The 56,609-nt window shown below is 58.3% G+C and carries 51 protein-coding genes and 1 pseudogene (1 of these 52 running past the window's edge); 36 read left to right on the top strand and 16 right to left on the bottom strand.

Going from position 1 to position 56,609, the window contains the following annotated elements; genetic code table 11:
* Both ACYBHZ_RS18505 and ACYBHZ_RS18500 read right to left on the bottom strand, forming a co-directional pair.
* A protein-coding gene (locus ACYBHZ_RS18505; RefSeq protein ID WP_460275790.1) for a sigma-54-dependent transcriptional regulator crosses the window boundary here: on the bottom strand, positions 1-414 show its beginning. Its footprint begins 960 nt before the window's first position; 414 of the gene's 1,374 nt are visible here — the first part of the coding sequence; its start codon is at positions 412-414; its stop codon lies off the left edge, out of view.
* 446 nt (positions 415-860) lie between these two features.
* On the bottom strand, positions 861-1,565 hold the full coding sequence (locus tag ACYBHZ_RS18500; RefSeq protein WP_460275789.1) for a hypothetical protein: 705 nt from the start codon (positions 1,563-1,565) through the stop codon (positions 861-863).
* Positions 1,566-2,133: 568 nt separating this feature from the next.
* On the opposite strand from ACYBHZ_RS18500, the gene ACYBHZ_RS18495 reads away from it, so the two are divergent.
* Together ACYBHZ_RS18495 and ACYBHZ_RS18490 are read left to right on the top strand one after the other, a co-directional pair.
* A complete protein-coding gene (locus ACYBHZ_RS18495; RefSeq protein ID WP_460275788.1) occupies positions 2,134-3,438 on the top strand; it encodes an AAA family ATPase in 1,305 nt (434 codons plus the stop codon).
* The gene (locus tag ACYBHZ_RS18490; RefSeq protein ID WP_460275787.1) at positions 3,435-4,532 is read left to right on the top strand and encodes a ParB/RepB/Spo0J family partition protein; all 1,098 of its coding nucleotides are present in this window, start codon (positions 3,435-3,437) and stop codon (positions 4,530-4,532) included. Before ACYBHZ_RS18495 ends, ACYBHZ_RS18490 begins: the two co-directional genes overlap by 4 nt.
* A gap of 68 nt (positions 4,533-4,600) precedes the next feature.
* Here the strand turns inward: ACYBHZ_RS18490 and ACYBHZ_RS18485 are convergent, their stop codons facing one another.
* Complete coding sequence (locus tag ACYBHZ_RS18485) at positions 4,601-5,656, bottom strand: tyrosine-type recombinase/integrase (RefSeq protein WP_460275786.1); 1,056 nt, start codon at positions 5,654-5,656, stop codon at positions 4,601-4,603.
* Between the two features lie 126 nt (positions 5,657-5,782).
* On the opposite strand from ACYBHZ_RS18485, the gene ACYBHZ_RS18480 reads away from it, so the two are divergent.
* The 3 genes from ACYBHZ_RS18480 (at position 5,783) to ACYBHZ_RS18470 (ending at position 8,431) form a co-directional block, all read left to right on the top strand.
* A complete protein-coding gene (locus ACYBHZ_RS18480) occupies positions 5,783-6,667 on the top strand; it encodes a DUF1403 family protein (protein WP_460275785.1) in 885 nt (294 codons plus the stop codon).
* A 2-nt stretch (positions 6,668-6,669) separates the two neighbouring features.
* A complete protein-coding gene (scpB, locus tag ACYBHZ_RS18475; RefSeq protein ID WP_460275784.1) occupies positions 6,670-7,284 on the top strand; it encodes an SMC-Scp complex subunit ScpB in 615 nt (204 codons plus the stop codon).
* Positions 7,285-8,014: 730 nt separating this feature from the next.
* Positions 8,015-8,431, top strand: a complete 417-nt coding sequence (locus ACYBHZ_RS18470; protein WP_460275782.1) for a 2,4'-dihydroxyacetophenone dioxygenase family protein — start codon at positions 8,015-8,017, stop codon at positions 8,429-8,431.
* Positions 8,432-8,486: 55 nt separating this feature from the next.
* Here ACYBHZ_RS18470 and ACYBHZ_RS18465 read toward each other — a convergent pair whose 3' ends face one another.
* Both ACYBHZ_RS18465 and ACYBHZ_RS18460 read right to left on the bottom strand, forming a co-directional pair.
* On the bottom strand, positions 8,487-9,659 hold the full coding sequence (locus ACYBHZ_RS18465; RefSeq protein ID WP_460275781.1) for an MFS transporter: 1,173 nt from the start codon (positions 9,657-9,659) through the stop codon (positions 8,487-8,489).
* A gap of 38 nt (positions 9,660-9,697) precedes the next feature.
* Positions 9,698-10,738, bottom strand: a complete 1,041-nt coding sequence (locus ACYBHZ_RS18460) for a LacI family DNA-binding transcriptional regulator (RefSeq protein ID WP_460275780.1) — start codon at positions 10,736-10,738, stop codon at positions 9,698-9,700.
* A gap of 155 nt (positions 10,739-10,893) precedes the next feature.
* On the opposite strand from ACYBHZ_RS18460, the gene ACYBHZ_RS18455 reads away from it, so the two are divergent.
* From ACYBHZ_RS18455 to ACYBHZ_RS18435, 5 genes are all read left to right on the top strand, one after another.
* A complete protein-coding gene (locus ACYBHZ_RS18455; protein WP_460275779.1) occupies positions 10,894-13,173 on the top strand; it encodes a family 78 glycoside hydrolase catalytic domain in 2,280 nt (759 codons plus the stop codon).
* Between the two features lie 42 nt (positions 13,174-13,215).
* Positions 13,216-14,490: an ABC transporter substrate-binding protein gene (locus ACYBHZ_RS18450; protein ID WP_460275778.1), complete on the top strand. Its 1,275-nt coding sequence runs from the start codon at positions 13,216-13,218 to the stop codon at positions 14,488-14,490.
* 87 nt (positions 14,491-14,577) lie between these two features.
* On the top strand, positions 14,578-15,438 hold the full coding sequence (locus tag ACYBHZ_RS18445; protein ID WP_460275777.1) for a carbohydrate ABC transporter permease: 861 nt from the start codon (positions 14,578-14,580) through the stop codon (positions 15,436-15,438).
* The gene (locus tag ACYBHZ_RS18440; RefSeq protein WP_460275776.1) at positions 15,435-16,259 is read left to right on the top strand and encodes a carbohydrate ABC transporter permease; all 825 of its coding nucleotides are present in this window, start codon (positions 15,435-15,437) and stop codon (positions 16,257-16,259) included. Before ACYBHZ_RS18445 ends, ACYBHZ_RS18440 begins: the two co-directional genes overlap by 4 nt.
* Before the next feature lie 3 nt (positions 16,260-16,262).
* Positions 16,263-17,279, top strand: a complete 1,017-nt coding sequence (locus tag ACYBHZ_RS18435; protein ID WP_460275775.1) for an ABC transporter ATP-binding protein — start codon at positions 16,263-16,265, stop codon at positions 17,277-17,279.
* A 120-nt stretch (positions 17,280-17,399) separates the two neighbouring features.
* On the opposite strand, the gene ACYBHZ_RS18430 is transcribed toward ACYBHZ_RS18435, so the two are convergent.
* A complete protein-coding gene (locus ACYBHZ_RS18430; protein ID WP_460275774.1) occupies positions 17,400-18,110 on the bottom strand; it encodes an IS6 family transposase in 711 nt (236 codons plus the stop codon).
* Positions 18,111-18,406: 296 nt separating this feature from the next.
* On the opposite strand from ACYBHZ_RS18430, the gene ACYBHZ_RS18425 reads away from it, so the two are divergent.
* The 11 genes and pseudogenes from ACYBHZ_RS18425 (at position 18,407) to ACYBHZ_RS18375 (ending at position 30,232) form a co-directional block, all read left to right on the top strand.
* Positions 18,407-19,312, top strand: a complete 906-nt coding sequence (locus ACYBHZ_RS18425; protein ID WP_460275773.1) for a LysR substrate-binding domain-containing protein — start codon at positions 18,407-18,409, stop codon at positions 19,310-19,312.
* Between the two features lie 269 nt (positions 19,313-19,581).
* Positions 19,582-20,958, top strand: coding sequence for an NAD(P)H-dependent oxidoreductase (locus tag ACYBHZ_RS18420; RefSeq protein ID WP_460275772.1), 1,377 nt, complete (start codon positions 19,582-19,584; stop codon positions 20,956-20,958).
* Entirely contained in the window at positions 20,955-21,260 is a 306-nt protein-coding gene (locus ACYBHZ_RS18415; protein ID WP_460275771.1) for a putative quinol monooxygenase, read from the top strand. The genes ACYBHZ_RS18420 and ACYBHZ_RS18415 overlap by 4 nt, the downstream gene beginning before the upstream one ends.
* Entirely contained in the window at positions 21,215-22,207 is a 993-nt protein-coding gene (locus ACYBHZ_RS18410) for an NAD(P)-dependent oxidoreductase (RefSeq protein WP_460275769.1), read from the top strand. The genes ACYBHZ_RS18415 and ACYBHZ_RS18410 overlap by 46 nt, the downstream gene beginning before the upstream one ends.
* 52 nt (positions 22,208-22,259) lie before the next feature.
* On the top strand, positions 22,260-23,279 hold the full coding sequence (locus ACYBHZ_RS18405; RefSeq protein ID WP_460275768.1) for a DctP family TRAP transporter solute-binding subunit: 1,020 nt from the start codon (positions 22,260-22,262) through the stop codon (positions 23,277-23,279).
* Positions 23,280-23,453: 174 nt separating this feature from the next.
* Complete coding sequence (locus tag ACYBHZ_RS18400; protein WP_460275767.1) at positions 23,454-24,083, top strand: TRAP transporter small permease; 630 nt, start codon at positions 23,454-23,456, stop codon at positions 24,081-24,083.
* Positions 24,080-25,351 (top strand): TRAP transporter large permease, encoded by a 1,272-nt coding sequence (locus ACYBHZ_RS18395; RefSeq protein WP_460275766.1) that lies wholly within the window; start codon positions 24,080-24,082, stop codon positions 25,349-25,351. The genes ACYBHZ_RS18400 and ACYBHZ_RS18395 overlap by 4 nt, the downstream gene beginning before the upstream one ends.
* Positions 25,348-25,869, top strand: coding sequence for a gluconokinase (locus tag ACYBHZ_RS18390; protein WP_460275765.1), 522 nt, complete (start codon positions 25,348-25,350; stop codon positions 25,867-25,869). Before ACYBHZ_RS18395 ends, ACYBHZ_RS18390 begins: the two co-directional genes overlap by 4 nt.
* Before the next feature lie 694 nt (positions 25,870-26,563).
* Positions 26,564-27,263, top strand: a pseudogene (locus ACYBHZ_RS18385) (IS6 family transposase).
* A 249-nt stretch (positions 27,264-27,512) separates the two neighbouring features.
* Complete coding sequence (locus ACYBHZ_RS18380) at positions 27,513-28,847, top strand: aspartate aminotransferase family protein (RefSeq protein WP_460275764.1); 1,335 nt, start codon at positions 27,513-27,515, stop codon at positions 28,845-28,847.
* Positions 28,844-30,232 carry an aminotransferase family protein gene (locus ACYBHZ_RS18375; protein ID WP_460275763.1) on the top strand — a complete coding sequence of 463 codons (1,389 nt, stop codon included), beginning with the start codon at positions 28,844-28,846 and terminating at the stop codon, positions 30,230-30,232. Before ACYBHZ_RS18380 ends, ACYBHZ_RS18375 begins: the two co-directional genes overlap by 4 nt.
* A gap of 63 nt (positions 30,233-30,295) precedes the next feature.
* Here the strand turns inward: ACYBHZ_RS18375 and ACYBHZ_RS18370 are convergent, their stop codons facing one another.
* Positions 30,296-31,027 (bottom strand): TetR/AcrR family transcriptional regulator, encoded by a 732-nt coding sequence (locus tag ACYBHZ_RS18370; protein WP_460275762.1) that lies wholly within the window; start codon positions 31,025-31,027, stop codon positions 30,296-30,298.
* A 234-nt stretch (positions 31,028-31,261) separates the two neighbouring features.
* Here ACYBHZ_RS18370 and ACYBHZ_RS18365 point away from each other — a divergent pair, with 234 nt between their 5' ends.
* From ACYBHZ_RS18365 to ACYBHZ_RS18345, 5 genes are read left to right on the top strand one after another with little or no spacing between them, the layout of a single operon-like run.
* Positions 31,262-32,443 (top strand): ABC transporter substrate-binding protein, encoded by a 1,182-nt coding sequence (locus tag ACYBHZ_RS18365; RefSeq protein WP_460275761.1) that lies wholly within the window; start codon positions 31,262-31,264, stop codon positions 32,441-32,443.
* A gap of 58 nt (positions 32,444-32,501) precedes the next feature.
* The gene (locus tag ACYBHZ_RS18360; RefSeq protein WP_460275760.1) at positions 32,502-33,281 is read left to right on the top strand and encodes an ABC transporter ATP-binding protein; all 780 of its coding nucleotides are present in this window, start codon (positions 32,502-32,504) and stop codon (positions 33,279-33,281) included.
* Positions 33,278-33,982, top strand: coding sequence for an ABC transporter ATP-binding protein (locus tag ACYBHZ_RS18355; RefSeq protein ID WP_460275759.1), 705 nt, complete (start codon positions 33,278-33,280; stop codon positions 33,980-33,982). Before ACYBHZ_RS18360 ends, ACYBHZ_RS18355 begins: the two co-directional genes overlap by 4 nt.
* 1 nt (position 33,983) lies before the next feature.
* Positions 33,984-34,997: a branched-chain amino acid ABC transporter permease gene (locus ACYBHZ_RS18350; protein ID WP_460275758.1), complete on the top strand. Its 1,014-nt coding sequence runs from the start codon at positions 33,984-33,986 to the stop codon at positions 34,995-34,997.
* Positions 34,994-36,316: a branched-chain amino acid ABC transporter permease gene (locus tag ACYBHZ_RS18345; protein WP_460275757.1), complete on the top strand. Its 1,323-nt coding sequence runs from the start codon at positions 34,994-34,996 to the stop codon at positions 36,314-36,316. The genes ACYBHZ_RS18350 and ACYBHZ_RS18345 overlap by 4 nt, the downstream gene beginning before the upstream one ends.
* Before the next feature lie 89 nt (positions 36,317-36,405).
* On the opposite strand, the gene ACYBHZ_RS18340 is transcribed toward ACYBHZ_RS18345, so the two are convergent.
* Positions 36,406-39,360 carry a Tn3 family transposase gene (locus ACYBHZ_RS18340; RefSeq protein WP_460275756.1) on the bottom strand — a complete coding sequence of 985 codons (2,955 nt, stop codon included), beginning with the start codon at positions 39,358-39,360 and terminating at the stop codon, positions 36,406-36,408.
* A 139-nt stretch (positions 39,361-39,499) separates the two neighbouring features.
* Between ACYBHZ_RS18340 and ACYBHZ_RS18335 the strand changes: the two genes are divergently transcribed.
* The 9 genes from ACYBHZ_RS18335 (at position 39,500) to ACYBHZ_RS18295 (ending at position 48,580) form a co-directional block, all read left to right on the top strand.
* Positions 39,500-40,099, top strand: coding sequence for a recombinase family protein (locus ACYBHZ_RS18335; protein ID WP_460275755.1), 600 nt, complete (start codon positions 39,500-39,502; stop codon positions 40,097-40,099).
* Between the two features lie 37 nt (positions 40,100-40,136).
* On the top strand, positions 40,137-40,925 hold the full coding sequence (locus ACYBHZ_RS18330) for a DUF1403 family protein (protein ID WP_460275754.1): 789 nt from the start codon (positions 40,137-40,139) through the stop codon (positions 40,923-40,925).
* A 2-nt stretch (positions 40,926-40,927) separates the two neighbouring features.
* Complete coding sequence (scpB, locus tag ACYBHZ_RS18325; protein WP_460275753.1) at positions 40,928-41,521, top strand: SMC-Scp complex subunit ScpB; 594 nt, start codon at positions 40,928-40,930, stop codon at positions 41,519-41,521.
* Between the two features lie 616 nt (positions 41,522-42,137).
* Positions 42,138-43,043: a helix-turn-helix domain-containing protein gene (locus tag ACYBHZ_RS18320; protein WP_460275752.1), complete on the top strand. Its 906-nt coding sequence runs from the start codon at positions 42,138-42,140 to the stop codon at positions 43,041-43,043.
* A gap of 105 nt (positions 43,044-43,148) precedes the next feature.
* Positions 43,149-45,257 carry a TonB-dependent receptor gene (locus tag ACYBHZ_RS18315; RefSeq protein ID WP_460275751.1) on the top strand — a complete coding sequence of 703 codons (2,109 nt, stop codon included), beginning with the start codon at positions 43,149-43,151 and terminating at the stop codon, positions 45,255-45,257.
* Entirely contained in the window at positions 45,257-46,279 is a 1,023-nt protein-coding gene (locus ACYBHZ_RS18310) for a class I SAM-dependent methyltransferase (protein WP_460275750.1), read from the top strand. The genes ACYBHZ_RS18315 and ACYBHZ_RS18310 overlap by 1 nt, the downstream gene beginning before the upstream one ends.
* 11 nt (positions 46,280-46,290) lie before the next feature.
* A complete protein-coding gene (locus ACYBHZ_RS18305; protein ID WP_460275749.1) occupies positions 46,291-47,232 on the top strand; it encodes an ABC transporter substrate-binding protein in 942 nt (313 codons plus the stop codon).
* Complete coding sequence (locus ACYBHZ_RS18300; RefSeq protein WP_460275748.1) at positions 47,229-47,969, top strand: ABC transporter permease; 741 nt, start codon at positions 47,229-47,231, stop codon at positions 47,967-47,969. Before ACYBHZ_RS18305 ends, ACYBHZ_RS18300 begins: the two co-directional genes overlap by 4 nt.
* A complete protein-coding gene (locus tag ACYBHZ_RS18295; protein ID WP_460275747.1) occupies positions 47,966-48,580 on the top strand; it encodes an ABC transporter ATP-binding protein in 615 nt (204 codons plus the stop codon). The genes ACYBHZ_RS18300 and ACYBHZ_RS18295 overlap by 4 nt, the downstream gene beginning before the upstream one ends.
* Here ACYBHZ_RS18295 and ACYBHZ_RS18290 read toward each other — a convergent pair.
* From ACYBHZ_RS18290 to cysP, 4 genes are all read right to left on the bottom strand, one after another.
* The gene (locus ACYBHZ_RS18290) at positions 48,563-49,234 is read right to left on the bottom strand and encodes an ABC transporter ATP-binding protein (protein ID WP_460275746.1); all 672 of its coding nucleotides are present in this window, start codon (positions 49,232-49,234) and stop codon (positions 48,563-48,565) included. The genes ACYBHZ_RS18295 and ACYBHZ_RS18290 overlap by 18 nt on opposite strands.
* Positions 49,234-50,034, bottom strand: coding sequence for a sulfate ABC transporter permease subunit CysW (cysW, locus tag ACYBHZ_RS18285; RefSeq protein ID WP_460275745.1), 801 nt, complete (start codon positions 50,032-50,034; stop codon positions 49,234-49,236). The genes ACYBHZ_RS18290 and cysW overlap by 1 nt, the downstream gene beginning before the upstream one ends.
* A 3-nt stretch (positions 50,035-50,037) precedes the next feature.
* Positions 50,038-50,901: a sulfate ABC transporter permease subunit CysT gene (gene cysT / locus ACYBHZ_RS18280; protein ID WP_460275744.1), complete on the bottom strand. Its 864-nt coding sequence runs from the start codon at positions 50,899-50,901 to the stop codon at positions 50,038-50,040.
* Positions 50,902-50,972: 71 nt separating this feature from the next.
* Positions 50,973-52,010 (bottom strand): thiosulfate ABC transporter substrate-binding protein CysP, encoded by a 1,038-nt coding sequence (gene cysP, locus ACYBHZ_RS18275; protein ID WP_460275743.1) that lies wholly within the window; start codon positions 52,008-52,010, stop codon positions 50,973-50,975.
* Positions 52,011-52,350: 340 nt separating this feature from the next.
* Between cysP and ACYBHZ_RS18270 the strand changes: the two genes are divergently transcribed.
* The gene (locus ACYBHZ_RS18270; protein WP_460275742.1) at positions 52,351-53,403 is read left to right on the top strand and encodes a lipoate--protein ligase family protein; all 1,053 of its coding nucleotides are present in this window, start codon (positions 52,351-52,353) and stop codon (positions 53,401-53,403) included.
* Positions 53,404-53,447: 44 nt separating this feature from the next.
* On the opposite strand, the gene ACYBHZ_RS18265 is transcribed toward ACYBHZ_RS18270, so the two are convergent.
* Genes ACYBHZ_RS18265 through ACYBHZ_RS18250 form a run of 4 tightly spaced genes read right to left on the bottom strand, consistent with a single transcriptional unit; the run spans position 53,448 to position 56,277 of the window.
* Positions 53,448-54,272: a MetQ/NlpA family ABC transporter substrate-binding protein gene (locus ACYBHZ_RS18265; RefSeq protein WP_460275741.1), complete on the bottom strand. Its 825-nt coding sequence runs from the start codon at positions 54,270-54,272 to the stop codon at positions 53,448-53,450.
* 1 nt (position 54,273) lies between these two features.
* Positions 54,274-54,969, bottom strand: coding sequence for a methionine ABC transporter permease (locus ACYBHZ_RS18260; RefSeq protein WP_460275740.1), 696 nt, complete (start codon positions 54,967-54,969; stop codon positions 54,274-54,276).
* Positions 54,962-55,723, bottom strand: coding sequence for an ATP-binding cassette domain-containing protein (locus ACYBHZ_RS18255; RefSeq protein WP_460275739.1), 762 nt, complete (start codon positions 55,721-55,723; stop codon positions 54,962-54,964). The genes ACYBHZ_RS18260 and ACYBHZ_RS18255 overlap by 8 nt, the downstream gene beginning before the upstream one ends.
* A gap of 20 nt (positions 55,724-55,743) precedes the next feature.
* On the bottom strand, positions 55,744-56,277 hold the full coding sequence (locus ACYBHZ_RS18250) for a hypothetical protein (RefSeq protein ID WP_460275738.1): 534 nt from the start codon (positions 56,275-56,277) through the stop codon (positions 55,744-55,746).
* Between the last annotated feature and the right edge of the window lie 332 nt (positions 56,278-56,609).

The raw sequence follows: 56,609 nt of genomic DNA, 5'->3' as shown, positions 1-56,609 counted from the left end.
TTTGGAAATCGCGTTCAACACCTGATTTGAATGGAACGGTTTCAGAAGAAAATCATTCACCCCGAGACGCAACGCCTCAATCGCAGTATCGAGATCGGCATAGGCGGTCATAAGGATAATGTCGGAGCGCAGTCCGATTTGCCATTGCGCAGACAGCCATTCAAGCCCCGTCATTCCCGGCATGATGTTGTCGAGCATGATGACGTCATAGCTTGCCCCATCGAGACAGGCGGAGGCCTCAGCCGGGGTTGCTGCGACATCCACACGTCGACATTTTCCTGAAAGCGCTTTCTTAAGGAAATGGCGCATCCCCATTTCATCGTCGACCACAAGGATCGACGCTCGGGCAAGGTCAGGGCCAAACGCCGTGCCTGCCCCGTCAAGGTTATTTTCTGTGTGCGTTTTTTTATTCATGGGGTCTGTTAAGGCTGGGGGCAGGATCGTGCTTTTGGCGGCAAGGACAGGTTTTTCATTCTGCCTGAGGTCTCCGTTTGGACTGGCGTATCTTTGGATTGTGACGAGGTTGACGCCGAGTTCTGCGGAGAGCTGTGAGACGGAGGTGTCGCGGCGGGCTACCGTTGGTTTCGGAGGTCCGGGCGTATCCTGTCAGCATGGCTATTTCCCAAACATTCGTCTGAGATGTGGTTCGGGGTGGTCTTGTATTTCCAACACCTTCTAACTCTAAATATGTATCTAAATCAAAGATACACAAACCATATTTAGAAAACAAAAGAACTATGGCGCAGCCTACCATCCTGACCACGCGCCAACGCGCAGCCTTGTTCAAGCTTCTGGCGGATGCTCCGCACGTTGTCCGATGACGCGCGTGAGCACATCAATGAGCGGCGGCACGCAGATCTTTAGACGGACAGAACAATCACTTCGTCAATGTCGGGATCGACCTGCTGGACCGCGCCGAGGCAGAGTGCGTTCAGGTGCGTCGCGACATATTGCGCGTGAAAACGGCTCGGGGCGTTGAGGTGGAGCCTGCGCCCGAGCCTTTCGCCACGTGTCAGGCCGGCGATCCAGATTGAGAACCGCGCGGGGTCTTCAGCATAGATCAGGCTGCGGGCCAGTGCCCATTCCGTTGAGTTATCGACCTCCGGCGGCGCAACCGCCCTGCCCTGCCGTTGCAGCGGCACAACCTTGGCACCGGTCGTCTCTGCGGGCTTGGCCCCCTGCCCTTCAAGGCGCTGTTCGAAATCCGGCCCCACCGCTGCCCAGATGGGGCGCGTGTCTTCAAGTAGTTTTGCCACCGCGAGCGTATACTGCGTCACCCGCCCCCGCGCGCCCTGACGTTTGACGACAAGCCACTCCATGGAGCGAAACTTCGCCATTTCACGTTTGACCGTCCGTTCTTGCACGCCCCACATCCGCGCGATCTCGCGTTGTCCGACAGCGAGTTCATTGCGCTGCCAATTATAGCGCGCGGTGATGAGGGTCATGAGGCGAAGGCAAAGCACCTGTTTGCCCTTGGATTGCGAGAGCGCATAGGTTCCGAGTGCTGTTAGCACATCATATTTGATTGCGGCGGCCTGTGGGCCAACCGGTTTCTTCGACAGCATCTGTCCTGCCCCTCGCAGAGGTCTCTGCGTTTGTCCGTCCCGCCATCCGCAAGGGTGATGGGATCCGTTTTGCCTCAACCATTCCGAAGAATGTTCCGTGAGATTTACGCGTCAAAGGTAAACACCTTGGAACCAACGATATCTCAGCGTTTTTTGTATTATTTTTGCAATTTGCGTTGAGTTATTCGATTCTGTCAAGGGGCTGCTGTTTTCGTCATCCTGACCCAATTCCCCCAAAAAAGAAAAAGAAGGTATTACTGGTATTAGGGGGCATCCAGAGTGTCCCCTAATTGGGGGCGAAATGTCCCCCTGTAGGTGGTATGGGGTTCGTTGGTGTCCCCTACTTAGAGGGTCTCTGCCAATAAATTTGGTGTCGGGCTATGGGGCGGCCTCCGTCGGGGGGCGAAGCGCATGGGTTTTTTTAAGGTGTAGAAAGCAAGGGTCCGAGAATTTCAGCGCTTTTGGTGTCTTTTCGTTAATTTACGTTTTTAAGTTTTGCAATGTTTTCGTTTTCCGCGTAAATCCGAAATACATAATAGAAAGCGTCCCCGTGGGGACAGGAGGCAGAATGTTCACTCATGAGGACTTGTCGCGGCTACAGGCCCAGTCGCTCAAGATGCAGGGATTTATCCGGCAACAAACCTATTCCCCCGAGCGTGAGAAGACGCTCCGCAGATTTTCGAGTTGGGAGGTGGCGGAGCTGATCTTCAAGGTCAACCAATCCACCATGCGCGGACGTCTCGCCGCCGACCCGTCCCTGCCGCAGGGCTATGTCGAAGAGGACGGGCGTCAGCGCTGGTACACGCTCGAAGAGATCAACGAGCTGCGCCGCCGTCTCAAGGTGAGCCGCAAATCCCTCATGCCGACCCGTCCGGCGGGCAAGCGGGCGATCCGTGCGGCGATTGCGAACTTCAAAGGCGGTGCGGGCAAATCCACCGTGGCGCTTCACTTCGCTCATGCCGCAGCTCTCGATGGGTATCGTGTCCTCTGTGTCGACTTCGACCCGCAAGCGACGCTGTCCCATTCCATGGGGCTCTCGGATGTGGCCGAGGAGTTCACCGTCTGGGGCATTATGGCGCGCGACCTCATCAATGAGACGGAGCGCATGAATGCCGCGACCCGTGGCGCAGAGAGTGGTTCCGCCCTGCCCCAACGCCGCCTGCCCTCTTCGATCACGGATATGGGTCTCTCCGACCTGCGCGTCGCGGATTTCATCAAGCCAACCAACTGGCCGACCATCGACATCATTCCCTCCTGCGCCAACGCGGCCTTTGTCGAATTCGCCTCCGCGCAATACCGCCACCTCAATCCGGAATGGTCGTTCTTTGCCGCTGTGAGCCGCTATCTCGACACCCTGCCCGCCGACGCCTACGACATGATCATTTTTGATTGTCCGCCCGCGATTGGCTACCAGTCGATGAATGCGGTCTTTGCCGCTGATGTGCTTTATATCCCCTCCGGCCCCGGCTACTGGGAATATGACTCCACCACCTCTTTCATCGGTCAACTTGCCGAAGCGCTCGAAGATCTCTCGGCTTTCAACGGTGTTGTCCCCGCGGGGACAAGCAATCTGCCGAAGGTATTTCACGACATCCGCTTTTTGCTGACGCGGTTCGAGACAGGCAATGAATTGCACCGCGCCATGCGGTCGGCGTTTGAAAAGGTTTTCGGGGATAGGCTCACGCAAAATCCGATTGAGATGACCCGCGCCGTTGAACAGTCTGGCCGCTTCCTGTCGTCGATCTACGAAACGGATTACCGTGACATGACGCGTGAGACATGGCGCCGCGCACGCTCTTCTTTCGACAATGCGTATGAGGAATTCCGCGGGCATCTTCTTGAGGCCTGGGGCAATCTGGAGGATGAGACATGAGCAAGAAACGCCGCGTCTTTGATATCGACTTTCCGAGCGATCCGGTCGAGGAGGAAATCGCTACGCCTGTCCCTGCGGGGACAGAGGAACCGGAGGTGCGTGAGGCCCGCCGTGGCCCGATGGCCAGCGCCATTCAGGAAAACGCCTCCGCGCTCCGCGAACGCCAAGCTGCCGAGGCCGCGATCCGCGAGGAGAACGACCGCCTCGCCCATGATTTTGTGCGGATGAAAAAGCAGGGGTTGATCGTCGATCTCGTCGCGATTGATGCCGTGTCCACGTCGAAACTCACTCGCGACCGGAGCATTACGCGCGATCCCGATCTGGACGAGTTGAAAATCTCCATTCGGGAGATTGGCCTCTCAAACCCGATCCGCGTGGAGCCGGCTGGCGATGGTTACGAGCTTGTGCAGGGGTTCCGCCGTCTCACCGCCTACCGCGAGCTTTTCGCGGAAACGGGCGACGAACGATTTGCGAAAATTCCGGCGGGCTTGATGTCGAGCGGTGAGGCTCTCGATGGGCTTTACCGTCGGATGGTCGATGAGAACCTCGTGCGTCGCGACATTTCCTTTGCAGAGATGGCCGCGCTTGCGCGCTCCTATGCCGCCGATCCGGAGACGGAATGCGCGAGCGTTGAGGAGGCGGTCTCTATTCTTTACGCCTCTGCGAACCGTCAAAAGCGCAGCTATATTCGCCACTTTGCGACGCTCTTGGGTCATATCGGGGGCGCGCTCAAATTTCCGGAAGCGATCCCGCGTGCCCTTGGTCTCGATCTTGAGAAAAAGTTTGCGGAGGATGCGGCGGCGGTGACGCGCGCGAAATCGCGGCTCGCCGCGGCGATGGCGACGACGGCAGAGGCCGAGATTGAGGTGCTGCGTGGTTTGCTCACTGAGGTCCGTAACGCCGAAAAGAAAGCGCCGGCGGGAAAAGCCAACACGCTCAAAACCACGTTCCGCATGACTGTCCCCGCGGGGACAGTGCGCTGTGCGGTGCAGGATGGGCGGCTTGAACTGCGGTCTGACATGGACTTTGGTCAGATGGAAAAGCAGAAACTGGAGGCTGCGCTGGCTGCGTTCTTTGCCGAACTGGACAGCTAAAGCACCTGATCAGATGACATGAGAAAGGCGGTCCAAGTGGCCGCCTTTTTCGTTTTTCGATCTTGCGTTTAAAGCCCGGCGGCTTGCGTCAGATTGATCCGGAACCGATCTCGCCGCCGCTGATACCTGCGCGTCATTTCGACAGAGGCGTGGCCGAGGTGCTTTTGAATATACCGCTCATCGACATCCGCTGAGCTTGCCAGACCCGCGCGCAGGCTGTGGCCGGAGAACAGCGCGAGGCGCTCTTTCTCCGGCAGTTCCGCGCGCAGGCCTGCTTTGAGAACCGTGTGCTTGATGAGACGCGCGACATGTTTGTCGCTGAGGCGGTCCTCCAAGGCGCGTTTTCCATCGCGGGAGGTGCGCACGAACACAGGCCCGAAGCCGATCTTCGCGAAGTGCAGCCATTGTTCGAGCGCGTGGACAGGGCAGGTCGCGTCAGTTGAGCCGCGCCCGATTTCGACCTCACGCCAACCGGTCTTGGAATTGAGCGTCAAGAGCGCACCTTCCTCATAGATCGTGACCCAGCCTCCGCTGTCCTCTGTGTCGTCTTTGTGCATGTCGAGGCAGACAATCTCGGTCCGGCGCAAGCCGCCCGCATAGCCCAAAAGCAAGATCGCGCGATCCCGCAGCCCGCGCAGATCATAGGGTAGGGTGGCGACCATGGCCTGAATGTCTTCTGAGAAGATCGCTTCCTTCTGGGTCGGAGGGCGGGCGTGTTTGCGTTTGATGCCCGCGAGGATGCGGGTGATGTGACGCTCTTTGCGGTTCAGAGTGAGGCCGCGCTGCGCGTAATTCCATGAGAGACCGGAGAGGCGACGCTCGATACTCGCGACCGTCAGAGGGGCGGTCTTATCCGAGGGATGTGCGAGGTCGGTGAGGTAGAGGCCAATCAGTTCCGGGGACGGGGGCAGGGGATTCGCGCCCTTCATCCGGCACCAGCGCGCGAAATGCGTCCAGTCGGCGGCATAGGCTTTGGCGGTGTTCTCCGCGACGGTGGCTTCGGCATAGCTCCGCGCCGTTTCGATCAGGTGTTCGAGAGTCCCAGAGCCCGAGACATGATCCGGCAGATCAATTTGGGCGTTGTTTGGCGCATCGTTGGGCGTGTTTTCGGGTGTTTTGACCATATTTCAAAACCTACAATCATTATGTCCGATAATGCAAACGTATTGGACATAAATAGCATCTGTAAAGCGGGGCGGTTCGGTCGCTATTTTCTGGAAGAAAGCGCCGCGCGAGTGTAGGCTTCAGGCATGACATTTGCCCGGCCGGATCACATCAGCGACCTCGACATGTTACCCAGGATGCCTACCTGGGTCACCTCCATACGTGCTGAAACCCTTGAAGATGTTGCGTTTTTGTCGGGCGCCGCGCTGAACCACCTGCATCTTGTGTTGAGCCGAGTTGACCTCCCCCACTCCTTGTTGCGGGACAGGCTCGCGCTGCGTGCGGCTGCTGCTTGTGTCGTGTTCTCTGGGCGGCCGGAGGGGGAGGCGGAGCTGCGCGATGCCGTACACCTCTTACGCCCCGGCGATCTGGCCGGACCTGCCGGGGACACCTACCTGGCCTGGCGGCGCGCTGTGGAGCGGCCGGTGTCGATCAAGGCTCTGGGCCGAGCCTTGCCGACCCTCGAGCCGGGCCAGATTGCCGCGTGGCTTGATGCGGGGAAAGGGGCGCCGGTGACCCGGGCCGCGATGGTTTTGGAGGCGGTATTGCGCGAGGCGCCGCGCAACGAAGTGACCGCGCTCGTTCTCGCCGACGCGGCTTTGGCTCAGGCGCTTGGCTGGGAGTATCCTGTGCCGCTACTGGCCGCGGGCCTAAAACGCACTGACTTGCGCAAGCAGCGGGACGACTTGAGACTCGCTTGCCATCGGGCGCTCGTCTCATCGGCGATCGAGGCCGTGCGTCTCTCCGCCGACCTCGCGCGGCGGGCGGCCCATTTGAAAACCGTTGCGCCGAAGCTTCGGGCGAAGGGGGCCGAGAAGGCGGTCGAGATGTTCCTGACCCGCGATGCCGTGGCGCCGTCGACCTTGCCTTTGCCGGATCGTGCCGCGCGGCGGCTCTGCGACCGGCTGGTCGACCTCGGCGCGGTGCGCGAGCTGACCGGGCGCGACACTTTCCGGCTCTACGGGGTGTAGGGATGGCGAAGGATCGCTCTGACCCCGAACTGGATCGCGAGTTGCCCGACCTGCCACCCGAGCTGCGCTGGCGGGAATGGATGCGCCGGATCGAGGCGGTACTCTTTGCCTCGGCCACCCCGGTGCCGCGCGACGATCTGGCCCGCGTGGTGGGGCAGGGGGTGTCGGTCGATCTGCTGATCGAGGACCTCGCTGCCGATCTGGAAGGACGGGCCTTCGAGATCGCGCAGGTTGCCGGGGGGTGGATGTTCCGCACGCGGCCTGTCTATGCGCCCGCGATCCGCGCTGCGGCGGATGTCGGGGACCAGTTACTCGATCTGAGCGAATTCGACGTCGCGGTGCTGGCGGCCATTGCCTACCAACAGCCGATCACGCGCGACGGGCTCAAGGACATCTTCGGCAAGGACATCAGCCGCGATCTGATCGGGCGGCTACATGCGCGCGACTTGATCGGGACCGGGCCACGATCGCCGCGCCGCGGTGCGCCCTATACCTTTGTGACGACCGAGCAGTTCCTTGTCGCCTTCGGGTTGGATAGCCTGCGCGATCTTCCCGATCGGGAGCAGTTGGAGGATGCGGGGGTTGTGGGCGAAGCGTCACATATCGATTATGGGTAACGCGTTGCTGATGCTGAGGATGAAGTCCGCCGTTGTGCTTATCGTTTCATTTGCTGTGCAATGATTCATCTGCGCGCCAAGAGAGTCGCGTGATTGCAATGCGATAATCGTTTCACGATTTCTGAACGAAGCCTCGTGCATTTATTAGCGACAAGGCATTCCCTCCTCATCGTTGGGGGCGGAGAGCCGACTTTCGGCGGCGCAGCGCGGCAACGGCAGCATTCCTGAGAATGCGGTCACCGGTGCACGGCGCAGCGATGATCCGGCACCGCGCATTGTGATCGGGTGGGGAGCGGACGGATGCCGAATGTACCTAATTTATTCCAAACACGAAATCGTGCGAGCCACTCTTGGCCTAGTGTCTTGCATCTACGACGTAAAAGTTGTCACCGGCCGCTTCGATTACCTCGTCCGGCTGATCTTCGACGACAGTTAACGTGAGGGCGCTGCAGTCATCCCGGTCTTCGGAAGGCTGGAACGCACCGCCCCGAAGAAACGCGGTCTTCTGTTCGGGATCGAGTGAGGCCCAGAACCCATCAGTCGTGAGAACCAGGCGCTGACCCGCCCCGAATGTTTGGGCGGTCTCTTGGGGAACCATGAATCGTTTTGTGCGAAAGCTCCGCGTAAGGAGGTTACGCGACGGTGACCGTGCGAGCTCATCAATCGCAACCGGCGATATGGCGTTTGCCAGGGTGTGCGGCTGTATCGACCACTCGATGTCAGACGTCTCTTGAACCAATCCTGCAAGACAATCACCGGCGTGGAGAACGCAGGTCGCACCCTGCCCCCTCCGGCATCAGACCCCCTCCTGCGGGTGCGCAAGTCCGGTGTGCTGTCGCGTCACCGCCATCCACAACCCGTGCATGGCTTCGTTCTCAAAGGGCGCTGGCACTATCTCGAACATGACTGGGAGGCCCGTGAAGGCGGCTATGTCTACGAGCCGCCGGGCGAGACCCACACCCTTGTCGTACCCGATGATGTCGAAGAGATGATCACCTATTTTCAGGTCAACGGCGTGATGCTCTATGTCGATCCGTGGGGCAAGACCATGGGATATGAGGACGTTTTCACCAAGATCGAGATGTGCCGCACCCATTATGAAGCGGTCGGTCTCGGGGCGGATTACGTCGAACAATTCATCCGGTAAACATACGCGAGCGCAGCTCAGCTTAAAGCAGGAGGCCTGCTCGCGGGCTTCCCGATCATGTTCGAGACTGCGGAGAGACCTTTCGGCCTCCCGCTGTTTTGATTGCGATAAAGTAAATGAGGGGCGTGACACTCAACATGCCCGCGAGTAGCGAGAAGGCGAAAGACAGGCTGGAGGCTTCGGCCACAAATCCCACCAGCGCGGGGCCCATCAGATGGCCAGCATAGCCCGCGGTGGTGGCGGAGGCGACGGCAACCGCGGCTGAGCCTGGGGCGTAGCGACCGGCGGCGCTGATCAGAATGGGTGACATATTCGTGAGGCCGTTACCCGAGAGGCCAAAGCCGAAAAGTGTGAGGCCGAAACTGCCCGAGGACAGAGCGAGGACGATGCCTCCGGCTCCGAAAACTGTCCCGAAGGTCAGCATAAAGAATGTACCGAGCCGCGCGGTGAGGAAATCGCCGGAAAATCGCATGACAACCATGGCCGCCGCAAAGGTGCTAAAGCCCCAACCGGCGGTTGTCACAGAGGCTTGTCCCAGTTCGATCGCGAGGAGGCCGCTCCAGTCCAGGAACGCGCCTTCGATCAGGAATGTGACGGCTAAGAGTGCTGCAAATACGACGACGACACCCCTTGGAAAAGCGAGCTTCTCGGCGGAGCCCCCCGCGTTTGACAAGAGCATCGGGCGGGCGATCAGAAGGGCGAGGGCCTCGATCACGGCGCAGATTGTCGCGACGGCGACAGGGGAGAGGCCCGCACCGAGGAGGGCGGTCGCGAGCATGGCGCCGACAAGGTTTCCGACACTGAAAAGCGCGTGAAAGCCGGACATGAGCGGCCTGCGGGCCTTTTGCTCCACGGCGGAGCCATGCACGTTGATGGCAACATCCAAAGCGCCCAGAAATGCCCCGAAAATCATCAGGGTTGCCCCGAGTAAAAGCACAGAGGGCGCAAGAGCCAGCAGCGGCAAGAGCACGGCGGTCATCAAGCCCACAATAGGCAAGATGCGTTGCGCCCCGAACTTTGAGGCGATGATGCCCGCCGGAGGCATCGCGAAGAGCGACCCAAGGCCGAGAAAGAGGAGAACAGAGCCGAACGCGGCTTCGCCGATCCCGAGGCTCTGTTTGATAGAGGGGATCAGTGGCGCCCACCCGCCGATAGAGAGACCCGCCGCGAGAAACGAGAGGCGCGCCCCCCAGCAGGACGCAACAAGGGAGGTATTCGTGGACGACATCGGGTCTCCCGCTCTGTTTTCGGCGCATAGCGTCAGGATCAGGATGCGCGTGTACTTCCTCGTTCAATCAAGGTGGATTCAATGAGACGATGTTCGGCCTCTGTACGACCTTCGATCCGCGAAATCAGCAGTTTGGCCGCGGCATCCCCCATCGCATCAGGATTCTGGTTGATGCTGGTCAGGCTGACGAGCGGAAGTGAGGCCGGAGGCGAGTCGTCGTATCCGGTGATCGCCAGATCTTCGGGAACGTTGATGCCGCGAATCTTGGCCTTATTGAGCAGGGCCACGGCGTGAATGTCGCTCCAGCAAAAAAAGGCCTCGGCCATGGGGCGTTTGTCGAAAACGGCTGACATAGGTTGTGCGGTAGGCAGATCGGTCACGTTTTCGCGTTCCTGAATGTGCCAAATCTTGATGTTCTCCTCGAGGCCCGCCTCCTTCATCGCCGCCAAATATCCCTGTTCGCGGGCAGCAAAGACGTCGAAGTTGCCGCGGCGGGGGGCGAGGCTCAACATTTCGATCCGGCGTTTGCCGCTCGCCACGAGCGCTTCGACAGATCGTTTGGCCCCGAGCGCATCATCGGAATTGACCGTGTCAAAGGCCGTGGTGCCCGGAATGTGGTTTGCGACCACGACCATCGGAATTTGTGAGGCATATCCGGCAAGAATTTCCTCGGAAAGGCGCGGGGCGATGAGGATCACGCCGTCCATCTTGAGGTCAATCATGGAATCGATCAGCGAACTTTCGAGCGATGCCTTGGCCTCGCTGACGCTGATGAAGACCTGATAGTTCTCCTTTCCGAGTGTTGCCTTGATTTCCTCGATCAGAGTCGGAATGAACGGGTTTTGCAACTCGACGACAAGGATGCCCACGGCATAGGTCCGACCCCGCATGCCTCGTGCGGCCGTTGAGGGGCGGTAATCTAGTTTATCTATGCTTTTCAGTACTTTCTCGCGCATTTTGTCGCTCACGCCATAGGCATTTCGCATGACTTTCGAGACGGCCGCCGTCGAGACACCCGCGTCTTGGGCGACATCTCGGATCGTTGCTTTTTTCCCTTTGCCGACAGGCTTTCTCGACATGCTCTTACACCCCTCACACACGCGCCTCGCAACTTTATTCGAAAAATATCTTGCTGGGCAAATAGGTTCTGTATAACAATATACGTAGAACGTTATACAAAATCGGAATATGTCGCCGGGAGGGCGGGCAGCCGGTTTCAGGGAGGAACACGAAAATGCGAGATGTCGCTGTGCCGGCGACGGCAGACGCGCGCCGTCAGACACGAAACTGGAATGCCGAGATGGTCGCGCCGACTGTCGATCAGGGCGTCGGCACCCAATCCAGTTTCGTAGCTACTGAATTCGAACTGGCGGAGGGTGAAAAACCTGAACTCCACATCTCGGCGCAGGGGCTCTATCGAGCTTTCATCAACGGCAAGAGGGTCGGACAAGACTGCCTCACTCCGGGCTGGACCTGCTATGATGACCGGATCGCCTATCAGACTTACGACATCTCCGATCTCGTGCAGCCGGGTAAAAATCGCATCGAAATCTGGCTCGGGGACGGTTGGTATCGCTCCACGATGATGTGGCGCGAATATGGGATCGTGAATTGCTGGGGTGACCGGATCGCCGCGTTGGCCGAGATCGTGGACGGTGACACGACACTCTGTGCGACCGACCAGACGTGGAAAAGCGGTCTGCTTCCAATCACCAAGAGCGGCATCTACTACGGCGAAGATCATGACGCCCGTATCACCCTCGAAGAAACCGGCGGCGTGGAAGTGCTTGACGTGAATTTCGGGCAATTCGTTGCGCACGAAGCCGACGCGGTCAAGGAACTCTCGCCACTTGTGCCGGTGAAATCATGGGCCGAGAATGGCGCGACCGTTTACGATTTCGCCCAAAACGTTGCCGGCTATGTCGCGATCACGGCCAAGGGCGCAAGTGGCGCGTCGGTCTACATCGACTTCGCCGAAGTTCTTGGGCCCGATGGCGAAATTGACCGGCGGAACTACCGTACGGCACGCGCTGCCCAGAAATACACGCTCGCGGGTGACGGCGAAGAGACTTGGTCGCCCATGTTTACCTTTATGGGCTTTCGCTATGCCCGCGTCCTGATCGAAGGCGATGCTGAGGTTCTCTCGATTAAGTCTGTTCCCGTGAGTTCGGTGCCCGACGTGGCGGGGACTTTCGAGTGCGGTGTCGAGACCGTGAACCGTCTGGTACTCAATACCCTGTGGTCGCAGCGCGGGAACTTCATCGAAATTCCGACCGACTGCCCTCAGCGCGACGAACGTCTTGGCTGGACAGGTGACGCACAGGTTTTTGCGGGCACGGCCTGCTGGCTTGCCGATAGCGAGCGGTTCCTGCGCAAGTATCTCCGCGATGTGATGCACGACCAGCGCGAAGATGGCGGCGTGCCGCATTTCGCGCCCGACCCGACGCGGCGTCCGGGCTCCACGTTCAGCGGCGATTGGGCAGGATCAACCGGGTGGGGAGATGTGATCACCGTCATGCCGTGGCAGCTCTACCTGCATTATGGCGACGAAGATGTCCTGCGCGAGTGCTTCCCATCGATGCTCAAGTGGCTCGATTATCTGTGGAGCATTTCAGACGGTCCGATCATCCAGCCGCATTCCACTTGGGGGCAAAAGGGCTTTACCTTCGGCGACTGGCTCCAGCCTGTCGGGGACAACCGCAAGCCACGCCCGACGATTGCTGACGACTGTGCGGCGACGCTCTATCACATCATCTCGACCGATCTGGCCGCAAAGATCGCGCGGATCATCGGCGAAGATGCAGAGGTAGAACGGCTGGAGGCACGCGCCCAAGTGATCCGCAAGGCGTTCTGTGACGAGTATTTCTCGGCAACGGGGCGGCTCGCGCACAATGACCAGACGAGCTACGCGCTGGCGTTTCTCTACGACATCGTGCCCGACGAACACTACGAGGCGGCTAAGGCCTATTTCCGTCGCGTCGTCGAGGACGCCAATTACCTCATCGGCACAGGCTTCATCGGCACGCCCGCGCTCTTGCCCGCGCTGACCAAGCTCGGGATGAACGATCTCGCCGAAAAGGTTTTCTTGAACCGGCGCGTGCCGGGCTGGCTCTATCAGGTCGAGCAGGGTGCGACAACAATCTGGGAACGTTGGGACGCCATCGGGGAGGATGGCACGATCTACGAACCCTCTATGAACAGTTACAACCACTACGCCTACGGTGCTGTGTGCCAATGGCTGTTCGAAGATGTCGGGGGGGTAAAACCCACGGCGGACGGTCCGGGCTTTGACCAAGTGGTGCTCGATCCGGTGATTCTGCCGGAACTCGGGTTTGCCAAGATGACGCACGCGTGTCGTCACGGACGGATCGAAGCGGACTGGCGGATAGACGGCGAGGAGGTCGTTTACACCGTCACATTGCCAGAGGGGTGCCAAGGCGTTGCTTCTGCCGCACTCGGAGGCAAGACCTATGGAGCGGGCACGCATCGCTTCACCTTTGACTTAGCGAAGTAACACAGGAATACCCGCGGAGGAGCGGGCAAAAGGGAGGAAATCATGAACCATAAACTGACCGTAACGACGGCGATGGCACTCGTGCTCGGAATTGCGTCCGCGCAAGCTGAGGAGTTGCTGTTTCTCTCGGACAACAGCTCTGACACTGTGGCCGTTGTGGAGGCCTTGACGGCGGCGTTCTCTGAGAAACATCCGGATGTGACATTCTCGATCGAAACGCGGCCGGGCGGTGGCGAAGGCGACAACATCATCAAGACCCGCCTTGCAACTGGCGAGATGGCGGACCTGTTCGTCTACAACTCCGGCTCCCTGCTCAAGGCGCTGCGCCCGGACCGCACCCTGCTTCCGGTCGACGACATCGAGAACTTTGGCCTGCTCAACGAGGCCTATGTCTCAACGGTCCAGGGGCCGAGCGGTTCCACCTACGGCGTGCCTCTGGAAACCGCACAAGGCGGCGGCATCTACTACCACAAGCCGACTTACGAAAAGCTCGGTCTCACCGTCCCAAAGACATGGGCCGAGTTCATGGAGAACAACGCCAAGATCGCAGCCGAAACCGACGCTGCGCCGATTGCGCAGACCTACCGCGACACCTGGACAAGCCAGTTGTTCGTGCTTGCGGATTACTACAACGTCCACACACAAGTTCCTGACTTTGCAGAGCAGTATACGGCGAACGAAGCGAAATACGCCTCGACCCCCGCTGCGGCGAAAGGCTTCGAACGGCTGCAAGAAGCTTTTGATGCCGGTTACTTCAATGCGGACTTCGGCGCGGCCACCTACAACGATGGTCTCGCCATGGTCGCGACAGGCAAAGCCGCGCACTATCCGATGCTGTCTTTCGCGGTCGGCGCGTTCCAGCAAAATCACCCTGATCTTATGGAAGACGTCGGTTTCTTTGCCCAGCCGGGCGATGATGCCGGAAACAACGGTTTGACCGTGTGGATGCCGACATCGATCTACGCGCCGAAAACCACGGAGTATCCGGAGATCGTCAAGGACTTCCTTAACTTCGCCGCCTCTCCCGAAGCGTGCGATGTCATCACATCCACCGTCGGCGTGACGGGCCCCTATCTCATCAAGGGGTGCGATTTGCCGGACGAAGTGCCGGGCATGGTGGCAGATTTGATGCCGTATTTCGAAGAAGAAGGCCGCACGGCCCCCGCGCTCGAATTCCTGTCGCCGATCAAAGGTCCGGCACTGGAACAGCTGACCGTCGAGGTCGGTTCGGGCATCCGGAGTGCAGAAAGCGCTGCGGAGCTGTATGATCAGGATGTTGCTAAACAGGCACGCCAACTCGGTCTCCCTAACTGGTAAGTCGGGCCCGTGGCACGTTCAATGATCGAAGCCCGGGTTGGGCAGCCCCCTTTTGGGGTTGCCCGCCCGGCGCAAAAGGACAAGACAATGCGGCGCAAATCGGCCTATCCATATTGGTTCATCCTGCCAGCGGCGATTGTCTTTGTGGTGCTGTTTCTGGTGCCTACGGTCTCGTCATTCTACTTCAGTCTGACCTATTGGGATCCGTTCGAAGCGCGGTTCGCGGGCTTTGACAACTACACACAATTTCTCTCTGAACCATTCCTCAAGCGCGGCGTGATCAACACACTTCTGTTTGCCGTTTTGACGTCGGGCCTCAAGACGGTTCTCGGTCTCTTGCTGGCCGTTCTGTTGACGTCGGGGATGTTTGCGCAAGGGTTTATGCGTTCGGTCGTGTTCTTTCCCGTGCTCGTCTCTACGATTGGCGTAGGTTTGCTGTTTCAGGAACTCATGCACCCGACCGAAGGGGCGATTAACATGGCGCTCGCGACGATCGGGATCGACGGTCCGGGTTGGCTGACCAATCCGAAACTCGCGCTTTTTTCCGTCGCATTCGTCGACGTCTGGCGCGGAGTGGGCCTTGCCACGCTCATCTATATCGCGGGTCTGGCGACCATCAGTCCCGACTATTACGAGGCGGCGCGGATCGACGGTGCCACGCGGCGGCAACTCTTCTGGCGCGTGACGGTGCCGCTCGTGCGTCCCGCGACGACGACGGTCATCATCCTGTCGCTCATCGGCGGTTTGCGTCTCTTTGACCTGATCTGGGCGATGACTCGCGGTGGTCCGGGCTTCTCGTCCGACGTGCTCGCAAGTGTGATCTACAAACAGTACCAAGCCGGATTCTGGGGCCTGTCGACGGCGGGCAACGTGATCCTGTTTCTGCTGATCGCCTTTATCGTCGCGCCGCTGGCATGGTGGCTCAACCGCAAGGGGGACGACATATGAAACGTCGCAATCTGGTTACCGGCCTCATATCACTGGCCATCGCGTTCGTCGTGTTTATCGTGCCGTTCCTCTTTGTTATCATCAACGCGTCCAAGAGCGTTGAAGAGGCGAGCAGTCTGGACTTTTCGCTGCCCGAACGATGGCTGTTCTGGCAGAACCTCGTCGAGGTAATCCAGGCGCGCGACTATGCGCTTTTGCTGGCCTACTGGAACTCCACCGTCATCACCCTGGGCGCGTTAACTCTGCTCGTCATTTTTGGCGCGATGGTCGGCTACATCGTCCAGCGCCGCCCGAGCCGCGTTACACGGATTGTCTATTCCGTCGCGCTCTCTGGCCTGATGATCCCACCTGCGGTCGTGCCGACGATTTGGGTGTTGCAGGAGCTGCACCTCTTCAAGACGCTCCACGGAATGATCCTGATCCAGGTCGCCTATGGCCTCGGTTTTACAATCCTTCTGTTCCGCAGCTTCATTGCGACGATCCCGCGCGATCTCGACGAAGCTGCCTTGATCGATGGCGCAAAGCCGTGGCAGGTGTTCTTTCGTGTTATCCTGCCATTGCTCAAGCCCGTGACGGTCACTGTGATCGTCGTGCAGGCAATTTCGATCTTCAACGATTTCACGCATCCGCTCTACTACCTGCCGGGGCGTGACAACATCACCGTGCAGCTGACGCTCTACAACTTTCAGAGCCAGTTCGTGAGCCAGTCGAACCTGCTGTTCATGAACATCCTGCTGATTACCATTCCGCCGCTCATCGTCTTCGTGGTCTTCAACCGCCAGATCGTGGCCGGCATGACCTCCGGCGCTGTGAAAGGATAAGAAATGTCCCGTGTCGTTCTAAAAGATTTGCGTAAGAGTTTCGGCGCCGTCGAAGTCATCAAAGGCGTCGATCTCGAAATCGAGTCCGGTGAGTTCTGCGTCTTCGTCGGCCCCTCGGGCTGCGGAAAATCAACCCTACTCCGTATGATTTCGGGGCTTGAGGACGCGTCCTCGGGACTCATTGAAATCGATGGCGAGGATGTGACACATGTCGAGCCGTCCAAGCGCGGCATCGCGATGGTGTTCCAGTCTTACGCGCTTTACCCGCATCTCACAGTGCGTGAGAACATCGGCTTTGGCCTGTCGCTCGCGCGCACGCCCAAGGACGAGATCAAAAGGCGTGTCGACGAGGTGGCCAAAGTGCTCCAGCTCGAAGCGCTCCTCGACCGTAAACCGAAGGCGCTCTCGGGCGGGCAGCGGCAGCGCGTCGCCATAGGACGCTCGATCGTACGAAATCCCAAGGTCTTTCTCTTTGACGAGCCGCTTTCCAACCTCGATGCGGCGCTGCGCAGCCAGATGAGGATAGAGCTGACCGAACTGCACCAGCGGCTCGGCACGACGATGATCTACGTGACCCACGATCAGGTCGAAGCGATGACCATGGCCGACAAGATCGTCGTGCTTAATGGCGGCAATATCGAGCAGGTCGGCAGTCCCATGGATCTTTACGAACGGCCCGCGACGCCCTTTGTGGCCGGCTTCATCGGCTCGCCCAAGATGAACCTCTACAACGGCAATGTTGCAGAGGCGATGGGGTGTCGCACCTATGGTATTCGCCCAGAACATGTGACCGTGTCGGAGACGGACGGCCAGTGGCCCTGTGACATTCGACATGTCGAACGGCTCGGTGCGGATACCATCCTGCATCTTGATTGCGCCGTACTTGGCGAATTGACGGTCCGGGTCGACGGAAGCCGCAACTTTGCGCTCGAACAACGTGTCTATGCGACGCCGCAAGAGGGTCGAGAGTTTCGGTATGGAGCGGAAAGTGAAACTGAAAGGGCATTTCAGATCGCTTGATCTGCTTTTGTGACGAGGCATGGCGTGAGGCGTTTGGCAAGCGTGTCCGCGCGCCTCGCCAATTGAACGGGGATTGCCAACTTATTCTGCAGTGATCACAGAAGCTCCGTCGGGCCTTTATCACGCGGTCATTTCGAGGGCATAGCTCCACCACAGATCGAAAGCATCTGATCTGACATGGCGGTATGAAGCGGCGGAAAGGCGATATCGGCGGGGGCGGAATATTGTGTTGATCTGGTCGTGAGCGGAAAGGAAGCGTTGCGCCTGCCCTGGCGACTTGAACCGGCCCATGAGCTTCTCTCTCTTTCGGGTCAGTCGATGCGAACCTTCGATCCGATTGTTGAGGCCCTTGTGGGCGCGATGATCGGAGTCCGGTGCTAGCTGACGGATCGGTTCGACATAGCTGCGCAATTTGTCTGTAATGATGACGCGGGGCCGGCCAAATCGGGCGATTAACTGTTTCAGAAACCGCTTAGCCGCTCTGGCGTTTCGCCGTGGTTGCACCAGAATATCGAGAACGTCGCCGTTGGAATCCACGGCGCGCCACAACCAGATCTTCGCGCCGTTGATTGGCACAACGACTTCGTCCAGATGCCATTTATCTGCCGCAGCTGGCCGGTCACGCTTGATGCAATGTCCGAAATGCCGACCAAACCGGTTCACCCATTTGCGCACGGTTTCCCGGCTTACGGTTACACCCCGCTCAGCAAGCAGGTCTTCCACGTTGGCAGTGCTCAGCGCAAAACGGTGATAGGCCCATACCGCGTAGGCGATGATCTGACGAGGGAAACGGTAGCCTTTAAGGCGCGGCATATCGGTCGGTGCATTCATAGCAGATCGCTAGACTGCTTCAGGAGCGCCAGCAAGTTGGCAATCTCGTCGCGATAGCTAACCCCGTAACGGCAGTACCAACGCACAGCTCAAAGCACGATTTCACCTCGGAAATGACGGCCTTTAAAGTCGCTCATGCCATACCTCTTATCTTAGCAATGACACACAAAATTTTCGCAGCCATAAAAATTTGCAACAGAGCCCTCGCACGGTCTTTCGCGTAAACTTGCTAAAGTGCTTCCTCAAATGTTTAGGTAAACTTTAAAATCTCAGAGTGCAAAAGTCCGCGAGGCTCCATGACACCTTTTCGCGCCATCTCAGTGTTCTACCATGTTGCGACCTTCAATTCGGTGAGCGCCGCAGCAGACGTGTTGGGCGTCACGCCCTCCGCCGTCACGCAGCAGGTGCGCACGCTTGAGGAACAGGTCGGCACGGCGCTCGTCGCGCGGATCGGGCGGCGTATCCGGCTCACAGAAGAGGGCGAACGCTATTTCGAGCTGATCGCGGGACAAGTGGAAGGGATCATCGCCGCAACACAGCAGATGAAAGGCCGCAAAACCGCCTCACGCCTGACGATCCGCACGACACCGACCGTATCGACGAAGTGGCTTTTGCCGCGCTTGCCGCGTTTTTTGGATGCGAATCCCGATATTGATGTGCGTCTTGACGGGACGAACGAACCGACGGATTTCAACCGCGACCACGTCGATCTCGATATCCGTCACGGAACGGGACGATGGCCGGGACTGCATGTCGAACCGCTCGCACTCGAACGGTTCATGCCGGTCTGTTCCCCGTCGCTTGCGGCGTCACGGTCGTTCGACCCCGCGGACCTGTTCCGTTTTCGCATCATCCGCTCGGTCAAGGCGCAGATTCAGTGGGGGCAATGGCTCGAACATTTCGGTCTCGATGACGGGCAGATCGAGAATCACCTGCTCTTTGATCGCTCGCATATGGCGGTTGATGCAGCCGTTCTGGGTATGGGCGTGGCACTGGAGAGCAATCTCATGATGTGGAAGGAATTGCGCGACGGCACTCTGGTCGTTCCGGTGCGCGATGCGGCGCAAATGAGCATTTCGACACAGTGGCTGGTCTGTCCGCACACCCATATGCGCCGGAGCCGCGTCCGCCGGTTCCTCGACTGGCTCAAAGCCGAAGCTGCGGCTTGGCAGGCCGAGAGCGACGCCAATTCCGCATTGTGATCTGTGCGATCTACGTCTCGGCGAAAGTATTTTTAGAATATCTAAACGATATATAAAAAAAGTTAAATTGTTCTTTGTTCCGGTATCGGCGAACGTCGGTTTGTCGGCAGATGACACGTCGCCGACAGGGGAGGAGCCCTCAGAAGTGTGCAGGACGGTGATAGCGGCCAAAAGCCGTTCGCGAACCTGTGTCTTCTCGGCCGTTTTCCCCTGAAATTTTGCTGCAGTTCACGCCATGTCGCGGACTGCCATAGAACGGAGAACGCACGATGAACCTTCATTCCATGCTCGCGGAGCGCAACGCCAAGGGTCGGCCCGTGCGGGTCGGTCTGATCGGTGCGGGCAAGTTCGGCTCGATGGTGTTGGCGCAGGCGCGCAAGATCGAGGGCTATCACATTGTCGCTGTCGCAGACCTTGACGTCGGCAAGGCACGCGGATCGCTGGCGCGCACCGGTTGGGACAAAGAAGAATACGCCGCGACCTCGCTCGGGGATGCGATTGACACAGGCCGCACATTCGTGACGGACGATGTCCGCGCCATGTGCGATTTCGATGGCATCGAATGTGTGATCGAGGCCACCGGCCACCCGATCGCAGGCGTCCGCCACGCGCTCATGGCGATTGATGGCATGAAGCACATCGTCATGGTCAACGTTGAGGCCGACGTGATGTGCGGTCCGCTTCTGGGCAAGATGGCGCGTGAGAAAGGTCTGATCTACTCGATGGCCTATGGCGACCAGCCTGCCTTTATCTGCGAACTCGTGGACTGGGTGCGCTCCTGCGGTTTCGAGCTGATCTCGGCCGGCAAGGGCATGAATTTCCAGCCGGAATACCGCTATTCGACACCCGACACTGTTTGGGGCTACTTCGGCTGGTCGGACGAGTTCGTGGCTAAGGGCGACTTTAACCCGAAGATGTACAACTCCTTCACCGACGGCACCAAAGCCGCGATCGAGATGGCTGCCGTCGCCAACGCCACCGGACTTGACTGCCCGGACGACGGCCTCGCCTTCTATCCCTCCGGTCTGCATGACCTCGCTCAGGTGTTCAAACCGAAGTCCGATGGCGGCCGGATGCCCAAATCGGGCCTCGTGGACATCGCCGCGAGTCAGGAACCCGACGGCCGCGAAGTCGTCAACAACATCCGCTACGGCATGTTCGTGACGTTCAAGGCGCCGGACGAATACACCCGCGACTGTTTTGAACAATACGGGCTGCTCACCGACAAGTCCGGCTGGTATGGCTCGATGTGGCGGCCCTTCCACCTGATCGGTCTCGAGACCTCGGTCTCGGTGCTCTCTGCGGTGCTGCGCGGCGAACCCACGGGAACCTCCAAGGTCTTCAACGGCGATGCGGTGGCCACGGCCAAGTCCGATCTCAAGGCCGGCTCCTACCTCGATGGCGAGGGTGGTTTCGCCACCTGGGCCAAGGCGATCCCTGCGACACAGTCCTGTGCAATCGACGCGCTCCCGATGGGTCTTGCGCATCACGTCAAACTCAAGAACGACATCAAACGCGACCAGATCGTGCGCATGTCGGATGTCGAGTTTACCGACGATCTCGACGTGGTCGCACTGCGCCGCGAACAGGTCCGCGTCATGGGTCCGACCTCTCCGGTTGGCGCGCGCGAGGCGGTCGAGGCATGAGCTTCGTCGTCCTGCCAGAATTCCTGGTGGCCCCGGCACGCCTCGACGCGTTCCTCGAGGCCGCCGGGGCGGACGCGAGCCACTCCTGCGCGTTCGAAGAAGGGTGCCTGCAGTTCGACGTGATCGTGGAGCGCGCGCCTGAAGGGTCGCAGGATTCGGTGCGCGTGATGTTCTACGAGGTCTACGTCGACCGCGCGGCCTTTGACGCGCATCTCGAAACCCCCCATGTCGCGGCCTTCCGCGACATGCTGCACCTGTGCGACGAACAGCCGGTGCGCTTTCTGGACCGGAGGTTGCCGTGAACCACGATGCCTCCGCACACTCCGCCACCGCAGCGGAGGCCCTGACGGTCGCTCTGCTCGGAACCGGGCTGATGGGCGTACCTATGGCGGCCGCCTGCGCGCGGGCCGGTCACCGGATGCGCCTGTGGAACCGCGACACGCGCAAGGCCGAGGCCGTGGGGCTGGACACGCGGGTGTTTCACACTCCTGCCGAGGCGGTTGAGGGCGCGGAGGTCGTCATTGTGATGCTCTCTTCGGGTCCCGTCTGTGAAGAAATCCTCTTCGGCACGGACGCGACCGGCGGCGTCGCGCAGCGCATGTCGCCAGGCACGTCGTTGGTCGTGATGTCATCGATCGGCTTCGATGAGGCGCGCAACATGGCGCGGCGGGCACGCTCGCTCGGGCTGCGTTGGGTCGATGCTCCGGTCTCGGGCGGCACAAAAGGCGCCCGGGAGGCGACGCTCTCGATCATGGCAGGCGGCACACCGAACGACGTCGCTGCGGTGAGCCCGCTGCTAGGCTGTATGGGCACTGTCACCCATACCGGACCCGAAGGCACGGGCGCGCTGTGCAAACTCGTTAACCAGATGCTCGTGGCCTCAACCATTGCGGCTGTCTCTGAAGGGCTGCTGCTCGCACGGCGCGGCGGGGCCGATCCGGCCCGCGTGCGTCAGGCGCTGATGGGAGGGTTCGCAGGCTCGCGCATCCTCGAGCAGCATGGCGCCCGGATGATCGCAGAAGATTTCGAACCGGGCGGCCCGGCCAAATACCAGCTTAAGGACACCCGCGCGGCGCTCGCCGTGGCGCAGGACCTTGGCCTCGACCTGCCTGTTCTTGCCACCGCGGACGCGCTCTTTGCCGACCTGGTGGCCCACGACGGTGCGGACCTCGATCATTCCGCGCTGATCCTCGAATTGGAACGGCGTAACGCCATTCCACCGCAGGGAGCCACGCCGCTTCCCGCCTAATTGCACGGAGTGTGAAACTCCGGCACTATCGTCAAACTGGGAGGAGACCCGAATGACCCGTACCATCACCCGCCGCGTCCTGATGCAAGGCGCAGCCGCCATCGCCACCGCCGTTGCACTGTTGCAAGCACCCGCCGCTCAGGCAGCGACCAAGCTGCGCCTCGCTGTGCCCGATCCCGCCGAGAGCTCGGTCGGTCAGGCTGCCAGCCGCTTTGCAGAACTCGTGGACGCGAAGACCGGCGGCGAAGTGACCTTTCAAGTGTTCCCCGACGGCATTCTCTTCGGCAAGGACCAGAACGCAGCAATCAACCAGCTCGGCTCCGGCGCCCTCGACGGCCTGATCCTCGCGAGTTCGGTCTACGCGAGCTTCGAGCCAAAGATGAACGCCATCTCGCTGCCATACCTCTTCGCCGATTACGATCAGCTCCAAGGCTTTCTCTCCGGTGCGCCGGGTGACGAACTCAAAGCTTCGCTCGACCGCCTTAACATCCATGGTCTGGGCTTCTTTCTGCGCACCTTCCGGAACGTGACTTCGCGTGAGACCGCGATCACGACGGCTGCGGATTTCGACGGGCTGACCCTGCGGACGCCGAACAACCCGCTCTTTGTGGCGCTGTTCGATGCGCTCGGTGCCAACCCGACGCCGATGGCCTTCTCCGAAGTCTATTCCGCGCTTCAGCTGAAGGCGATCGACGGTCAGGAAAACCCGGTCGAGGTGCCATGGAACAACCGCCTCTATGAAGTGCAGGGCCAACTCAACATGACCCAGCACCTCTCGGACAGCTTCGTTCTCGCGCTCTCGAACGCGGCGTGGGACAAGATCCCCGAAGAATTCCACGCGGCCGTTCAGGAAGCAGCCGACGAGATGATCGCCGAGCATGACGCCAATGAGATCGCGCAGGAAGCAGAGATCATCGGCAAGCTCGAAGGCACTGGCATGCAGGTGAACCGCTTTGCCGACGGCGAGCTGGAAAAGGTGCAGGAAATTGCGCGCGGCATCTATCCGCAGTTCGCGGACAAGATCGGCGCAGAGTTCATGCAGATGAGCCTCGATTTCGTCGCCAACAACTGATCAGTCTTCAAAAGGGGCGGGGGCTATGGGCTTCCCCGCTCCGATCAGTAAACTGGTCGCGCAGCATACCGCGCCCCTCTCCCTTGGCCGTCGAGCAGGTCGGGAACAGGCAGGCGCGCAGCCGCCTTTTGATCCACGGCGTGTTGCGGAACTTGAAATATCGCGGAGGACAACATGAAATTTCTGGACAGAGCGATATGGCGTCTTGTCGACGGCATCCTTCTGACCGCCGTGCTCGGCATGGTGCTGCTCATCGGTTTGCAGGTCGGCACGCGGCTTCTGGGCAATTCCCTGCCCTGGACGGAAGAACTGTCGCGCTTTCTGTTCATCTGGACGATCTGGTTTGGCCTCGCAGCGGGCTTTCGCAACGGGCAACACCCTCGTGTAACGATTTTTTCCGACCTGCCGACGGGGCGGACCGCGCGCCGTGTGATTGACTTCCTGCCGGGCCTCGCGACCGCGCTGCTCTTTGCAGTGGTGACACGCCACGGCTGGGACCTGCTATGGCAGCAAATCCGTTTTGGCGAAACCTCGGCCATCCTTCAGATCGGCATGTGGATCGCCTCGGTTCCGGTGGTGCTCGGTGGGGCGCTCGCGGTGGTCGGTGCAATCGTGCATGCGCTTATCGAGCCGGACCCCGTGTCTTTCTCACCGGAAATGTCAGAGCCCGAAGTGGGGCCGAGCAAAGCAGTCATTGCGAGAGACGCCTCCAGCAAGGTCGACCTGAAGCACTCTGATACGCCTCCCCTTCGCCGGTCCCACGAGGACCATCGCAGCCTTTTTCAAGAAGGACGATCCGCATGAGCCTTACTCTGCTCGGAATTTTTTCGCTCTTAGCCGCCTTCGGCGTACCGCTCTCAGTTGCGCTCGGCCTCGGCACGCTGGCGGCGTTGCTCTTCTTTGACCTGCCAGTCTCCATGCTGACTCAATCGCTTGCGACCTCCATCAACTCATTCTTGCTGATCGCTGTGCCGCTCTTCATCCTCGCGGGCCAGATCATGGAACGCGGCGGGCTGTCCGAACGCATCTTCGACGCGGCTGAAGCCGTGGTCGGGCGCTTTCGCGGCGGCCTCGGCCATGTGAACATCGTGTCTTCCTTCGTGTTCGGCGGCATCTCCGGATCTTCGGTCGCGGATATCGCGAGCCTCGGGCCCATCACCATTCGCTCGATGACCTCGCGCGGCTACCCGAGGCCCTATTCAGCCGCGCTCACCCTCATCACCGCGACCCTAGCCACCCTCGTGCCGCCCTCGATCCTCATCATCGTCGCGGCCTCCGCCTCGGGCCAGTCGGTCGGTGGTGCGCTTGCAGGAGGCTTGGGGCCGGGGCTGCTGCTTGCGTTCTCTCTTGCACTCTATAACGGGATCGTCTCGCGCAAGCGCGGCTACGGTATGCTCACCCCCTTCAACCCGCGCGCCTCAATCCGAGCCTTTGCCCGCGCGCTACCCTCTGTCGGCGCCCCCATCATCATTCTCACGGGCATGTTTTCGGGGATCGTGACACCCACCGAAGCGGCGGGCCTTGCCGTGATTTACACGCTCCTGGTGGCCGGGATCGTCCATCGAGAGATGGGGCTGCGTGATCTCGTCCAACTCGCCATCCTCGCGGGTCAGCTTGCAGGCACCGTGCTCCTGATCCTCATGGTCGCCTCCGCCGCCACCTTTGTCTTCACCGTCGATCTGCTGCCCCAAAAAGCGTCGAGCCTCTTGTCAGGTTTCACAGGTTCGCCCTTCGTCACACTTCTGCTGATGGGTCTAGTGTTCCTAATCGTCGGGATGCTCATGGATATCGTCGCGGCCGCCCTTATGCTCATCCCGGTGCTGATGCCGGCGGCTGTCTCGGCCGGAGTCGATCCGATGCATTTCCTGATTTTCATGGTGACCTGCCTCGCCATAGGACTCGCCTCGCCGCCGGTGGGCACCTGCCTCTTCGCGACGGCCTATGTCTCGAAAGTGCCGGCCGAACGTCTGGTCGTGGCGACCTTGCCCTTTTATGCCATAAACCTTGTGGTTCTCGTGCTGGTCGCGGCCTTCCCGCAGATTGTGATGTGGCCGATGGAGCTTTTGACATGACGGACCCAAAGGCTCCGCGCCGCATCGTCGTCATGGGGGTAAGTGGCTGTGGCAAGTCGACTGTCGGAGAGGCGCTGGCGCAGGCGCTCGGCTATGCCTACCTCGAAGGCGATGACTTCCACCCTGCCGAAAACCGCAAGGCGATGTCAGAGGGACGGCCGCTCGACGACGCAATGCGGGCCCCTTGGCTGGATCTGATCCGCAACGAAATGGACCGTGCCGCAAAGGGAGAAGGGGGAGTGGTCGCCAGTTGCTCGGCGCTCAAACGCGCCTACCGTGAACGGCTATCGCGGGGGCAAACCGTATTGTTCGTCCATCTCGTGCTATCGGTCGAGGATGCGCAAGCCCGCATGCAGGCCCGCACGGATCATTTCATGCCCACGTGCCTCGCCGAGAGCCAGGCGCTCGCTCTCGAACCGCTCGATCCCGAGGAACTGGGCCTATCCTTCGACGCGCGCCTGCCGGTTGCAGCGATTGTCTCCTCAGTCCTCGCCGCGATGACATCCCAAGCTCGCTGAATGGCCTTCAGCCCCGGATATGCCGCGCGAAATCCGGAATAGGCATCCTCAAACGCGGCACTCATGCTTTGGTCCGGCAGAACGTTTCGGAACGCCGTGTATGCAGGGTGCTGGGAGGGCTCTGCTCCGGCTGAGTGCAGAATCGTACGTTCTCATGAGCGTTTTTGGTTTTCCTGACACAATGAGACTACCCCGCTGACAGGGGATGAGCCTGTACAGGCGCTGGAGACGGTGGGCCGAACCGATGGTTGTCATGCTCTCATCCGCGGATTGGATACCGCCTGACCTGGTGCGATACGGGTGACCTCTCTCTAAGAGCGGATATGTTTCCCAACGTGCTCCGAGGATTTCCCTATCATTGGCAGCTACCATCTCCAGCGTGCCGTACAGGCAGCTTGCGCGTGTCGATCACGCGGGCAGTGGCGTCTTTCGTGCGATGTCCCAGATGAAGCCCACCAGTTCGCGCGCGATCGCGGCCAACACGCGTGGTTGGGGTTTGCCAGAGTTCGACAAATGGCGGAACCGCTTGTACAGGCGGGTCTGCCCTTCCAGCCGATATCCCTGATTTCTTGGGGCAGATGGGCCGAGCGCTTGAGATACGGTTGCCCTTCTTTCGGCGGATGACGATAAGAGGTGTTGTCACGTTAAGCTTGGCACGGTTGCTCATTGCAGTGTCTGGACATAGTTCGGGAGGATGCAGAAACAGTTGATCAGCTACAAACGCCACCGCTTTCCGCCGCAAATCATCGCTCATGCGGTCTGGTCGTACGTTCGTTTCAACCTGAGCCTTCGCGAAGTGGAAGAGATGCTGCTGGAACGAGGCATCGACGTTTCCTATGAGACCATCCGGCGTTGGGGCCGCAAATTTGGGCCGCAGATCGCCCGGAACTTACGCCGCCGTCAGCGCCGCCCCGGCGATATCTGGCACCTCGATGAGGTTGTCGTGGTGATATCGGGGCGTAAATTCTGGCTTTGGTGCGCCGTCGATCAGGACGGGACCCGTGCTGGAGGAAATCCTTCAATCCAGGCGTAACAAACGAGCTGCAAAGCGCCTTTTGAGATCCCTGATAAAGCGATTTGGCCTGCCCAAGCGGATCGTCACCGACAAGCTGCGGTCCTATGGAGCCGCGAAACGTGACGTCGCACCGGGACTGGAACACCGTTCCCATAAAGGTCTGAATAACCGGGCTGAAAACAGTCACCTGCCGTTCAGGAAACGCGAACGCTGCATGCAAGGATTTCGCTCGCCTGGCGGATTGCAGCGATTTGTTTCCATCCATTCGCCAACCCGAAATTGCTTTTCCGTTCCATCCCGCCGCCGCACTGCCATGGCCATCCGATTTCATCGACTGGAAGCATTCGACATCTGGAAGACCGCCGCCGGGCTTGTTTAACTTTCCACCCAACAAACCATCTTCAGCCGGATACTGATTAACGTGACAACACCATAGAATCTCATTGAGAGGCTTCAAATCCGTTTGATTTCGCAAAGATACGCACTCAAATGGTCTCCGACCTTCACCGGGAACTAGTGTGCTAACCTTTCGCTCATATATACTTCATATTGTACGATGTACAATTAAAGATGTACATTTAAGAGCGCAAGTATTATAGAGAAATCATTCAAGTATTTGGAGAATGATATGCCTGCACGAACGACAAGATGGGAGTGCCTAAGTAGAGCTCTCGCGCAAGCCGAGAATCGGTACGTCCGTGAGCACCCGAAAAGTGAAGCCCAGTTTCGGAAAGCGGAGCAATCACTCCCCGCAGGGAACACGCGCAGCAGTCTCTTTTATGGGCCCTTCCCACTCACCATGGCACGTGGAGAAGGCACTTACCTTTGGGATTTGGACGGCCACAAATACCTAAATATGCTCAGCGAGTTTACCTCTGGCGTTTTTGGTCATTCACATCCGCGCATCGTCTCTGAAATTCAGGCGACAACTGCCGAGGGGTTGAACCTGTCGTCGCATACCGTTGGTGAAGCAAAATTAGCGGCGGCGATTTGTGCCCGTTTCGAATGTTTTGAAAAAGTGCGCCTGACCAACTCGGGAACCGAGGCGAACATCATGGCGATGGTTGCAGCACGTGCTATCACGGGACGTAACAAGATCGTAGTATTCAAAGGTGGCTACCACGGTGGCCCTCTTACTTTTGTAGGTGGTGCGAGCGCGAGCAACCTGCCGTTCGATTTTCTCTATGGCCGTTACAATGATCTGGATGCAACACTTGCCACCATTTCGCCGCACGTGGAGGACGTCGCTGCAGTTCTCGTTGAGCCTGTGCTCGGCGCCGGCGGCTGCATTTCGGGCGAAAAGGCATTTTTGACCGGTTTGCAAGACTGGTGCCGTAGCTCGGGAGCTCTTCTGATTTTGGATGAAGTTCAGACTGCTCGACATTATGCTGGGGGCATGCAACCGGAGTTGGGTCTCAATGCTGACCTCACAACGATGGGCAAATTTATAGGTGGGTGTATGCCCATTGGTGTGTTTGGCGGACGCGCGGACATCATGGATCGGTTTGATCCACGCCATGCGAATGCGCTGATGCACTCCGGCACATTTAACAACAATGCGATGACTATGCGAGCCGGCCTTGTGGGCATTACAGAGGTTTATACCTCCCAGGAAGCAAGGCGCCTGACCACGATGGGGGACGCTTTGCGTGCGCGCCTCAACTCAGTCTCTGCCGGAAGCGGTGCCCCGGTCCATGTTTCTGGCGTAGGTAGTATCATGAACATACATACCCAATCAGGGCCGGTTCGGTTCGCCGAGCAGGTTGCTCAAGAAAACAAAGAGTTGAAGGACCTCTTGTTCTTTGAGTTCCTCAACCATGGAATCTATTTAGCCAAGCGGGGTCTGGTGGCCTTGAACGTTTGTCACACTCAAGACGAATTGGACCGCTTCGTAGAAACATTCCGCAAAATTCTGATGACGCACACTTCGCTGTGGCATGAAATGGAAGGACAAAATTCATGAGCAGTACTTCTCTCGCCACCCTCAAGCGCGGGTCTCCGATCCAAGTGTTCTATTCTGGCAACCGGGCACATCTTCCGACGATCGACAGGGCTAACGGCGTCTACCTTTGGGACGCTACAGGCAAGAAATACCTCGACGCTTCGTCGGGCCCGGTGATTACGAATATTGGTCACGGCAACTCGAGCGTGCTTCAGGTCATGGCCGAACAAGCTGCCAAAGTTTGTTATGCAAGTCGTGCCGTTTTCGAAAACCAACCCAATCGCGAATTGGCCGAGAAGCTGATTGATCTGGCCGGTCCAGGGTTTGATCAGGTGTTCCTCGTCGGGAGTGGCTCGGAGGCAACGGAGGCAGCGATCAAGATGGCGCGACAATACGCCGTCGTCAAAGGCGAGGTAGGGCGAACCGTCGTGCTGGCGCGCAGCCCGAGTTATCATGGCGCTACCTTGGGGGCAGCAGCCGTCACCGGTGATCCGCTCTCGGATGATGTTTTTGAATCCGTGATGCGCATCATGCCAAAGGTGCCCGCGCCGTTTTCCTATCGCCTTCCCGAGGGTGTCAGCGCTGAAGACTATGCGCTGGACTGTGCTGCACAATTGGAGAAGCAGATCACGAATGTCGGATCCGAAAGAGTTTTGGCTTTTATCATGGAGCCGGTTGGAGGATTGGCCACTGGTGGCCTCGTGGCACCCGACAGTTATTACAAAGCGGTGCGCGACATCTGCACCAAACATGGCGTGCTTTTGATCTTTGATGAAGTCATGTGTGGCGCGGGACGCACTGGCACTTTCCTTGCGTCCGAGCATTGGCCTGAGGTGCGCCCTGATATTGTGACTCTGGCGAAGGGTGTTGCTGCAGGATACACTCCGCTCGCTGCGGTGCTCGTCCCAAACTGTATCGTTGAGCCAATCGTAGCCTCAGGTGGCTTCCTTCATGGGCACACTTATTCAGCCAATCCGCTTTCATGCGCTGTAGCTGTTGCAGTTCTTGACGAAATGCTGCGCCTGGATTTGATGTCCAACGCGCGGGAGATCGGTACCTATCTTATGGATGGTCTGCGTAAAATTGCGGATCAGTCCGAGATCATTGGCGACGTCCGCGGCAAGGGCATGTTGATTGCGGTTGAACTTGTCGTAGACAAGAAGTCGAAAGCGCCGATTCCGGCTGAGCACAGGGCGGTCTATCGACTTCTTGAGATCGGTATCGACAATGGCCTCTTGCTCTACACTCGGAAGACTGCCGGTGGGAAATTTGGCGAATGGGTCATGGTTACACCTCCCCTGACCCTGACGCGCAAAGAAGCAGACGGGTTGCTGCAATTGTTTGCAAAATCCATTGCGGATTTCGAGCAAGAATTGGCGAAAAAGGGCCTTCTGCAAGAGACTTGAAGCTCTTGGCGGAGTCTTCGAGTGCTCCGCCGAATTAACCTTTGGTTAGGCGCTGGAAAGTCTTCAGGGCTGTGCCAACTGCGCTTCCAAGCCGTCAACGAAAGCATGAATATACAGTTCGAAACCATCGTCCAAGGGTGCAGTTGTTCCGTTCTCCCATCTGAGAATGAAAGCGCGGTTTTGCAGGTCATTCAGATTCATTGCGGTTATCGGGTACTTTTGTGAATCAACTCCCCTGATGGTTTCTTGCATTGCAGCCGACCATTCTCCTTTTGCGTCCTCTGGGACCAAGGAAAATTCTTGAGTTGTGTAGGCTACCATCGCGGCGATTACAGCGTTGTATGCAGCTCTAAGTTTTGGGCCGTTGAACCCTGCCTCCGACAAAGCTGACAGAATGCTCTCGACCATCTCAAAATCGACACTGGTATTAGAAACCAGTTGGGCGCCAATCATGGGGGCAATGTTTGGATGAGCCCTGACGCGGTCTCTGTAGTTCCTGAACATCCCGATAAGACCATTTTTCCAATCATCGGCAAAATTGTCGGGTACGAGATCAACAAGAACTGAGCTGATAACTTCTCCGATGACAGCGTTGCGGTTGGGTAAGTGCCAGTAGATTGCTGTGGGATAGACGTTGAGTTCCTTGGCAAGCTTTCGCATCGAAAAGTTTTCAATGCCTTCGACGTCTATCAATTTCAGCGCTGCGGCGACAATTGCTTTTTTTTCAAGGTTTGGTGAGCCGTCTTTGCGCTTCCGCCTACCTCTTGGTTTACTTTGTTTCGAAAGTGGCAGCATTGAGTGACCTTTACCTGTTTCGTTACTTCTCTTTAATCCAAAGGCCATTTTCTGTGTGCACAAAAAATGCCCACATTAAGACGGAGCCTTCTTAAAGAGGCTAAAAAAAACCCATACTACAAATGTATAGGCAACTTGTGACTGTTCAAGGCAAAAACGGCTTGCGTCACCCCATTTTAATGTACACCGTACATTTAACGATGTAATTTTCATTAGATCAGAAGGAACTCAGATATGAAACGACTGCTCGAATCTCTGACACTGGCGACGGCTCTCGCATCGCCCGCAGCGGCCGATGATATCAAAGTTGGACTCCTTTTGGCGTTCACCGGTCCATTAGAGTCCGTTACCCCCGATATGGCCGCCGGGGCGGAACAGGCGATTGCCGAAGTGAATGCCGCTGGCGGGCTCTTGGATGGGCAATCTGTAGTAAGTGTTCGCGGAGATTCCACCTGCCTCGACGCAGGCGCGGCAACCGCGGCGGCAGAGCGGCTTATCTCAGGTGTCGGCGTAGATGCCATTATCGGCGCAACTTGTTCAGGTGCATCGACAGCAATTCTCCAGAATGTGGCGCTGCCGAAAGGTGTGATCATGGTCTCTCCTTCTGCAAGTTCTCCTGGCTTGTCGAACGTCATAGATAATGACCTATTCTTCCGGACAGCTCCGTCTGATGCGCGCCAGGGAGAAGTGATTGCTCAGGTCATGATCGAACGCGGTGTAAGACAAGCGGCATTGACATATACAAACAATGATTACGGAAAAGGTCTCTCAGACAGTATCGCCAACAGCTTCGAGGCTCTTGGCGGCAAGATTACGATCAATTCGTCGCATGAAGACGGGAAAGGTGACTACAGCGCTGAGGTGGCGTCTCTTGCCGCAGCGGGGGGTGATGTTTTGATAGTGGCCGGGTACCAAGACCAGGGTGGGAAAGGCATCATCAGTAGTGCAATCGACCTAGATGCATTTCAAACCTTCGTGCTTCCCGATGGCATGTCCGGCGAGGAGCTCTTCAACACATTCGGCTCCGATCTTGAAGGCTCTTTCGGTATCGTGCCAGGAGCTGAGGGTAGCGCTTCCGAGACATTTTCAGGCATCGCCGAAATATCTAATTTCAAAGTTGGCCCATATGTCGGCGAGTCCTATGATGCGGCGGCGATCCTTATGCTTGGCATACAGGCCGCCGGAAGCGTGGATAGTGGCGCAGTGAAGCACCGGATTATAGATGTTGCGAACGCGCCGGGTGAGCCAATTCAACCTGGGGAGCTTGCAAAGGCACTTAAGATCCTCAGTGAAGGGGGCGCAGTGAACTACCAAGGCGCATCGGGCGTCGAATTGGTCAGCCCAGGTGAAAGCGCCGGAAACTTCCGAGAGTTCGTCATCCAAGACGGCACGCAAACCACCGTGAGATTTCGCTGAATGTCTAAATTTGCTAGGCATTTATATAGCTTAGCCAGCTTTTCTAGGATCATTGAAAATGATTGTCGTAGACAGCCTCCACAAACACTTTGGAGGGGTAAAGGCCGTAGACGGTGCTTCCCTCCAGATCAAGACTGGTAGCATTACCGGGCTCATCGGGCCGAACGGCGCAGGTAAGACAACGCTCTTCAATGTCATTGCAGGTCATTATAAGCCGACATCAGGTGTTGTGCATCTCGACGGGCGGGACATCACGGGTTTGGAACCTCATGAGTTGTTTTCTGCTGGGTTGCTTAGAACTTTCCAGGTCGCTCATGAGTTTTCAACTTTGACCGTACGCGAGAACCTCATGATGGTTCCAGATCATCAGCCAGGGGAAAAGCTTCTAAATGCTTGGTTCAGCCCACAGCGCGTTCGAGAGCATGAAAAATTGGTTCGGCGCAAAGCCGATGAGGTGATTGAGTTCCTCGAAATTTCCCATGTAGCAGACGAGTTGGCCGGCAACCTTTCTGGTGGTCAGAAGAAGCTCTTGGAATTGGGTCGCACCATGATGGTTGATGCGCGCATTGTCTTCCTTGATGAGGTCGGAGCAGGGGTTAATCGAACCCTATTAAACACGATAGGTGACGCGATCGAACGGCTGCGGGACGAGCGACACTACACGTTCTGCCTTATCGAGCACGACATGGATTTTATCACACGCATGTGTGACCACGTGATCTGTATGGCTGAGGGCACCGTGATGGCCGAGGGAACGGCTGAAGAAATTAAGAATAATGAAGCGGTCATCGATGCTTACCTCGGTACAGGTCTCAAGAATAGGAAGGTGGCCTCATGAGCTTTTTGAAAGGCAAGGGCATGGTCGGTGGTTACGGCGGGGCAAACATTCTTAACGGATGTGATCTTGAGGTGAATCGCGGTCAGATCGCGGTGATTGTCGGTCCAAATGGAGCCGGAAAATCGACCGGTATGAAGGCCCTTTTGGGGATGCTGAAATTGACGGAAGGAGTCGTCAGTTTAGGCGGCAAGGATTTGAGCGATTTGTCGCCACAAGGACGTGTGGCCGCGGGAATGAGTTTCGTGCCTCAAGTGCGCAATGTCTTTCCGACGATGACCGTACGCGAAAACCTTGAAATGGGAGGGGTAATACGAGACGACAGCATCGAGCAAATGATCGAAGAAGTCTATCAATTGTTCCCGGCACTATACGAAAAAAGACACCAAAGGGCTGGTGAATTGTCGGGGGGGCAACGCCAGCAGGTCGCGGTTGGACGTGCCTTAATGACACGTCCGAGCGTTCTGTTGCTCGACGAGCCGACCGCAGGGGTTTCGCCAGTAGTGATGGACGAATTGTTTGATCGGATCATCGAAATCGCGCGGACTGGCCTCGCTGTTCTAATGGTTGAGCAGAACGCCCGTCAAGCTCTTGAAATAGCAGATATTGGCTATGTTCTGGTACAGGGTAGAAACCGTTTCACGGGAACGGGTTCTGCTCTCATGGCTGACGCCGAAGTGCGCAAATCCTTCTTGGGAGGCTGAGATGCAAAGCTATCTTGACGCTGTATTGCTTCTTACCAACTACCTGCTTGTTCCGGGACTTGCCTATGGCTGCCAACTCGCCTTGGGCGCTCTTGGAGTGACATTGGTGTTTGCCATCCTGCGGTTTTCAAACTTTGCCCATGGCGAGCTGATGTCCTTCGGAGCAATGCTGGCCATATTTGTCACATGGGCCTTCCAAGCCGCAGGTATCAGCTTTGGCGCTGTTCCGACTGCTCTTGTAGCACTGCCTTTTGCCATGGTGGGCACCGTTCTTGCCGCCCTCTTTACGGACCGGAGTGTTTACCGGTTCTATCGGGAAAAACGCTCAGATCCCGTAATCCTTATGATCACTTCTATCGGCGTCATGTTTCTAATGGCTGGAATAATTCGTTTTATCATTGGTCCCGACGACCGAGTGTTCAGCGACGGTGCGCGTTTTCTGTTGAAAGCGCGTAGCTTTAAGGAGACGTGGGGCACGTCCGAAGGTTTGACCATTAAAACGTCACAGGCGATTACCGTATCGGTGACGCTAATCGCAGGACTTCTGCTGTTCTGGTTCCTCGACAAAACCAAGACAGGAAAAATGATGCGCGCATATTCCGACAACGAGGATCTCGCACTGCTCTCTGGCATTAACCCAGAGAAAATCGTGAAGTATACTTGGGCAATTGCCGCAATTCTGGCGACACTAGCTGGGACGCTGTACGGTCTGGACAAGAGCTACAAACCGTTTGTCTACCAGCAAATATTGTTGCCCATATTCGCTGCGGCAATCGTTGGTGGCCTGGGCAATCCTCTTGGTGCAGTGGCTGGTGGTTTTTTGATCGCTTTTTCAGAAGTGTCACTCACCTACGCCTACACAAAATTTCTGGGCTACACGCTACCAAACGATTGGGTTCCCGAGGGCTTGGTTCAATTCCTACCAACTGACTACAAATTCGCGATTTCATTCGTGATCCTCGTGCTCGTACTTCTCTATCGCCCCACTGGGCTTTTTCGGGAGAAAACCAAATGACTTCGCTTCGTTCACCTTACCTTTTGTTCTGCGCTTATGCGCTTGCAATTCTGACAATCGCGATGATTCAGAGTTTGTCTGTCGCGCTCGGAATTCTGACTCTTGGTGTCATTTCGGCGATCATGGCATTGGGGAATAACATTCAGTGGGGCTATGCAGGACTGCTGAACGTAGGAACAATGGGATTTGCCGCAATTGGAGGGGCCACAGCTGTCTGGATTGCAGCAGAACCGGTGCCCGATGCCTGGCGGGCTGGGGGAAAGGACCTTGCATCCGCTGCTGCGTTGATGTTGGTAGCGGTCGCGTGCATCATCCTTGCAAAGCGATATCTCAGGGCGCATCCCAAGGTATTGATCAGCGTTATCTCTGTCATTGGTATTGTGGCATACGCCCTTGGGCGCCCACTTTTTTTCGCTGCTGTTGATGCAATCGAAGCAGTTGACCCCGCGATGCTTGGCTTCATCGGAGGTCTGGGCGCTCCCATAATGTTGGCCTGGATCTTCGGGGCCTTAATTGCTGCTGGTGCTGCGTGGTTGATTGGTAAGGTTGCCTTGGGGTTGCGGGCTGACTACTTGGCAATTGCGACTCTCGGGATTGCCGAAATCCTCGTTGCCATACTCAAGAATGAAGATTGGCTAACCCGCGGAGTGAAAAATGTTACCGGACTGCCGAGGCCAGTTCCCTACGAAGTAGATCTTGTCCGAGCGGATTGGGTTGTTTATCTGTCCCAATTCTTTGGCGTGGAAGCAGATGACTTGGCCAACATTCTCGTCCGTCTTAGTTTTTGCACATTGTTCATCGCTGTGCTTCTTGTTTTGACATGGTTGGCAGAGAAAGCTTTGCGTGCGCCATGGGGACGAATGATGCGTGCGGTCCGCGACAACGAAACAGCCGCGCGAGCAATGGGCAAAGATGTTACCCGCCTTCATTTACAAGTCTTTGTACTGGGGTCTGCAATTGTTGGTCTCGCGGGTGCGATGCTTGTGACGCTGGATGGGCAGTTCACACCCGGAACCTATCAGCCGCTGCGATTTACCTTTTTGATTTGGGTGATGGTCATCGTTGGAGGTTCCGGTAACAATTGGGGGGCAATTCTGGGTGGTCTTGTCATTTGGATGTTGTGGGTAGAGGCCGAACCTATCGGTACCTTTGCTCTTGGAGTGTTCACCTCCTTCTTACCTGAAACTAGCCCTTTCAAGGAGCATTTGATGTCAAATGCGGCACAGATGCGCGTTGCACTCATGGGACTAATTCTGCTTCTCGCGCTTCGATTTTCTCCCAATGGCATGATCCCGGAGAAAAGTGCCCGGTCCGGCTGATTGAGAAGAGCGGTTGCTCACAAAGACTTCGGCCCATCGGAAGGTTTGTGCGTAGGATTACTCTAAGCGAGAACTTTTCGTGAACATATTCACGCTCCCCAGTCTCTGGCTGGTCTGATGTTCAGCGGTCGCGCAATTTTTCGGTCAGCGGCCCCGGAATGCCAATCGAAGTCGCCAGATAGGATGACGTGCTCCCACCCGAGCGGCGAGGCATGCGGAAGCAGCTTGGCGTCGTAGAGGGGGCTGTTCTGCGCGACGTAGTTGGCGGCCTTGCCCATGTAAATCGTATTCCAGAACGTGATGGCGGCGATGACGAGGTTGAGCGCCATGGCTCGCTTTTGTTGGGCCGCGTCTGAGCGATCATGAATGCGCCCTTGTGAGTGGGCAAAGACGGCCCTGGCCAATGAGTGGCGTGCTTCACCTTTGTTCAGGCCAGCGTGGCATTCCATGCGAAGGTCGGCGTTCTCGATCCAGTCGAGCATAAAGAGTGTGCGCTCGATCCGGCCGATTTCACCCAGGGCGAGATATAGTCGGTTTTGCTGGCGGTACGCACCAAGCTTGCGCAGGATTTCAGACGGTTTGAGAGACTTCTCGCGGATGCTGGCCGCGAGCCGCATGATATCGCCCCAATGCTGCCGGATAACCTCTTCGTTGATTGGCCTCCCAATGAGGGAGGACAGGGTGGGCCACGCCTTCGTGCTTCCAAAGCAGGCCAACCGCCGGTCAGGAAAGTCGCGCAGGCGCGGGGCAAAGGTCATCCCCAAGAGATGGAACAGGGCGAAGACGTGGTCCGACACGCCGCCGGTGTCTGTGTAATGCACGAGCGGGTCGAAGCTGGCCGGGTTTGTCAGGAGGCCGTCAAGCACGAAAGGGGCTTCGCCTGCCGTCGCCCCGATGACACTGGAATGGAAGGATCCGTATTGGCCCGACAGGAAGGAATAGATTTTCAGACCTGGATCAGGACCATACTTCGCGTTGATGAGCCCGCTGCCGCGATTGGCAGCAAAGAACTGGCCATCCGACGAGCTTTGCTCCGCCGCGCCCCAGTGCTGCGCAAAAGGCAGGCTATGATGGGCGTCGACGATACGACCCAAGGCATCCGCGAATGTCTCCGGCCGAAGATACCATGTCTGCGCCCAGGTCAGCTGCGCATGGCTAACGCGCGATGAAGCATGGGCCATCCGCTCCAAGCCGAGATTGGTGGCCCCGGCCAGAATCGTGGCCAGAACGGCGGCAGGTTCATCGTGCTGCTTGCCAGACCGCAGATCGGTGAAGGCATCAAGGAACCCGGTCTGCGCGTTTACCTCCCAAAGCAACTCCGTGATGCGGATGCGGGGCATCACGGCGTCAATCGCCCGTTCCAGGCGCACAGCGGCGGGCGGTGTGACCGCGTCATGCGGTGTAACTTTCAACCGCCCACGTTCAATTCGTACACCAGAGAGCCCATTGCGCTTCAGGGCGCGCTCTACCTGGTCAAAGCGTTTCGCCATCGTTGCCCGCCGGTCAGACAGCCATGCGTCTGGGTCGGTTTCGAAGCCCGCATCCCGCATGATGATTTCGGCTTTGTCCCGTGGCTGCAGGTAGCTGTCGAACCGGCGATATTCACGGCTTCCGTCGACCCAGACATCCCCGGCACGCAGGCGCTCGCGCAAGGTGGACACAACGGCGGTCTCGTACACACGCCGTTGCGGCTTACCATCCTGGACGATCAGCGACGGCCAATGCTTGGCCACGAAGGGCATGGGCGGATCATCGGGCAACTTGCGTCTACCGGTGCGGTTCTGGTCGCGCAGCAAAGCGATTGCGTCCTTGAGGTCATCCCCCGCATCGGTGGCGCTGAACTCGAAAGCTTCAAGGAATGCAGGGGCAAACTTGCGCATATAGGCGTAGCGCTCAGCCGCCAGAGCGAGCGGGTCACTCGTTGCCAGCTCTCCGAAGCCAGCGATTTCGTCACGCTTGCCCAAGAGAGTTGCCCACCCGACATCCGCATCCAACGCAGCAAAGGGATCTTGCCCCAGATCTTGTGCGCGGGCCATGGCATCAATGGACGCGCCGAAGAGTTGCATCAGTTTGCCAACCTTGGTCTTGCCAATGCGCCAGACCTCCTCCTGGCGATTGCGGGAGCGTGAGAAGAGCTGGCCGGTCAGTCGCTCGAACATGGCGATGGTCGCGTCGGTGATCGTGATGGATAAATCCGCCATCTGCGCCGCGAGCGTTGCGATCCGTCGCCGTTCGCCAAAATCGTTCAGCAAGCTCACAGGGGCCACCGCGCCCTCGCGCGCGAACTTGAGCAGCCGGTCAGGGTGGAGGCCATGCCCAAGGTTTGGCGGCAAATCTAACGATCGCAGATAGTTCAAGCGATCCAGAAGCGCGGTCATGCTGGCTGGACTGGTCGAATGCGGATAGCCACGCAACCACGTGAGACGCGTTTGCCCAACAGACGGATCGTTCACCAAGAGCGCCTGTAACTGGGCACGTTGCTCCGGTGAGAGAACATCAAACAGCGCAGCGGCAGCTTCACGCCGGGCGCGAGCACGCCCCTTCAGGGCAAGGCGCTCAAGCCTATCCACGGGCGGCAGCACCAGATGCTGCCAACGCAGCTCCGCAACGAGCGTCTCAACAATCTTCACACCATGATCTGTCGCGAAGGCCGCCGTCGTGGCGATATCCTCCGCCATTGCCATATGCTCGTTGGTGAATGGCACCAGGTCCAGATGCTGCAGCGCAAGAGCTTGATGCGCCGAGCGTGTCGCTCCACGGCTGGCGTAATTTAGAAGGTGCGCAGCGGGGAGATGCAGCTGGTCGCCAAGAAAATCCAAGAGAGCTGCAGGTAATACCACCCCATCGCGCCATCCTTGGCCCGGGTGGCGGAGCAGAGAGATATGGACAGCCAGCCCGAACCGATTTTCATCGCGGCGGCGCGTGCAGATCAATTCCAGATCCGAAGGGGACAGCAAGTAATGGCGCATCAGGCCATCAGAGCCTGTCGGGATATCGAAGAGGTCTGCCCGGGAACGGGCGGAAAGCAGTGAACGACGGGGCATAGGTGTCCTCAAAACGGTGTTGAAGTTTTCTGGACACGCTTTAATATGAAGACTAATAAATAGACAGATATCGATACCCGGAAGGACAATCTCCCATCTCTTTGGCGGATGTCCCTAAACCGTTCGTTTTGGAGACACCATGCCACGCACCGGCGACATCCTCGGATACGCAAGGGTCTCAACAGCCGACCAGGATTTGACCGCTCAGAAAGATCGACTGATACAACACGGCGCTATTCGCGTATTCGAGGACGTGATCTCCGGGAAGACGTTCAACCGACTAGGGCTAACAGAACTGCTTGATCAAGCTCGCCCCAACGACACCCTCGCCGTTATCCGCCTTGATCGATTGGGGCGCTCGCTCAAGGAACTGCTGGAAACCGTCGATGACCTCAAGGCCAGAGAGATCAACCTGATCAGCCTTGAAGAACGGATCGACACGACATCAGCCGCTGGCGAACTCGTATTCCACGTCTTCGGGGCCATCGCGCATTTCGAGCGCCGCCTGATCTCTGAGCGCACCAAAGACGGCCTGATCAACGCACGAAAACATGGCCGCACCCCTGGGCGCCCACCATTGCAACCCGAGACAATCTCAGCCCTCCAAGATCTCGTCAGCGCCGGAAAATCCGTCGCTCAAGCCGCAAAACACCTCGGCATAGGCAGATCAACAGCTTACAAGGTCATCAGAAACAACAGCACGGCGCAAATGTTCGCGGAAAGTTCTGCCTTAGAGTAATCCTACGCACAAACCTTCCGGTGGGGCCTTTGAAGATGTGTCTTTTTTGTCGGGTTATGCCCTCGGACATCTGCATCTTGTGGCCACGCAGCCGGAGGTGCCCCACGCTTTGTTGCGGGATCGGTTGGCTTTGCGTGCGGCGGAGGCCTGTGTGGCTGTCTCCGGACGGTTTGAGCGGGCAGGGGAGTTGCGCGACTCCTGCCATTTGTTGCGTCCGGGAGACCTTCCCGGTCCTGCGGGAGAGGTTTATTTGCAATGGCGGGGGGCGGTCGAACGTCCGATGTCTCCGAAGGTCCTGCAAGGTACGTTACAGGAGTTCGAATTCGCAGATGTGGCGGCTTGGCTCGATACGGGGCAGGGGGTGCCGCTCAGACGGGCGGCGGCGGTATTGGAGACAGTTTTGGCGGAACGTCCCCGCGCACGCGCGGCGGCGTTGATCATGGCGGAGGCGGCCTTGGCGCAAGGGATGGGGGTGACGCATCTGTTGCCGTTGCTCACGCTCGGGTTGAAGCGGTCAGACATTAAATTGCAGGGCGAGACGCTGGTCGAGGCCTGCCATCGCGCGGTGCTTTCTGCGGTGCCTGAGGTGCTGACACTTGCCGCTGATCTCTCCCGCAAAGCCGCGCATCTCTCGGCGGTCGCGCCAAAACTCCGGGCCAAGGGGGCAGGGGAGGCGGTCGCGATGTTCCTGAGCCGGGATGCGGTGGCCCCTTCGGCGCTGCCGCTGCCGGATCGGGCGGCGCGGCGGCTCTGTGACCGATTGGTCGAGTTGGGTGCGGTGCGCGAACTCACCGGACGTGACACGTTCCGGCTATATGGAGTGTGAGCATGACGAAGGATCGCTCGGAACCAGAGCTCGACCGCGAGTTGCCCGACCTGCCGCCTGAGCTGCGGTGGCGCGAGTGGATGCATCGGGTCGAAGCCGTGCTCTTTGCCAGTGCCACCCCCGTGCCGCGCGAAGACCTTGCGCGGGTCGTGGGGCAGGGGGCATCGGTTGACCTTCTTGTGGCCGATCTCTCCGCCGATCTTGAGGGGCGGGCCTTTGAGATCGCCAAGGTCGGAGGGGGATGGATATTTCGCACGCGGACACATTATGCGTCGACGATCCGTGCGGCGGCGGATGTCGGAAACCAGCTCCAGGACCTGAGCGAGTTTGACATCGCGGTGCTCGCCGCAGTGGCTTATCACCAGCCGATCACGCGCGACGGGTTGAAGGATATCTTTGGCAAGGAAATCAGTCGCGACCTGATCGGCCGTTTGCATGATCGTCAGCTCATCGGCACAGGGCCGCGCAGCCCGCGACGTGGTGCGCCCTATACGTTTGTCACGACGGAGACGTTCCTCGTCGCGTTCGACTTGGAGACACTCGAAGACCTCCCGGATCGTGAGCAGTTGCAGGATGCGGGGCTGGAGGGGGCTTGAAGCGATTTTGGTGCGTTAACGCATAGCGGGCATGTTCAATCTGCACGGTTCCGCATCTTGTAAAGTTTTTAAATCGCTCATAAATAGGGCGGAGTAAGCGGCGACATGAGGAAACTCGCGTCGCTTTTTACCTCCCTGTTGGACTTAAGGCCGAGCTTTGCTCGGTCTTTTTTTTGGGGAAGAGTGCTTTGCCTGAGCTCGGGGCCGTTTCTGCAAGGTCGAGGTCAAACTTTGTAGACAGTTTACGTAGTGCCTTAGCGTGACCTAAAGCGTTTCGACTTTAACTTGATCTATCGCATAAAGTCGAAACGCCGCTCCGCTTGGACGTTGCTCCGCGTTTCTGCTCAAACCCTGATTCAGGTTTTAGTAGAAACGCTTTAGAGGAAATATCGGCCGAATGCGGCATTGCTGTCGAGCATGCCATTCGTGACCGTTGGGTGGTAGAATATGGCCCTGCGAATTCGGCCCCAGCCACCATCGCGAGGATCGAGACCGCGCACATGATGCGGAAGGGGCAGACCCCGGCGACGACGGTTTCCCGGATAAAATCATTGCTATTTCCGACAGAATAACTAAGGAATTGAAGATCACAGGCTAAGACTGCGAAACGCCTCTCATGACACAGATTGATCCGACACGCTTCTGGCCACGTGAAGCCGGGGCAAGCACCTTGGTGACTTTGCCGGGGCGAGCATCTTCTCCGCGTATCGATGTCCTGTGTGTATCCCCCGGCCTGACCGTCGCTCTTAGCTGGTTTGCAAATGACCAGTCGCATTGTGATGAGATCCGCCGCCCGACCGATCAGGTGCTTTTGGCTTTCAACCTGTCGGGCGCGATGCGACTTGAGCCGGTTGGGGAAAACGAAAGCTATGAGATCACACGCGGGCAAGGCTGGATCATCCGGCCCGGCGCGACCGCGATAAAGCGCATCGTTGAAAAGGGTGCGGGCTGTTCCAATCTGGTTTTCTCCCTGCGTCTGCCTTCGCTTCCTGCAACATTGAGGGAGGCGCTCGTCGCAGCCCTGCCACAACCGGGCATGTTGCGTCACCTGAAGCTTTCCGTTCCGCTTCAGGTCAGCCCTGAAACACTGTTTGATGGCTTGTCTTCACCAGCAGCGCTCATTCGGAAAGAAGGACTGTGTCTGTCACTGATCGGCCATGCGCTTGAGGATATCGATACAGATGAGCACACAAAAGCTTCCGACCCCCGGCGGTTGGTCACGCGTGCCCGCTTGCTCATGACCGAGCGCATGGGCGAGTCGATCTCGCTGGAAATGCTAACGGGCCGCCTCGGGGTCAGCCATGTCACTCTCACCCGCGCGTTCAGGCAAGTCTGCGGAACAACGGTTTTCGAGGATCTGCGGCGGATGCGGATTTTGAAGGCCGAGCACCTGATCAAAACCACTGCATTGTCTCTGACGCAGATTGCCTATGAATGTGGTTTCTCAAGCCCGGCTCATCTGAGTACCGCGTTTCGCAAATCCAATGGGCTGAGCCCGACGCAATGGCGCGCCCGCCTTTAATCAGGTGCCGGGCACATTCCCCTTCGGCAAATAAAAGAGTTTTTTACTCAGATATAAGTTTGCATGCCCGTGCTGTGGCACCGAGACGCCAAAGGAGTTTTGGATATGCTGCACTTCACACGCGCCTCCGCGCACATGGCCCGATTTACGGGTTGTTCCGTCATTGCTTTGTTCTCGGCGCTGAACACCGCGCCTGCCTTTGCCGCAGATGACAGTGTCATGCTGCTTGATCCGATCATCGTGTCCCCGAATTATTGGGACGAACCGGCGGATCAGGCAGCAACCTCCGTGACCGTTCTCGATCAGGACGGGCTTGATGCGGCAAAATCGCCCGACCTCGGTGCCATTGCCAGCGAAAGCAGCAATGTGCTGTTCCAAAGTGCGAATTCCGCAGAACGGCTTGTTCTGCGTGGCATGTCGGCCTTTGACAATGCGCTCACCGACCCGATCGGGTATCAGGTCAATGGCGTTTCCCTGCCATTGGGAACGATGCAAGTGCCGCACTTCTTTGCCGCCGAGCAGGTCACACTTTTGAAAGGACCACAAGGCACGACGGCGGGCCGCACCGCGGAAGCGGGGCTTTTGAGTTTTGACACCATCGCGCCGGGGGCGCTTGGCGGCTGGCGCGCCAGTGTCGGGATCGAGGGGGCGGACGCCGGGGCCGATGCCTTGGGCGGCACAGCGTCGATCCTCTATTCTGACTGGATCAATGCTGAGACGGCGCTGACCTTCGGGATTGAGACCTCCGGCACAACCGGGGTGATTTCCGATCCCCTTGGCGATGACGATGGCGGCGAGACTTCGCGCGTGAATGCTGTGGTCGGTGCCACATGGATGTTGGATAACGGGGCCGATCTCACCCTGAACACGGTGATCGAGCACGAGGATTTCAACAAGGAACAGTTCCGTTATATCGACGGCGCACTCGCGACGGACCGTTATGTGTCAAGCTATTCCGATCCCTCCTCTGAGACCCGTGACAGCAGCGTGACGTCCCTCACCTATCGCCAGTCCTTCGATGGGTTTGATCTGACCTCGATCACTGGGTTCACGACATTCGACCGCGCGTTCGATCTGGATTTCGATGGCTCGCAACTGGCACTTGGGGTCACCGAAATGGATCTGTCGGACCGGATGCTGTCGCAGGAGCTCCGCTTTACGTCCACGGGCAGCGATGAGTTCAAATGGGCCGCCGGCATTTATGCCTTCCATCAAGACACGGATGTGGATTTCAACCTCGGCTCCATGTCCACGGATCGCCACACCGAAATCGACCAGACCGGCGTCGCGCTCTACGGCACTGCGGAGTATCTTGTGGCTGAGAGGCTGACCCTCGGAGCCGGGCTGCGCCTTGACTGGATCGACAGCGAGGCTGAGCAAACCCTGACGACAAGCTCCGGGTCCAGCACCTATGAGGCAAATGACACGGGGTTGACCGCCCTGCCCAAACTCACCGCCTCCTATGCGCTGGCACCAGAGACCACGCTTTATGCAAACATCGCCCGCGGTTACATGCCCGCAGGCTACAATTACGGCTTTGCAAGCGACGCAGACAGTCTGAGCTATGATGCGGAATATAGCTGGGCGGGGGAGATTGGTGTCAAACACCACCTGTCCGAACGTGCCTCTTTGAACGTGGCGGGTTTCTATACGAAGGTCAAAGACAAGCAAATCACCGAAACCATTCCGGGCGCATCGCAACGTATTTCCAACGCGGCAGAGGCGGAAAGTTATGGGCTTGAGGCGGAATTGCGCGCCGATCTGAGCGCAAGTTGGAAATTGCACGCGACGGCAGGCTGGCAAAAGGCACGGGCGAATTCTTTTGAAACCACGGTTTATGACATGAGCACCGGGGGGCTGAGTGCGGTGGATTATTCCGGCAACGACCTGCCTATGGCGCCGTCTGTCACCTATGGTTTGGCGCTTGCCTATGACGGCGCGGGGCCGTGGTCCGGCACGCTCTCTCTGAATGGTTCTGGCGACTATTATTTCGACGCAGCCAATACGATCAAGCAGGATGGCTATCGTATCGTGAACGCCAGTATCAGTCGCTCTCTTGGGCAGGGGAAATTGGGGCAGAGCACAGTGACGCTTTGGGCCACCAACCTGTTCGATGCCGACTATTACGCCGTTGCCGCCAATACGGTACGCGGCACGGTGGTCGAGGACGGAGCCCCTCGCACCTTTGGCCTCAGCTTTACGACGGAGTGGTGATGTCCAGCGAACCCAATCTTCACGTTTCCCCGCGCGAATACGGCGCGGGGAGATTGCTTGCAACGCTTGAGGGCCCTTTGCGCTTTGCGCTTCTTGACTGGGCGCTGGGGCATGGGATTTTCGATCTCTGTGCCGAAGGTGCCTCCGCCGATGAGATTGCCTCGGCGCGCGGCTATGACCCGGAGCAATGCCGGATCATCTTGCGTGCGCTGGTGGCGGCCGGGTTTCTTGAGGGGGACGCGCATCGCTTTCACGTCCCGGCCGACATTCGCCCCTATGTCCTTGCGGACAGTGATCAGAGTATGATCGTGACGCTGCGTGCCATGGCGGACCTGCGTCACGATGGTTTGAAGGACATTGACGATTATCTGCGCCCGAAACGCCCGCAGCCCCAGCGGCCTCTGTTCGATGACCGGCATTGGGATGCCACCTATGGCTCGCTGCAACAGTTTCACAAAGCTGTCGCCTGTGACGTGATGCTGAAGACGCTCACCGGGCTTGAAGGTTTCGATGAAGCGCGGCGTTTTCTCGACATCGGCCCCGGCAGTGCCACCTTGGCGCGACGTCTTCTTGCGCGACGCCCTGATCTCGACATCACGCTTTTTGATCTTTCACCGATGGCGCAGCGCATGCGCAGAGAGGCGGCAGACCTGCCTGTCGAAATCATCGCGGGCAATTACAACGCGGCTCTGCCAGAGGGAAAATTCGACATCATCTGGTGTTCGATGACACTTTATTTCCATCAAAACGGCCTGCCGGATCTGGTGGATAAACTCGCGGACCGGCTGGCTCCGGGGGGCATTCTGGTGAGCCTGCACGAAGCCCTTCGTCAAGATCGCACGGCACCGTCTGAACATGTCATTGGTCGACTTTTTCCCGCTTTGAGGCAGGGAGATGTGTCTTTTTCTGATGATGACATTCCTGCGGCCATGCGACATGCGGGTCTTCAGATCGTCCGCTCTGAACCGCTGTTCACCGCCTTTGGCGAGATGCAGCTTGACGTCGCGCGCCGCCCGCTTTGAAAGGACATACGATGAGACATTTTCTGCGACTTCTGTTTTCGCTCTGCGCCTTGAGTGCCTTGTCCGGGCCGCTCAAGGCCGAAACCATTGCGCTCTCAGGTCCGCCAATCTGGGAAAGCACACCGCTGATCGACATGGCCGAGACCCAGCCTTTGGCCGATCAGGGCATTACCTTCACCTTTGCGCCGTGGAAAACACCCGAGACCCTGCGCAAAAGTCTGATGTCTGAGACGCCGCAGCTCGCCGTTGCGCCCAGTTTGATGGCCGCACTTTTCGATGCGCGTGGCATTCCGCTTCATCCGCTTTCGGCCACGGCGTCGGGTGGGTCGCTTTGGCTTTTGGGCCAGGGCAATGAGATCACCGATCCCGCCATGCTGGCCAATCAAAGGATCGCCCTGCCCTTCAAGGGCAATCTGCCGGATTTGCTGATGCAGCGGATCACGCGGGACCAAGCTGCGTTCACGCCGGTTTACACGGGCGATTACATGGCGGCGATGCAGCTTTTGCTCGCGGGCAAGGCAGATCTTGCGCTTTTGCCGGAACCACTGGCCAGCGCCTTGCTCAGCCGCGCGCCCGAAATGCAACGCCGCGCCGATCTTTGTGTGCTCTGGCAGCAGGCAACCACCTTAACACACTGCCCGCCCGCAGGTCTTGTGGCGGCGAACGGTGCGCTGGATGCAGAAACGCTTGCCAAGGTGCAAAGCGCCTATGTGGCGGCCTTTGCGCGGGTCTCCAATGACCCGTCGCGCGCGGGACAGTATCTCAGCGACAGTTTTCCGCAGGTGCCCGCGAATGATGGGGCGGCTTACGCCGGGCTTCGTCCCGTCTCTTTGCCTTTGCCGCAAGAGGCCGCGCCGCTCGCCGCATTTTACGCCGAGATTTTCGCGCTCGCGCCCGATGCCTTAGGCGGTCAGCTTCCGGCAGAGGATTTCTTCGCCGGAAGCGTGAAATGAGCCCGGGAGCACGCTTCGGGATCGGCAGTCTCAGCGTCGGGGCGCTGATGCTGATCTGGGGCGTTCTGGCCGAGAACAGCCTGCCCGCCATCCTACCCGGACCGCTCAGGGTTCTCTCTGCGCTCTGGGGGCTTTTGGCGGATGGGGCGTTTTGGCGTGCGGTCATGGCCCCAAGCCTTTTACGGAGCGCGGCCGGAGTTTTTCTGGCGCTGGTTCTGGGCGGTGTTCTTGGGGTCATCAGTCAACGCTTTGCCCTGATCTCGGCGGTGCTTGCGCCCTATCGGGTCATGCTGATGGGGCTGCCCGCCCCCATCCTCGCCATTTTATGCATCCTCTGGTTTGATGGCGGCACGGTGACGGTGATTGTCTGCATTACGCTTTTGCTGATGCCGGTGTTTCAGATCGCGACGACCGAAGGGTTAAACGCGGTCGATCCACAGCTGTCCGAGATGGCGCAAATCTTTAAAATCCCTGCCATGCGCCGCCTGCGCCACATTGTCTGGCCCGCGCTTTGGGTCGCACTCGGCCCCGCTTTTCGCACGAGCGTGGCCAACGGGCTGCGCATTACCTTGCTCACCGAGCTTTTAAGTGGGGCGGAAGGGCTTGGGCAGGCCGTGATGACCGCGCAAAGCTATTTGCAGACCGACCGGCTCTTTGCCCTTGTTCTTATTATTCTAGGATTATTGGCTGGAATTGAGGCGATTGTGAACCAGCTCACCGGAAAGGCCCGGAGATGATCGAAGCGCATGACATCATACAACAAGGGCATGATAAGCCTCGGTTCCATGTCCAGAGCTTTCATATAAAAGCGGGGGAAAACGTGCGGATCATCGGGCCGAGCGGGGCAGGAAAGACCTCACTTATGCGGGTGATGGCGGGGCTTGAGACGCCCGATGCGGGAGGTATTGCACGACGGTTTCAACGTCCCGGTTTTGCCTTTGCAGAGCCGCGGTTGATCGGGCAACTGAGCGTTGTCGAAAATCTACGCCTTGTTCTGCACAAAGGGGTGCAAGACATGTCTGGCGTGATACGGAACGGGCTTGCGGCGCTGTCCATGCAAGACCATGCAGAAGCGCGCGTCGCGACATTGTCGAAAGGACAGGCGCAACGTATCGCGCTCTTGCGCGCAATGGTGATCCAACCCGATATCCTGTTTCTCGACGAGGCCCTTGGCGGCTTAGATACGGAGACCTTCATGCGCACCAAGAGCATGGTCGAGGCCTACCGTCAAAACCGCATCTGTACCTTGATCGAGATAAGCCATGATCCCGCCCGTTGTCTTGCGCCCCTCAAAAGCCGGGAGCTTTGTCCTCTAGGCTCAGGTCAAATCTCACCCGATGTCCTTTGATGTCTCAAAACTGACAATACGCCCGTGATCCATTGTCGCGATACGATCAGCGAGAGCCATGGCTTCGGACTGGTCATGGGTCACCATAATGGCGCCGACGCCTGCACGGCGTTGCAGGGCGCGCACTTCACTGCGCAGCGATACCCGAACCTGCGCGTCGAGCGCACTAAAAGGTTCGTCCATCAGCAAAAGTCGCGGTTTGATCGCCAAGGCCCGTGCCATGGCCACACGCTGCCTTTGCCCGCCAGAGAGTTCCGCGGGGTAGCGCCCGCCAAGATCGGGCAATTCGATCATCTCCAAAAGCTCATCCACACGGGTTTGGATCTCAGCGGCGCGGGGGCCACGTTTCATGACCTTTAGGCCAAAGCCGATGTTTTCCGATACGGTCATATGCCGGAACAGGGCGTAGTTTTGAAACACCATCCCGAAATGGCGCGCGCCAGAGGGCTGATGCGTGATGTCTTCACCATCAAAGCTCAAATGTCCCTGATCGGCATGAACAAGCCCCGCGATGATATTGAGCAGAGTTGTCTTGCCCGAACCTGACGGCCCCAAAAGTGCTACGAATTCGCCCTTTTGCACAGAGAGAGACACGCCTTTAAGCACCTCTGTTCCATTGTAGGATTTGTGGATGTCGTGAGCTTCGAAACTCATCAATTCGCCCTCCTTTTCGGGCCGAAACGGTCCAGTGCGCCGCGCAACGCGAGTGTGACAAGGGCCAGACCCGCGAGAACTGTTGCCGCAGCAAACGCGCCGGTGGCATTATAGTCGTTGTAAAGCAGTTCAATTTGCAGAGGCAGGGTCATTGTTTCCCCCCGGATCGCGCCGGAAACCACGCTGACCGCGCCGAATTCGCCCATGGCGCGCGCCATGGTCAGGACAGTGCCATAAGCCAACCCCCAGGAGATATTCGGCAGAACCACATGGCGGAAAATTTGCCATCCATTTGCGCCAAGGGTCAGTGCGGCTTTTTCTTCGTCCTCGCCCGAGACCATCAACACGGGCAGAATTTCACGCATCACAAACGGGCAGGTCACGAAAAGAGAGACAAGCACGATGCCGACAAGATTGAACATCAACTGGATGTTATAGGGCGCAAGGGCCGCGCCGACCGGACCATATGCGCCGTAGATCAACAGGAAACAAAGGCCTGCGACGATGGGCGAGACGGCAAAAGGCAGCTCGATCAGCACCAAAAGCGCGCGCCGTCCGAAAAAGCGATAACGTGCGATCGCCCATGCGCTTGCGACACCAAAGACGATGTTCAGTGGCACGACGATAAGCGCGGCGACAACGGTGAGGCGCATGGCCGCCATGGTCTCCGCATCGGTAATCGACACAAGGTAGGTCGCAAACCCATCGGCAAAAGCGCGGTGAAAAATCGCGATGACCGGCATCACGACCATAAGGCCGAGAAAGGCGATGGCGAGGAGGATGAGAAGAACGCGCGCCATGGATCAGCCTCCCGTCCGCAAATAGCGTTGCAATCGGTTTTGCACCACATTGATGACGACCAACAGGATCAATGAAACGGCCAACAGCGTCCCGGCGACAGCCGCCGCTGCCGGGTAGTCGAATTCATCGAGCCGGATGAGAATGAGAAGAGAGGCGATCTCCGTCTTGTAAGGCAGGTTCCCGGCGATAAAGATGACCGCGCCGAATTCGCCCAAAGAGCGCACGAAGGACAGGCCGACACCGGTCAGGATCGAGGGCAAGAGCGGGCGCAACAGGACGCGAAAGAACCGCTGCGCTGCGCTGGCCCCCAGAGTGAGCGCGGCGGCCTCTTCATCGGGGTCCAGCTCTTCGATTGCGGGTTGAATGGCACGCACGGCGAAGGGGATCGAAGTAAACGCCATGGCGATGACGATGCCCCACCAGGTGTAAGCGATCTGAAGTCCGAAGCTGTCGAGAGCGCCGCCGATCCAGCCGGAGCGGTCATAAAGCGCCACAAGCGCGATCCCTGCGACGGCGGTCGGCAAAGCGAAGGGCAGATCGACGAGCGCATCCATCAGACCGCGACCCCAAAACCGGTAACGTGTCAGGACCCATGCCAGCACAAGGCCGAAGCCCCCGTTGATCAATGTTGCAACCCCTGCCGCAGTAAAGGTCACGCGCAGCGCGGACAGCACCCGCTCCGACTGCATCACGCGCAGATAATCTGAGGGGCCGAGTTTTCCCAATTGCCACAAAAGCCCACTGATCGGCAGCAAGACAATCAGGCACAGAAACAGCACCGAAATTCCCAGCGAGAGGGAAAATCCGGGCAGGATATGCGGGGCAGCGCGTTGCCTGTGGCGGGGCAGGAGGCCAGACATGGACATGAAGGGTCCTTTGACATGCAGCCCCCGCATCCCAAGAGACGCGAGGGCATAAGATTCAGATGCGGGGCGGGTCAGTTCTTAAAGATTTGATCCAGAGTGCCGCCGTCACCAAAATGGGTTTCCTGCGCTTCGGCCCAGCTGCCGAATACATCTTCGACGGTGATCAGGCGCACATCGGGGAACTGATCCTTTGTGGCTTCGACCACTTTCGGGTCATGCACGCGGTTGTTGAAAGATGCGATGATCTCTTGTGCTTCGGTGCTGTAGAGGAAGTTGAGATAGGCTTCGGCCACATCCGTCGTGCCTTTCTCCTCTGCGACTTTACGCACCAAGGCGACGGGGAATTCCGCCAGCAAGGATACGGCGGGAACGACGCGCTCATATGCGCCTTCTTCCTCTGCGGAACGGATATTTTCCACCTCTGCCTCGAAGGTGATCAGCACATCGCCAAGGCCGCGTTCAACAAAGCTGGTCGTTGCGCCGCGTCCGCCGGTGTCGAAGACGACGACGTTCTTGAGGATTTTCCCGACGAACTCCTGTGTCGCCGCTTCATCGCCACCGAATTTATCAAGGCCATAGGCATAGGCCGCCAGATAGGTGTAACGCGCATTGCCGGAGGTTTTCGGGTTCGGGAAGACGATGGAAACATCGTCACGGGCCAGATCGTCCCAATCTTCGATGCCTTTCGGGTTGCCGCCACGAACGAGGAACGCCGGAAGCGAATAATAGGGAGAGGCGTTGTTGGGCAGATCGCTCTGCCAGTCCTCATCGACAAAGCCATTGTCAGCAAGGATTTGCACGTCGAGCACCTGATTGAAGGTGACGAGATCGGCTTTGAGCCCCTGCAAAATCGCGCGCGCCTGTTTCGAAGAGCCGGCGTGGCTTTGCTGAATGGTGAGGGCCTCGCCGCTCTCTTCAGCCCAGTTCTCAGAAAAGACCGGATTGAGGGCGGCATAAAGTTCGCGGGCAATGTCATAAGACACATTGAGAATTTCGCGATCTTGCGCATGAGCGGGGCTAAGGAAACCGGCCGAAACAATGGCGGCGGTCGCTAGGCTGCGCGGGATCATTCGCAAGGAGCGTGTGCGGAAAAAGGTCGTAAAGGGCATTTCAGGCTCCTGAGCAACAAATCATTCCCCGCTTTGAAGAATATATTTCTGTATTTGGCAACTGTCCGTCGCCGTTTAAGGAACTAATCTCATGTATTTGTAATAAACAGGGAATTATTTTCCATTAAGCGCTGAAAGTCGGAATGCCTTTTGGCGAGATTTGTGGCTTGGGGGTGATAAGGCGTGATCACAGTGCATTGCCGCAACGGGGCTCCATGAGGTGTCGCATCTGTATTGTTTACAAATCGCGGTTTCACCTTTGAGGCGAAACGCCTAAAACCTCTCACAGCTGCCGCCAAGATTGTCTTTCAAGGCATAAACACAAACCCATGAGGTATTGATGCACGGAGAATATAAGGTTCCCGGCGGCAAGTTGATCGTCGCGGATGTTGAAACCCATGAGGACCGGATCGTCTCGGTCCAGATTTCCGGGGATTTCTTCCTCGAACCGGAAGAGGCGCTTGTCGCACTCACCGAAGCGCTGATCGGCTTGCGCACAACGGCTTCGGTTCAGGAGATCGCCGGAGAAATTCGCGCGGCGCTGCCTGAACATGCACAACTGTTTGGGTTTTCTCCCGAAGGCGTTGCCATTGCCCTGCGCCGCGCGCTTGGGGTTGCAAAAACCTGGCAGGATTTCGAGTGGCATATCATCGACTCGACGCCCCTGTCGCCCGCGATGCATGTGGCGCTCGATGAGGTTTTGGCGCGCGAGGTCAACAGTGGTCGGCGTGCGCCCACCTTGCGGTTTTGGACATGGGAACGGCCCGCTGTGATCCTCGGGTCTTTCCAATCGGTGCGCAACGAAGTGGATATGGAGGCGGCAAATGCGCTTGGCGTCGAGATCGTGCGCCGTGCCACCGGCGGCGGTGCGATGTTCGTCGAGCCGGGCAGCGCGATCACCTATTCGCTCTATGCGCCGGTGGAACTTGTGGCCGATATGGGCTTTGCCGACAGTTATGCGTTCCTTGATAACTGGGTTTTGAAAGCTTTGAACGAAATCGGGATCGACGCGGTGTACAAGCCGCTCAACGATATTTCGAGCCCCAAAGGCAAGATCGGCGGCGCCGCCCAGAAACGCTTTGGCAACAACTCGACGGTCTTGCACCATGTGACGATGGCCTATGACATGGATGCGGACAAGATGATGAAGGTTCTGCGCATCGGGCGGGAGAAGCTTTCGGACAAGGGTACGGCCAGTGCGGGCAAACGGGTTGACCCGGTGCGCGCCCAAAGTGGCCTGTCGCGCGACGCGGTCATCGCGGCGATGAAATCCACCTTTGTGGGCCTCAATGGCGGGCGTGATGATGACGTTACCAAGGCCGAATATGCCGCAGCAGAGGCGCTTGTGGCCGAGAAATACGGCACCGAAGATTGGCTTTACAAGCTGCCATAAAGTTTCAAAAGCCGCCTCTGGGGGCGGCTTTTTAAGCGTTGAGCTTACCGCGCAGGCGTTGAGGCCCAGCCGTAAGTGTCACGCAGGAAATCCGCCACCGCATCCGAACGCAGTGCCTCGGCCACGGCTTGGGTTTTCGCATCGTCCAGATCCTTGGCATTGACCGCATAGCTCACCGCATAGCGATCCGTCTGCGCATTGCGCTCCTCAATAAAGATCCGTTCCGCATCGCCCTCAAGCGCAAGGGCGCGCGCGAATGTCGGATACATGACGGCAAGCGTACGCCCCGCCTCGTCATAGGCCCCGGCCGTCGCCGTCAGGGGCGTTTGCACGAAAATCAGATCAAGCGGATTTGCCGCGATATCCGCCTCTGTGGCCTCAAAACTCACACCCTCGGCCAGTTCAATCAACCTCGCACTTTCGAGCAACAAAAACGCGCGCGCCGTGTTCACCCCGTCGTTGGGAATGAACACCGTTGTGCCGGCAGCAATCTCTGACAGGTCGCTGTATTGGCCGGAATAAAGCGCAAAGGTCGCATGATAGACCGGCTGGGCGATGACCAGATCGGCCCCCGAACGATCATTGAAAATCCCCATGTAGAATTCATGCTGGATCAGATTGCCGTCAATCTCTCCATGAGCCAGCGCCGGGTTGGCCTCCGCATAATTCAGAAACACGGTTTTCTCGATCGCATAGCCTTTCTCGGCAAGCTCGGGCGTGATCACGTCGATCAGATCCGCCTGCGTTTCATCGGCAGAATGGAACGGATAAAACGACACGCCAAGCCGGATGGTGTCCTGCGCAAGGGCCGGGGTGGTCAAGGTCAAAGCGGCGAACAGACCCGCCGCGAGATGAGAGAGAGGATTCATGTCAGGCTTTCCCTTTTTTATCGAGACGTCTGGCAAGGGCGGAGCCCGACAGCTGGATCAATTGAACAAGCAGCGTCATCAGCAAAATGATGACCCACATCAAGGATTGGTTCCACATATAGAACCCCTCCTGTAACGCGAGATAACCAAGGCCACCACCGGCAATCACGCCGACCACGGTGGAATAGGCGATCAGGCTGATGATCGCGGAGGTATACCCAAGCACCAGCGCCGCGCGCGCCTCTACCAGCACGAACTGCGTCACCAATTGCCATCGGCTGGCCGAAAGCGCGTGAGCTGTCTGGAAAAGCTGCGGGTTGATATCGGCGATCGCCTGTTCCACGAGCCGGGTCACGACCGCGATCCCGACAATCGAAAGCGACACCATGGAGGCATAAATCCCATAGGCTGTGCCCACCAGAAACCGGGCGAACGGTGCCATGATGATGAGGAACAGGATGAACGGCACGGAGCGCACGAGATTGACCAGAAGACCAACGGGGGTCGCAAAAAGCGGGCTCTCCCAGACGCCTCCGCGTCGGCAAAGCGATAACAAAATTCCCGCCCCCGTGCCGAAAATCGCCGCCAGACCAAAGGAGACGCCCACCATATAGAGGGTCTCGACAAAGCCTGTGGTGATCTCCGAGCCAAACCGTGCCCATGTCTCGAAAAATGTCTCGAAGAGACCGTTAATCATGGCCTGTCCCTTCCCAAAGTGTCTCCACAGTGTCCACCTCAAAACGGGCACTGTTGCGGATCGTCCCGATGCGGCTGACCCGGCCTTGGTCGAGATGCAGAGCTCGGTCACACATATAGCGAACCACATTCATGGAATGCGCCACAAGCACCATCGCCATGGGATAGCGCGCGTGGATTTTCTTTAAGAGATCAAGAATCTCATGGCTGGTCTCGGCATCCAGCGCCGAGGTTGGTTCATCGAGGAACAAAACCTCCGGATCGGTCACAAGCGCACGGGCAATCGCGACCCTTTGCGCCTCCCCACCCGAAAGCGTGATCGGATAGTCCGCCAGTTTTCCGGCCAGCCCGACAAAGTCAAGCATCTCCGCTGCCTGTGCCTCTCGGGCGCTTTTCGCCACGCCGCGCAGCTTGAGTGGCAAAGCCACATTGTCCAGCACCGTGCGATTGTACAAAAGGCTGAAGCCTTGAAACACCGTCGCCGTGCGCGTGGTGACCGCGCGCCGGATGCTGCGCGAGGTCTCTGGTCCGATCTCGGTTGCGTCAAAATAAAACCGCCCCGCATCGGGCGTCATCTGCAGACTCAAAATCCGCAAAAGCGTGGTCTTGCCCGCGCCGCTTCGCCCAATGATGCCAAAGATTTCGTGCGGGGCCACCGCGAAGCTGATCTGTTCCAATGCGTGCAAATGCCCGCTTTGAAAAGACTTGCCGAGGTTCTCGACCTTGATCACCGAAGAGGGCGCATGAACTGTCACAGGTTGACTTCCATACTGTTTCAAACCGGCCGCAAATGCGGGCCTGTCCCCCCGTCAAAGCGCACCTCGCGCGCCGCACCGCAGGAATGCCGACGCCCAAAGGCCAACGCAAGCTCCATCAACTCCGCATCAAACTCGCCATCCGTCAGGTCCAGCAAAAAATCCTGTCCCGCCGCGATATGGTTGCGCCGAAGTTGATGGAGCAACAGCAAAAGCAACCGCTCATCGCGTGTCACCACATCGGCCCGCACCCGATCCGCCGTGTCACAAATCTCAAGCTGCGTCCCGCGCACGCGTGTCAGCGCCTGTACGATCTGTGCCAACCCATAGGCCAGCGGCAGCCCCGTACGTGTTCCCCAACGCTCGGCCGCCACATGATAGGCCCTGTTCCACGTGTGATGATCGGGGTCGCGACAGGTTTCCATGACCTCGCGCATCAGCGGCAAAAGCGCCTGTTCGAAGGCGTCACAGCCGATCAGCCCAAGCGGCATGAGAGCGCTCGAAGCAGGATCTGGTCGGGGCATGGTGTTCTGCAACATCTCCGGTTCCGTCATGGGGGATCCATTTTTAGGGGGTCTTGAACAGTCTTCTGTCCAATGTGACCGTGTCAAAACCTGGCGATGCCCTGTGCTTGGTGTCCGCCTGTCTTAGCTCAGGACGCGGGGGCAGATCAATGCTTGCCAAAGGGGCGACACACGGGCCTCCGGGAAGAGCCCGTGTCCCTCTTGGGTGGCCTCTTCCGCAAAGATCCGTCTGACATTCAGCCCCGCACGATCCCCAACAACGACTGGCCCGAGAAGGTCGTTCTCGACAAGAGCGGCGCGAATATGCCCGGGCTGGAAAACATGAATATCTTGCCCACCATGCGCCATGCCTTCGCATGTGC

This window comes from Celeribacter sp. ULVN23_4 (assembly GCF_054788345.1).
The sequence above is the reverse complement of the archived record's forward strand: the minus strand, read 5'-3'. Positions and strand labels throughout refer to the sequence as shown.

What these genes read in the sequence shown, in the direction of transcription:
- ACYBHZ_RS18405 (WP_460275768.1), top strand. Translation starts at nt 22,260, where the DNA reads ATGACCCGTACCATCACCCGCCGCGTCCTGATGCAAGGCGCAGCCGCC.
- ACYBHZ_RS18500 (WP_460275789.1), bottom strand. Translation starts at nt 1,565, where the DNA reads ATGCTGTCGAAGAAACCGGTTGGCCCACAGGCCGCCGCAATCAAATAT.
- ACYBHZ_RS18270 (WP_460275742.1), top strand. Translation starts at nt 52,351, where the DNA reads ATGCACGGAGAATATAAGGTTCCCGGCGGCAAGTTGATCGTCGCGGAT.
- ACYBHZ_RS18485 (WP_460275786.1), bottom strand. Translation starts at nt 5,656, where the DNA reads ATGGTCAAAACACCCGAAAACACGCCCAACGATGCGCCAAACAACGCC.
- ACYBHZ_RS18460 (WP_460275780.1), bottom strand. Translation starts at nt 10,738, where the DNA reads ATGTCGAGAAAGCCTGTCGGCAAAGGGAAAAAAGCAACGATCCGAGAT.
- ACYBHZ_RS18435 (WP_460275775.1), top strand. Translation starts at nt 16,263, where the DNA reads ATGTCCCGTGTCGTTCTAAAAGATTTGCGTAAGAGTTTCGGCGCCGTC.
- ACYBHZ_RS18340 (WP_460275756.1), bottom strand. Translation starts at nt 39,360, where the DNA reads ATGCCCCGTCGTTCACTGCTTTCCGCCCGTTCCCGGGCAGACCTCTTC.
- ACYBHZ_RS18420 (WP_460275772.1), top strand. Translation starts at nt 19,582, where the DNA reads ATGAACCTTCATTCCATGCTCGCGGAGCGCAACGCCAAGGGTCGGCCC.
- ACYBHZ_RS18375 (WP_460275763.1), top strand. Translation starts at nt 28,844, where the DNA reads ATGAGCAGTACTTCTCTCGCCACCCTCAAGCGCGGGTCTCCGATCCAA.
- ACYBHZ_RS18495 (WP_460275788.1), top strand. Translation starts at nt 2,134, where the DNA reads ATGTTCACTCATGAGGACTTGTCGCGGCTACAGGCCCAGTCGCTCAAG.
- cysW (WP_460275745.1), bottom strand. Translation starts at nt 50,034, where the DNA reads ATGGCGCGCGTTCTTCTCATCCTCCTCGCCATCGCCTTTCTCGGCCTT.
- ACYBHZ_RS18455 (WP_460275779.1), top strand. Translation starts at nt 10,894, where the DNA reads ATGCGAGATGTCGCTGTGCCGGCGACGGCAGACGCGCGCCGTCAGACA.
- ACYBHZ_RS18365 (WP_460275761.1), top strand. Translation starts at nt 31,262, where the DNA reads ATGAAACGACTGCTCGAATCTCTGACACTGGCGACGGCTCTCGCATCG.
- ACYBHZ_RS18390 (WP_460275765.1), top strand. Translation starts at nt 25,348, where the DNA reads ATGACGGACCCAAAGGCTCCGCGCCGCATCGTCGTCATGGGGGTAAGT.
- ACYBHZ_RS18295 (WP_460275747.1), top strand. Translation starts at nt 47,966, where the DNA reads ATGATCGAAGCGCATGACATCATACAACAAGGGCATGATAAGCCTCGG.
- ACYBHZ_RS18370 (WP_460275762.1), bottom strand. Translation starts at nt 31,027, where the DNA reads ATGCTGCCACTTTCGAAACAAAGTAAACCAAGAGGTAGGCGGAAGCGC.
- ACYBHZ_RS18250 (WP_460275738.1), bottom strand. Translation starts at nt 56,277, where the DNA reads ATGACGGAACCGGAGATGTTGCAGAACACCATGCCCCGACCAGATCCT.
- ACYBHZ_RS18465 (WP_460275781.1), bottom strand. Translation starts at nt 9,659, where the DNA reads ATGTCGTCCACGAATACCTCCCTTGTTGCGTCCTGCTGGGGGGCGCGC.
- ACYBHZ_RS18400 (WP_460275767.1), top strand. Translation starts at nt 23,454, where the DNA reads ATGAAATTTCTGGACAGAGCGATATGGCGTCTTGTCGACGGCATCCTT.
- cysP (WP_460275743.1), bottom strand. Translation starts at nt 52,010, where the DNA reads ATGCCCTTTACGACCTTTTTCCGCACACGCTCCTTGCGAATGATCCCG.
- ACYBHZ_RS18260 (WP_460275740.1), bottom strand. Translation starts at nt 54,969, where the DNA reads ATGATTAACGGTCTCTTCGAGACATTTTTCGAGACATGGGCACGGTTT.
- ACYBHZ_RS18305 (WP_460275749.1), top strand. Translation starts at nt 46,291, where the DNA reads ATGAGACATTTTCTGCGACTTCTGTTTTCGCTCTGCGCCTTGAGTGCC.
- cysT (WP_460275744.1), bottom strand. Translation starts at nt 50,901, where the DNA reads ATGTCCATGTCTGGCCTCCTGCCCCGCCACAGGCAACGCGCTGCCCCG.
- ACYBHZ_RS18265 (WP_460275741.1), bottom strand. Translation starts at nt 54,272, where the DNA reads ATGAATCCTCTCTCTCATCTCGCGGCGGGTCTGTTCGCCGCTTTGACC.
- ACYBHZ_RS18345 (WP_460275757.1), top strand. Translation starts at nt 34,994, where the DNA reads ATGACTTCGCTTCGTTCACCTTACCTTTTGTTCTGCGCTTATGCGCTT.
- ACYBHZ_RS18450 (WP_460275778.1), top strand. Translation starts at nt 13,216, where the DNA reads ATGAACCATAAACTGACCGTAACGACGGCGATGGCACTCGTGCTCGGA.
- ACYBHZ_RS18490 (WP_460275787.1), top strand. Translation starts at nt 3,435, where the DNA reads ATGAGCAAGAAACGCCGCGTCTTTGATATCGACTTTCCGAGCGATCCG.
- ACYBHZ_RS18445 (WP_460275777.1), top strand. Translation starts at nt 14,578, where the DNA reads ATGCGGCGCAAATCGGCCTATCCATATTGGTTCATCCTGCCAGCGGCG.
- ACYBHZ_RS18310 (WP_460275750.1), top strand. Translation starts at nt 45,257, where the DNA reads ATGTCCAGCGAACCCAATCTTCACGTTTCCCCGCGCGAATACGGCGCG.
- ACYBHZ_RS18395 (WP_460275766.1), top strand. Translation starts at nt 24,080, where the DNA reads ATGAGCCTTACTCTGCTCGGAATTTTTTCGCTCTTAGCCGCCTTCGGC.
- scpB (WP_460275753.1), top strand. Translation starts at nt 40,928, where the DNA reads ATGACGAAGGATCGCTCGGAACCAGAGCTCGACCGCGAGTTGCCCGAC.
- ACYBHZ_RS18300 (WP_460275748.1), top strand. Translation starts at nt 47,229, where the DNA reads ATGAGCCCGGGAGCACGCTTCGGGATCGGCAGTCTCAGCGTCGGGGCG.
- ACYBHZ_RS18355 (WP_460275759.1), top strand. Translation starts at nt 33,278, where the DNA reads ATGAGCTTTTTGAAAGGCAAGGGCATGGTCGGTGGTTACGGCGGGGCA.
- ACYBHZ_RS18290 (WP_460275746.1), bottom strand. Translation starts at nt 49,234, where the DNA reads ATGAGTTTCGAAGCTCACGACATCCACAAATCCTACAATGGAACAGAG.
- ACYBHZ_RS18440 (WP_460275776.1), top strand. Translation starts at nt 15,435, where the DNA reads ATGAAACGTCGCAATCTGGTTACCGGCCTCATATCACTGGCCATCGCG.
- scpB (WP_460275784.1), top strand. Translation starts at nt 6,670, where the DNA reads ATGGCGAAGGATCGCTCTGACCCCGAACTGGATCGCGAGTTGCCCGAC.
- ACYBHZ_RS18380 (WP_460275764.1), top strand. Translation starts at nt 27,513, where the DNA reads ATGCCTGCACGAACGACAAGATGGGAGTGCCTAAGTAGAGCTCTCGCG.
- ACYBHZ_RS18320 (WP_460275752.1), top strand. Translation starts at nt 42,138, where the DNA reads ATGACACAGATTGATCCGACACGCTTCTGGCCACGTGAAGCCGGGGCA.
- ACYBHZ_RS18425 (WP_460275773.1), top strand. Translation starts at nt 18,407, where the DNA reads ATGACACCTTTTCGCGCCATCTCAGTGTTCTACCATGTTGCGACCTTC.
- ACYBHZ_RS18350 (WP_460275758.1), top strand. Translation starts at nt 33,984, where the DNA reads ATGCAAAGCTATCTTGACGCTGTATTGCTTCTTACCAACTACCTGCTT.
- ACYBHZ_RS18360 (WP_460275760.1), top strand. Translation starts at nt 32,502, where the DNA reads ATGATTGTCGTAGACAGCCTCCACAAACACTTTGGAGGGGTAAAGGCC.
- ACYBHZ_RS18480 (WP_460275785.1), top strand. Translation starts at nt 5,783, where the DNA reads ATGACATTTGCCCGGCCGGATCACATCAGCGACCTCGACATGTTACCC.
- ACYBHZ_RS18335 (WP_460275755.1), top strand. Translation starts at nt 39,500, where the DNA reads ATGCCACGCACCGGCGACATCCTCGGATACGCAAGGGTCTCAACAGCC.
- ACYBHZ_RS18315 (WP_460275751.1), top strand. Translation starts at nt 43,149, where the DNA reads ATGCTGCACTTCACACGCGCCTCCGCGCACATGGCCCGATTTACGGGT.
- ACYBHZ_RS18430 (WP_460275774.1), bottom strand. Translation starts at nt 18,110, where the DNA reads ATGAATGCACCGACCGATATGCCGCGCCTTAAAGGCTACCGTTTCCCT.
- ACYBHZ_RS18415 (WP_460275771.1), top strand. Translation starts at nt 20,955, where the DNA reads ATGAGCTTCGTCGTCCTGCCAGAATTCCTGGTGGCCCCGGCACGCCTC.